The sequence below is a fragment of the Micromonospora sp. NPDC004704 genome, assembly GCF_053601675.1.
The window spans coordinates 1-57,671 of sequence record NZ_JBSGCD010000028.1 but is presented as its reverse complement, the minus strand read 5'-3'; the positions used below and the strand labels follow the sequence as shown (position 1 = coordinate 57,671).

Genomic DNA, 57,671 nt, shown 5'->3' with positions numbered 1-57,671 from the left:
CGGTACGGTCGATGTCATGACGGTCACTGCGCCGGAGGCGCCGGTCCGGGAGCTGGCCAGTCCCGCCCCCCGGCGAGGCTGGCGCTGGTGGCTCTACTCGGCGCTGGTCGCCGCCGGGGCGGTCTGGCTGGCCTTTGTCGTGGCGCACCTCGTGCTCAGCGGGCAGTGGTGGCTCTGGCTCGCGGTGGACGCCATCCCCCCGGTGTTCTTCCTCGCCATCCCGGTCGTCCTGGCGGTCGGTGCCTTCCCCTGTCGGCGGTCAAGGGGGCCGGTGGCGCTGCTCGCCGCCACCGCGCTGCTGCTCGGCGCGCCCCTGTCGGGGATCAACGTGCACCGGTTCGGCGGTGGGGACGGTCCCGCCCCGGCGGATGCCATCCGGGTCTTCACCTGGAACACCGGGTACTGGGACGAGGACGAGGAGACCGAGGCGTTCTACCGCACCCTGCGGGAGGCGGACGCCGACGTCTACCTGTTGCAGGAGTACTGGTACGCAAAGACACCCGAACCGCTCGACCCGGCGGCGACCCGCCTGCGGGCCGAGTTCCCCGGTTTCCACATCGCCATCGTCGGGGAGCTGATCACCGTCTCCCGGTTCCCGATCCTGCGGCAGCTCCCGCTGGACGCACCGGACCTGCCACCCCCCACGGGAGGCAGCACCGACCACTGGCTCTACAAGACGCTGCGTACCGACCTGGATCTCGGGCGGGGACGGGTGCTTTCGACGTACAACGCGCACCTGCCGGTGCAGTTGTCACCGGACGACGGTCCCCTGGACGCAGACTTCTACCGGGTCGTCAAGGACCAGCACGGCCAGCGCGAACCGCAGTTCCGGGCGCTGGCCCGTGACGTCGCGGCGAACGACAACCCGATCCTGCTGGCCGGCGACCTCAACACCAGCCCCGCGATGGGCGACGTACGCAAGCTGCCCGACGGCCTGCGCGACGCCGCGTACGCGATGCCCTCGATCTACCCGCGTAGCTGGGCCGAGTCGTCCAACTGGCCCCGCTGGTGGCGACTCGACTGGGCGTTCGTCTCCCCCGACGTACGGGTCCACTCGTACGGGTTCGGCAGCGCCCACGGCCTGTCCGACCACCGCTCGCAGCAATTGGTGATCTCGACCGGATAGCCGGCACGGAACACCGGAAAGCAATGGTCGGGACAATTCCGCGCCGGTTCGGGCGCGGAATTCGACGCGCCCTGTCACCGAATCAGAGCGCCATACGATCGGCCGACAAAAATATTCACGGCCATTGTTTTTTTGTCTACCCGCCGCTAGCCTCGAATTGTGCGAGTGTCGGTGGTCATTCCGAATCACAACAAGGAAAAGACGATACGGGCCTGCCTCACAGCGGTTTATGCGCAGACCCACACCCCGGCCGAGGTGGTCGTGGTGGACGACGCCAGTACCGACCGGTCCCGGCAGATCGTCGCCGATTTCGACTGCACCCTGGTGGCGTTCCCGGTGAACCGGGGCGTCTCCGCGGCCCGCAACGCCGGGGCGGCACGGGCCGGCGGCGACGTGCTCCTCTTCGTCGACTCCGACATCGCCCTGGCACCGGACGCGCTCGCCGTCGCGCTGCGGACGCTGCGCGAGCATCCGGCCTGCGGGGTGGTCCAGGGGATCTACGACCTGCACCCGCTCTACGCCGACGGGCCGGTCGAGTCCTACAAGACGCTGTTCGAGCACTTCTGGCGACGGCGTGACGCCGGGCTGGCCACATCCACCATGTTCGCCCTGACCGCCGTGCCACGTGACGTGTTCGAGCTGGTCGGCGGCTTCGACGAGCGGCTGCGCGACGCCGAGGACATCGAGTTCGGCACCCGCCTGCCGGCGTCGTACGAGATACGGACGAGCGCGCAGATGGTGGGGCGGCACGACGACGTGGACCGGCTGTGGCCGTACGTGTCCGAACTGTTCCGCCGCGCGCTGACGTACGCCGACGCGGTGGTGCTGGCCCGGTGGGCGCCCCGACCGGTCCCCGAACCACCGCCGGACGGGCGGGCACCGCACCGGGTCGACCGCGCCTCGGTCGCGGGGCTGCTCGGCAGCGCGCTCGCGGTCGCCACCGTGCCCCTGGTCGCCGTCTCTCCCTGGCTGGTGGCGGTGCCTCTGTGCCTGCTGACGGTGTTCCTCGTCGCCGACCGGGAGCTGCTGACCTTCGCGCTGCGCCAGCGGGGACCGGCCTTCCTGCTCTATGCGACGGCGATGCGTTTCCTCACCCACCTGACCGAGTTCGCCGGGCTGTCCATCGGGGTGGGCCGGGCGTTCGTCCGGCGGCTGCGGCCCGGCGCGACCCGTCCGGCGGCACTGGGAGCACGGCGATGACGCCCGGGGCCGACGACACGACGCCGCCACCGGTGATCCGAACCGGGGTCAACTGGTGGCGCCTGGTCAACCAGGCCCTGGTCGTGGTCTTCGTGGTGGGGCTGACCATCGGGCTGGTCCTGTTCGTACGCGACCAGGACTGGGCGCCGGTCCGATCCCTGGCAGCCCAACTCGACCCGGTCCGGCTCGGCGCCGCACTGGTCGCCGCACTGCTGATCAACGCCTCCGGGCTGCTGCTCGGGATGCTCTCCTGGCGGGCCCTCTTTGTCGACCTGGGTGCGCCGGTGAACCGGTGGACGGCGTACCGGCTGTTCTTCGTCGGGTTCCTGGCCAAGTTCGTGCCCGGCCGGTTCGTCGCCCTGCCGGTGCTGCTCCGGATGGGCAAGGAGATCAACGTCGGGCCGGTCCGGCTGGCCGGCGTTTTCATGCTGAGCTGGGCGGTGGTGGCGCTGACCGGGGCGACCGTCGCACTCGCCGCCGGCCCGGCCGTGCTCGGCGGCACCACCGGCTGGCTGGTGCTGGCCACCGTGCCGCTGGTGGTCCTGTTCGCCCGCCCGGACCTGCTCAACCGGGGGCTGGCCACGGCTGCCCGGCTGCTGCGGCGCCAACCGCCGGAGGTCAGCGCGTCACCGGCCGGTCTGCGCCGGGCGATCACCTCACAGTCGCTGTCCTGGGTGATCTCCGGACACCACCTCTGGCTGCTCGCGGTGACCGCCGGCGCCCCGCCCGCGAAGTCCTATCTCATCTGCGTCGCCGGGTTCGCCGCCGCCACGGTGGCGGGACTCGTCGTCATGATCGCGCCGGACGGCCTCGGCGTACGGGAGGCGGTGCTCATGGTCGGCCTGGCCACCGTCATGCCGCTGTCGGTCGCCACCCCGGTTGTGCTGGCCAGCCGGCTCGTCTGCGCGCTCAGCGAGGTCGCGATCGGCGCGGGCGGGCTCATGATCGCGCAGTACATGCACCGGCGCCGGACCGTTGTCGACCGCACCGCCGACCCGGCCCTGGCGAGCTGAACTCACCGAAGAACAACGCATTTTCCCTCGACCCGTACGCGACCAGGAATGTCGGTGATCTCATGTCCAACGGACTCCTCCGGGCACTGTCGCGATTGACCAAAATCCCGGTACGCCTCTTTGTCCGCCCCAATCGCAGAATCAACGCGGCGATGTGGGACACCCAGTACGCCCTCGGTCTGTGGAGCTATCTCGACGGCATGTCCGACGGAACCGTGCCGCTGTCACTGATCGAAACCTGGGCACCGCAACCGACCATTCTCGACCTCGGCTGCGGCACCAGCGCCAATCTGCCACTGGCGCCCGGGTCGTACCGGCACTACCACGGGGTGGACATCAGTCGTAAGGCCATCGCGCAGGCTCGGGCGTTGGGTCGACCGAACACCTCGTTCGACGTCGGCGACATCCGTACGTTCGACTCGTCGGAGCGGTACGACGCGATCCTGCTGCGCGAGGTGATCTACTACCTGTCCGGTGCCGAGTCCGCGGCTCTGCTGCGCCGGTTGCCCGCGCTGCTCACCCCGCGCGGAAGGATCGTGGTGCAGGTCTACGACGTGTCCCAGACCGGGGAGTTCGTGGAGGTCATCCGGACCTGCGGCGTACCGGTGGTGGCGGAGGTGCCGACAAGGCTCGGCGATGGGCCGGCGGGCGCGTTCTTCGTGCTCGCCGCCTCGGCGGAGCACCCGTCCGCGCAGTCGGATGGGGTGAACGGCAGGGCCGTCGCGCCCTGAACCGGCGCGGTCGCGGGACGGGCCGCCCCCGTACGGCCCGCGTCGAGGTGGTTCAGACCGAGACGCGGCGGTCCCACCAGGGGCGCACCGCGACCGGTTCGCTGCGCAGGAGCCTGCGGTGCAGGTCCTGGAGCTGGTGTCCCGGCTCCACCCCGAGCCGGTCGGCGAGGGTGATCCGGGCGTCCTCAAAGGCGGTGAGCGCCTCCGCCCGTCGCGAGGTCTGGCCGAGGGCGACCAGCAGCAGTTCCCAGAGCCGTTCCCGCATCGGCTGCTCGGCGAGCATCCACCGCAGCTCGGAGATCAGGTTCTCGTCGTCGCCGAGCAGCAGTCGTACGCCGGTGGTTTCCTCCACCACGTCCTGGCGCAGCTCGGTGAGCCGGATCCGCTCGGCCTCGGCGAGCGGGCCGGTCGCCTCCTGGAGCGCCGGGCCGGACCACCGGCCCAACGCCTGCTGGAACATCCGCAGTGCCTGCGGCAGGTCGGACTGGGCCCGCGCCGCGCGGGCCAGCTTGATGTCCCATTCGAACCGGGTGATGTCGACCGCCCCGTCCGGGATGTCGAGCGTGTATCCGGGGCGGGTGGAGCGCAGCACCTGGGCCAGGGCGGGTCGCCGCCCCGGTGGTTCCAGCACCCGCCGCAGCCGCCCGATGTAGGTGTGCACCATGTTCTCCACCGAGTTCGGCCGCCGCCCGACCCAGATCGCGTCGACGATCTGCGCCACCGACATCACCATCCCGCTGCGCAGCGCGAGCACCGCCAACACCTCGCGCTGCCGTGGCGTACCCAGGTAGAGCGCGTACCCGCAGCGTTCGGTCCGGATCGGTCCGAGCAGCGAGATAGAAAGGTCATCGTCCGGCATAGGTCTCTCCCACCCAAGCTGTCGACAGGCGTGGCACCCGGCTTCCCATCGGTGCTGGCCGTGGCTCCGGTGGCGACCGACCCGACACGTTCACGATCACCGGCCGCCCTCGGGGGTGACGAACCGCAGACCCCGGTCCAACAGTCGGGGCAGCACGGTCTCCAGGGCTTCCACGGTCTGCGAGCGGTCGCCGCCGCCGTCGTGGCAGAGCAACACCTGCCCGGCACGACCGCGCGACAGCTTCCGGGTTATCCGGCGTACGCCCGGACTGCGCCAGTCGCTCGGGTTGACCGTCCAGTCGACCGCGCTCAAGCCAAGATCCGCCGAGGCGCGCAGGACGTCCCGGGACCAGTTGCCACCGGGGGCGCGGAACAGTCGGGGGCGCACACCGGTCGCGTCCACGATCTCGTCCTGGGTACGGGAAATCTCGGCCCGCATCCGCTGCGGGGAGAGCGCGGCGAAGGGCTGCGGGTGCGACATCGAGTGGTTGCCGATGGTGTGCCCGGCGGCGAGCACCCGGCGGGCCAGCTCCGGCTGTTCGCGTACCCGGTCGCCGATCAGGAAGAACGTGGCCCGGACCTGGTGGCGGGCCAGCAGGTCGAGCATGCGGGGCGTCCACTCGGGGTGCGGGCCGTCGTCGATGGTCAACGCGATACCGGGACCCGGCACACCGAACGCCGGCAGGTGGCCGCCGCCGAGGCTCGCGCGCCGGCGCAGGAACTGCTGACCCCTGATCGCGAAGAAGAGGTAGTGCAACGCCTGCGCGGACAGGTACGACAGGCCGCGCGTCCCGTCCGCCGTGCCGCTCATCGCCGGGACTCCACGGGTGCCGTCCGGGTCGGCCCGAAGTCCCGGTCGGCCAGGTGCCGGACCCCGCCGACGGCCGCACCGGCGGCGATGGTGAGCTGGACCAGCAGGTGCACGCCGTAGAAGAAGACCGCGAACGCGGGGCCGCGCTGGCGCAGCACGAAACGCAGCAGCCCCGGATCGGCGGCGGCGAACAGCCCGAAGAGGACCAACGGCAGCACCAGGAACACCGGGCCGAGCAGGACCAGCGGTACGGACAGCGGCACCAGCACCGCGGTGAGCAGGCCGGCCGGCCCGTTGGCGCGGATACCGGCCGGTCCCCGTTCGGCCAGGGCGACCGGGACCAGCATCTGCGAGCGGCCGAACTGCTTGCGCAGCAGCTTGCCGAGGTGACTGTCGTCGTCGTGCCGGCAGACCACCGTGTCGGTGAGTACGGTCGCGTACCGGTCGGCCAGCCGGTCGCCCCACTCGACGTCCTCGGAGGCGCGCAGCCTCTCGTCGAAGAGGCCGACCTCGGTGAAGGCCACCCGGCGGGTCACGCAGACCGCGAACAGGGTGGTACGGACCCGCCCCACGTTACGTAACCGCCAGTAGTGGCCGTGCAGCAGGCGGTACGCCTCGACCGGCCCGTCGTCGAACATCGGCCGGAGTGCGTAGATGCCGTGTACGCAGGCCACGTCGGGCTGGTCGCGCAGAATCGCCAGGGCGTTGTCCAGCGCCTCGGGTTCGGGCGCACAGTCGGAGTCGAGGAAGAACAGCATCTCACCGGTACTGGCCCGAATTCCCCGGTTGCGGGCGGCCGCCGGTCCCATATTGTGGTCGGCGACGAGCAGTCGGCAAGGGAACTCGCGGGCGATGTCCCGGGTCTCGTCGGTGCTCGCGTCGTCGACCACGATTACCTCGGTGATCGGATGGCGCTGCGCGTAGACGGCTTCCAGGCAGGCCCGCAGGGTTTTCGAGCTGTTGTACACGGGGATGATGACCGACACCGTCGGGCGCATGATCAACACCTCACCGGAGCGCAGGGGCGAATGGTCGGGACATTGACACATCGAAAACGATCGTGCCGCGACTACGCTATCCACCCGCATTGGGACTGGCAAGCGTTGCCTTGAGTAGTCAAGGTTCCGTCCAGGGCCGGTCCAGAAAAGATTCCGGACCGAACTATAGCGTCGCAGTATGTCCAATTTGGTCAGCCTCGACGATTGCGACCGGCTCACTGTTCGTGAGGTTCATGACCTCTATCGCCGATACGTCAACGCCAGCCAGGTCAGCCTCATGACCTCGTTCGGGTTCGGCCGCGAATTGGTCGACCACGCCGAGGGCGCGTACCTGGTGCTGCGCGACGGGCGGCGCATCCTCGACCTCACCGGCGGCGTGGGCGTACTCAACCACGGGCACAACCATCCCCGCATCGTGGCGGCCCGGCAGCGGTTCGCCGACCAGCGGCGGATGGAGGTGCACAAGACGTACTTCTCGCCCTACCTGGCCGCACTCGGCCACAACCTGGCCCAGCTCCTCCCCGGCGACCTCTCGATGTCCTTCCTGCCGAACTCGGGGGCGGAGGCGGTCGAGGGCGCGGTGAAGCTGGCCTACAAGTACCACCGGGGGCGGCGCGGGACGGTCCTGCGGGCCGACTGCGGATTCCACGGGAAGCTGCTCGGTTCCGGCGGGCTCACCGGCCAACCGTCGTTCGCCTTCCCCACGATTCCCGGCATTGTTCCTTTTACCTACGGCGACCTGGAGTCGGTCCGCGCCGCGCTGGCCGCACATCCGGATGACGTATACGCGGTGATCGTCGAGCCGTTCAGCGCGTCCACCATACAGTGGTGCGACGAAGATTTCCTTCGTGGACTCCGCGAGCTGTGCACTCAGCACGACATAGTGCTCATCTTCGATGAGATTTACACCGGGTGGGGCAAGACCGGCAGCTTGTTCTATTTTATGCGCTATCCCGGTCTGGTGCCGGATGTCCTCACCACGAGCAAGTCCTTTGGCGGTGGGAAGTCCTCCATTTCGGCCTTTGTCGCTCGGGAGCCGATTTTCCGCAAGGCGTACGACAACCTGACGGACGCGCTGTTGCAGAGCACCAGTACCACCTACTACGGCATGGGCGAGGAGTGCGTGACGGCGCTCGAGGCCATCAACATCGTGGTGGAGGACGACTATCCGGGCCGGGCCCGGGAGTTGGAACGCGTGCTGGAGCCCGCCCTCCACCGGCTGGCCAAGGAGTTCCCGGACGCCGTCGGTCGGGTGGCCGGCGCCGGCGCGCTGTGGGGTGTGCACATCGACGGCGGGCCGAAGATCCTCGACCTGGTCTCCAAGGTCGCCCCGGCCGGCATGGCCCGCGACCCGAGGTTCAAGGCGAAACTGGTCACCTGCGCGGTGATCAACGCCCTCTACCAGGACCACCAGATCTTCACCTACTACACCCTCAACGGGCTCAACCCGCTGATCCTCGGGCCCTCCCTGGTCACCGAACCGGCCGACGTGCAGCGCGCCACCGACGCGCTCGGTGAGGTGCTGAGCCAGGGGCTGACCCGGCTGGTCACCCGGTTCGTGGCGCAGAAGGTGGGGTCGTCGCTGTGGTGATCACCATTACCGGGGCGGCCGGCATGCTCGGCTCCCGGCTGGCCGAACGGCTCGCCGCGGACGGGCACGACGTCCAGGGGGTCGACCTGCGGTCCGCGCCCGGCGTCACCGTGGTCGGGGACATTCGGGACCCGAGGGTGATGGACCGGGCCACCGCCGGCGCCGCCACCCTGATCCACTGCGCGGCGGCACTGCCCAGCTACCCGGCGAACGAGATCCGCTCGATCATCGTGGACGGCACCGAGAGCGTGCTCGCCGCCGCACACCGGGCGCGGGTGGGCCACGTCGTGCACGTCTCGTCCACCGCCGTCTACGGGCTGCCGAAGCTCGTACCCACGCCGGAGGAGCACCCCCGTACACCGGTCGACACCTACAGCGCGGCGAAGGCCGCCGCCGAGGAGGTCGCCGAACGTTACCGGGCCGGCGGCACCAAGCTGTCGATCCTGCGGCCGAAGACCTTCCTCGGTCCCGGCCGGATGGGACTGTTCGCCATGCTCTTCGAGTGGGCCGAGGAGGGGCGCAACTTCCCCGTACTCGGCCGGGGTGACGTACGGATCCAGATGTTCGCCGTCGACGACCTGGTGGACGCGGTCGTCACCGTGCTGAACGCGCCGGACGACGCGGCCAACGACACGTACAACCTCGGTGCGGAACGGTTCGAGACCCTGCGCGCGGACTTCCAGGCCGTACTGGACGCGGCCGGGCACGGCAAACGGGTCGTCTCCCTGCCGGCCCGCCCCGCGCTCGCCGCGCTCGACCTGCTGGAGCGCACCAAACTCTCCCCGGTCTACGGACGGTTGCTGCACAAGCTGATGGGCGACTCGTACGTCAGCATCGACAAGGCCCAGCAGCGGCTCGGCTTCGCCCCGAAGCTGTCCAACCAGGACGCGATCCTGCGCACCTACGAGTGGTGGCGCGAGCAGCGTCACCGGACCGAGCCCGCGCAGCGCGGACGGACCAGCCGCGATCCCTGGCGGCAGGGCGCCCTGGCCTTCGCGAAGATCTTCTTCTGACCGGAGGGCCCCATCGTGACCGCCGTCGAGACCACGGTCGAGCGGACCGTCCCCGCCGCCGCACCCCGCGCCACCACCAACCTGCTCGCACTGGCCCGGCACCTCATCACGCTGACCCGGCCCGGCCACTGGATCAAGAACATCCTGGCCGTACCGCTGGCGCTGGTCGACGCGCCGGTCTGGAACGGGCCGACGCTGCTGCGTACCGGCTGGGCGGTGGTGGCGTTCACCCTCGCCTCGTCACTGATCTACGTCGTCAACGACATCGCCGACCGCCGGCTGGACCGGGCGCATCCGGTCAAGAAACACCGGCCGATCGCCGCCGGCCTGGTGCCGGTACCGCTCGCCTGGCTGCTCGCCGCCGGGCTGGCCGGGCTGCTGGTCACCACGGTCCTCGCCGGGCCGAACATGTCCTGGTGGCCGCTGGTGGTCTACCTCGCGCTCAGCGCCGCGTACAGCCGGCGGCTCAAGCACCTGCCGCTGCTCGACATCTGCGTGATCGCCGCCGGGTTCGTCCTGCGGGTGCTCCAGGGGTACGCGGCCACCGGCGGGGAGGCGTCCGGCCTGCTGCTGACCGCCGTCTTCACCGGCTGCCTGGTGCTGATCCTCGGCAAACGCCGGGCCGAGATCGCGGTCGCCGGGGTGTCCCACCGCCCCGCCCTGGCCGGCTACAACGTCCTGCTCGCCGACCACCTGCTCGGGCTCAACGCCTCGCTGGCCGCCGCCACCTTCCTGCTCTACCTCCACACGGAGGCGCCGATCGACCCGCTCCGCCCGGCCGTCCTGATGGTCGTGGTGCCGCTGGGGCTGCTCGCCGCCTTCCGCTACCTTCAATCGGTCCTGGTGCTCAGGCTCGGCGGCGATCCCATCCGGGCCCTCTTACGGGATCCCATGATCGTGACCAGCGCCGTCCTGATCGGCACCGCGCTGGCCGTGGCGGAGGTCGCTGCCCGCTATCCGGAACTGCTGACATGGATGGACAGATGAACAAGCCGCTCGTCTCGGTCATCGTGCCGAACTACAACTACGCCCGCGCGCTCGGTATGTGCCTCACCTCGCTCAAGGCGCAGACCTACCCGAACCTCGAGATCATCGTGGTGGACGACTGCAGCACCGACGACTCGGCGACGGTCGCGCGGTCGTACGGCGCCCGCGTGCTCCGTACGCCGGAGAACTCGGGACCGGCGGCGGCCCGCAACCTGGGCGCGGCGAACGCGTCCGGCGAGATCCTGTTCTTCATCGACTCCGACGTGGCGGCCAAGCCGGACGCGGTCGCCAACGCGGTCGAGGTCCTCGCGTCGGACCCTGAGATCGGGGCCGTCTGCGGCAACTACGATCCGGTGCCGCTGATCCGGGACAGCCTGGTCGAGGAGTACCGCTGCCTGCAACAGTCCTACTGGCTGATCGCCGACGAGGGCCGGATCATGACGCTCTACACCGCCCTGCTCGCCATCCCGGCGGCGGTGTTCGCCGAGATCGGGCCGTTCAACCCCCGGCTGCGCGAGACCGAGAACGCCGACTACGGACTGCGGCTGGCCCAGCGTTACCAGATCTGGCTGACCCCACGGGTACGCGGCGTGCACGACCACGACCACGAGCTGCGGGTCCTGGTCCGCAAGGTGTTCACCCGGACCGCCCTGCACATCCCCATGTACGCCCACAAACCCGAGTTCCCCGGCGGGCTGAGCAGCGGGCCGCGCGCGTGGGTGAGCATCGCCGCGCTGTTCACCGTACTGACGGTGGCGCTGCCGGTGCTGCTCGGACCGGCTTTCCTGCTCGTACCGCTGGTCACCTTCGCCGCCTTCGTCGCCGGGGACCTGCCGATGTACCGGTTCGTCCTCCGGGAACGCCATCCGGTGTTCCTGATCTACTTCGTCGCGATGCACTTCTTCCTCAACCTGGTCATCGCGGCTGCCGCACTGTCCGGAGTGATCGCGTGGCTCTCCTCGGCCCGGTTCCGCCGGCTCTACAACCGACCGGAGGCGGCGACCCGATGAACCCGCAACCCCTCGTCTCGGTGATCGTGCCGAACTACAACTACGCCGAGTCGCTGGACCTGTGTCTGCGGTCCATCCTCGACCAGACGTATCCGAACGTCGAGATCCTGGTCGTCGACGACTGCAGTACGGACCAGTCGATCGCGGTCGCCGAGACGCTCGGCGTACGGGTGATCAGCACCGGGGTGAACGGCGGCTGCGGGCAGGCCCGCAACATCGGCGCCGCGAACACCAGCGGCGAGCTGCTCTGTTACGTCGACTCCGACCTGGTGATGGCGCCCGACGCGGTGGCCAACGCGGTACGCCTGCTCGCCCGCGACTCGACCATCGGGGCGGTGTGCGGGATCGAGGACCCAGAGCCGTTGCTGCACGACACCGCGGTGGCCCGTTACCGGGGTCTGCAGTACCACTACTGGTCGATCAGCTCCGAGGGCGACATCTCGTTCCTCTTTCCCGCGGTCTGCGTGATCCGGCGGGACGTCTTCGACGAGATCGGCCCGTTCAACCCGGCGCTGCGGCAGACCGAGGAGGTCGACTACGGCTACCGGCTGACCCGGCGCTACCGGATGGTGCTCACCTCTGACGTACACGGCCGGCACGACCACGACCACGAACTGCGCGGACTGCTGCGCAAACTGTTCCACCGTGGACGGCTACGGATCCCGCTGTACGCCCGCGCCCGCCGGTTCAGCAAGGGCTTCGAGACCGCGTCCCGGGCCGGTGGCAGCCTGGCCGCGTTCGCCGTGCTCCCGGCGCTGGTGGCGCCGTTGCTGTTCGGCCCGTGGGCGGCGGTGCTCCCGGTCGGTCTGCTGGTCACCTCGCTGGCTCTCGACGCCGGCATGTACGGCTTCGTCCGCCGCCGGCACGGCGTCGCATTCCTGGTCTTCTTCGCCGGGCTGCACTTCGTCGTCAACGTGACCATCACGCTCGGGGTGGCCACCGGTGCACTCCAGTGGCTCGGTTCCCGGACCTTCCGGGGCCTCTACGACGCGTCGTTCCCGGTCGACGGAAGGCAGGTACGGGGAGCGATGTGACAGTCCCGCCCGCACGGGTAGCGCGAACGGCGTGATCGTGCTTACATTATTGGCAGAACGGCCGGTCATCTCCCCCCGTGGATGCCCGGCCTTTCTCCTGTCCGGGGTTCGTCAACCCGCCCGGTCGGCGTGGTGCGTGTCGCCCCCGCACCCCCGTCCGGAGGGGCCGGTGGCTTGTCCGGGGCCGCTACCGTTCAGACATGGTCGGCGGCTCGGACGATCGTCAACGCGATCACGACGCCGGGTAGGTAGGCAAGCGACCACGATCAGTACAGTAGGGGCGTGTCTCTATGGATCGCCGCAACTTGGGGACTTGTCGGCAGCGCCGTCTCCGAAGCGCTGAACCTCTACGCCATGATGCGCCCGACCACCGAATCGAAGGGGCGCTGGCAGTGGCCGTGGCGGGACAAACGGGACCGTCCGATCGTGATGTTCGCGGTCGCGCTGCGAGCAGTCGCCGGCACCGGGCTGGCGGCAGCCGCCTCCGCCGGTGGGCTGGCCACGACGGCCTTCGCGACGTTCACCTTCGGCGTGGCCGCACCCCTGGTCATCGCCAAGATGTTCGACCAGATCCGGGTGCTCGACCGACCGACGACAAGGGACAGTCAACCGGGAGGAAGCGACGATGACGCCGCCTGACGGTTTCTTCCGCCGGCTGGCCTGGGCGCTGGCGGCCCAGCCGTCCACCACCACCGCCTCCGTGCCGCTACCGACCCGGACCAGACTGGCCGCGGCGCTCGCGGCCAGACCCATCACCCAGGCACGCGGGCTGGTCGACCTGTCCGCCTGGCCCGGGGACAAGATCACCGACCAGGTCAGGTGGGTGGTGGCGCAACTGCTCGGCACCACCGCCGACCAGTTGCGCGTCGACTCCGACGGAGACATCGGCATCCGCGCCGGGTCAGCGATCATTTTCGTACGGGCACAGGAGGATCCACCGCTGGTGGACGTCTTCTCGCCACTGCTCACCGGGGTCCAGCCGACGGAGTCCCTCTACCGTCGACTCTCCGACCTGACCAACGGCATGGTGATCGGCCGGATCTACTGCACCGGGGACACGATCTGGGCCTCGGTCCCGGTCTTCGGGGAGGACTTCCAACCCACCCACCTGCTGCTCGCGATCCAGGCGATGATCAGGTTGGCGGACGATCTCGACGATCACCTGCACCAGGAATTCGGGGGCAGTCGGTTCTTCGGGGCGGAGGCGTCCGGCCTGACACCCGTACCGGATCCGACCGGGTACCTGCGCGACCTGGCCGACTCCGGTGAGTCCCGTGCGGGCAGGGTGCTGGCGGACCTGCTGGCCGATCGGGGACGCGTCGAGGAGTTGCGGATCCGGGCGGAGAGCGGCAACGGGCACGCCGCGACCCGGCTCGCGGCTCTCCTCCTCGACCAGGGCCACACCGACGAGGCCGAGCACTTCTGGCGACTCGCGGTCGGGCAGGGCGAGCCGAACGCCCGCCCCGAACTGGCCGATCTCCTGGTCGCGGACGGACGCGTCGAGGAGGCGATCAGCCTGTTGCGCGGCGGGCCGGAGGACGACTGGCGCTCGGTCGGTCTGCTGCTCGCCCTGCTCGCCAAGCAGGGCCGCACCGACGAGGCCCTCGACCTGCTCCGGTCCCACACCCCCGGGTCGCCCTGACCGTCCGCCCGGCTACTCCGCCGGGTTCCGGGCGGCGCGTACGGCGTCGCGGTGGTCGCGCATCGAGTCCACCATCATCCGCATGAACCGGTGGACGACCTCGAGTTCCTCGTCGGTGAACCGCTCCATCACCACGTCCGTACGCGCACCGAGCGGACGGAAGAACTCCACCGCGACCCGGGCGCCCTCGTCGGCGTACCGGAGGAAGACCTTGCGCCGGTCGGCGGTGTCCCGGTCCCGGCGGATGTGGCCGGTTCGCTCCAACCGGTCCACGAGTGCGGTGACCGAGCCGGAGGAGAGGTTGAGCTGCTCCCCCAGCCGGCCCGGCGTGATCGGCTCACCCCGGCGCTCGGCGTGCATGACCGCGATCAGTGCCTGCAGGTCGGTCACGCCCAGGCCGTGCAGCGCGGCGAACGCGTGGCCGATGTGCTGGGCGTCGACCGTGTAGTTGCGCAGGTCGGAGACGATCTCGCCGGAGAGGACCGCCCGTCGGGTCTCCCTCGGTCGATACATGCCGTCCACCACTGTGCCGATTCCCTCCACCCAGCTTGCACCTTATCTCACCCGTCGATAATCTCGGCCATCGAGATACTCGACGGTCGGGAGTTACGCATGGGTGCGTTCGGGTCCAGGATCGCGCACGTCGTCAGCGGACGGTGGAGCGCCTGGCTGGTGCTGCTGATCGCGGCGGTGCTTTCCGCCGGTGTCATCGCCCTCGGCGGCGAACCCCACACCGACAACAACCCCACCTCGGCCCTGCCCGACTCCGCCGAGTCGGTACGGGTCGCCGCCCTCCAGCGCCAACTGCCGAGCGGACAACTCAACCCGGCCCTGGTCGTCTACTCCCGCGACGGTCAGCCCCTGCGCCCCGAGGACGAACGCGCCATCGCCTACGACGCCCGCGCGTACGCCACCGAGGCGGTAGGTGGGCAGGTCTCCCCGCCGGTCCTCTCCCCCGACCGGCAGGCCGCCCTGCTGGCCGTACCGCTCCCGGCCGACCTGCCCAACGACGAACTCGCCGGCATCGTCGACCGGCTGCGCGCCACCGCCCGCGACGGCCTGCCCGAGGGGACGATCGCCCAGGTCACCGGGGGCGCCGGATTCACCACCGACGTCTCCTCCGCCTTCGACGGCGCGAACGTCACCCTGCTGCTGGTCACCGTCGCGGTGGTCGCGGCCCTGCTGATCGTCACCTACCGCAGCCCCTGGCTCTGGCTCGTGCCACTGGCCGTGGTCGGTGCCGCCGACGTGGTCGCCAACGCGGTCATCGCGATGGTCAGCCGGGCCGCCGCGCTGGACATCGACGGCTCCACCACCGGCATCGTCGACGTGCTCGTCTTCGGCGCCGGCACCAACTACGCGCTCCTGCTGATCGCCCGCTACCGCGAGGAACTGCGCGGCAGCGCCGACCGGCACCTGGCCATGCGCCGCGCGCTCTCCTCGGCCGGACCGGCCATCGCGGCCAGCGCCACCACGGTCTGCCTGAGCCTGCTCACCTTGCTCACCGCGATCCTCGGCAACGACCGGACCATCGGTGTCACCGGCGCGCTGGGCATCGCGGTCGCCGCACTGTTCGGGCTGATCGTGCTCCCCGCCGCCCTATCGGTCTGCGGGCGTGGCCTGTTCTGGCCGTTCGTCCCCCGCGAGGGCCAGGCCGACCCGACCCGTACCGGCGTCTGGGCCCGGATCGGCGGCCTGGTCGCCCGACGCCCACGGACGGTGCTCGCCGGCACCCTGGTGGTACTCGCGGTGCTGGCCGCCGGGCTCGCGGACGCCCGGCTCGGGCTGAGCAAGACCGAGCAGTTCCGGGTACAGGCCGAGTCGATCGACGGCCTGGCGACGCTGAGCCGTCACTTCCCGGCCGGTTCCGCCGACCCGACCGTGATCGTCACCCGGTCGGCCGGCGAACGGGCGGTGCTGGAGACCACCGAGGCGACACCGGGGGTCTCCGGCGCCCGGGTCACCGAACGCGCCGGCGACCTGGTCGCCATCGACGTCGTACTCGACACGGAGCCGGACAGTGCCGCCAGTTACCGGACCATCGAGGAACTCCGCGACCGGGTCCACGCCGTGTCCGGAGCGGAGGCGCTGGTCGGCGGTACGGTCGCGGCGAACCTGGACACCCGCCGGGCCGCCGTACGCGACCTCAGGGTGGTGGTACCGCTGATCCTGGCCGTGGTCCTGATCGTGCTGATCCTGCTGCTGCGTTCCCTGATCGCCCCGCTGGTGCTGGTCGCGACCGTGGTGGCCACCTTCTTCGCCGCCCTGGGGGCCAGCAACTTCCTGTTCACCCGGGTCCTCGACTACGCCGCGCTGGACACCTCCGTACCGCTGCTGGCCTTCCTCTTCCTGGTCGCGCTCGGGGTGGACTACAACATCTTCCTGGCGACCCGGGCGCGGGAGGAGACGCCGACCGGGGGCACCCGGCAGGGCATGCTGACCGCCCTCGCGGTCACCGGAGGGGTGATCACCAGCGCCGGCATCCTGCTCGCCGCCGTGTTCGCCGTACTCGGGGTGCTGCCGCTGGTCACCCTCACCGAGATCGGTGTCATCGTCGGGCTGGGCGTGCTGCTGGACACCCTGCTGGTGCGAACGCTGCTCGTACCGTCGATCGCGATCACCCTGGGGCGCCGGTTCTGGTGGCCCGGCGCGCTGTCCCGCACAGAGGCGGCGGAACCTCGGAGGTAGGGACAGCCCCACCATCGGGTTCATGGTTCGCCATGTGTTGCCCGGACAGCCCCTGCACCAGGCTGATCACCATGGGAAACACAGCGGTGGTCGAAGTGGTCGAGGTAACGAAGACGTACCCCGGAGGAGCCGGGATACGGGCGCTCGCCGGGGTTTCGGTGGCGTTCGCCGCCGGTACGTTCAACGCGGTGATGGGGCCGTCCGGCTCGGGCAAGTCCACGTTGCTGCACTGCGCGGCCGGGCTCGACACACCGGACAGCGGACGGGTGCTGCTCGCCGGCCAGGAGATCAGCGAGTTGCGCGAGCCACGGCTGACCGAGGCGCGCCGCCAGCGGGTCGGCTTCGTGTTCCAGTCGTACAACCTGCTGGACTCGCTCTCGGTGTGGCACAACGTACTGCTGCCGCAACGGCTCGCCGGGGTACGCCCCGACCTCAACCGGGCGCGCGAGGTGATGCGGCGGGTCGGCCTCGCCGGACGGGAGAACGACCGGCCGGCACAGCTCTCCGGCGGGCAGCGACAGCGGGTCGCGCTCGCCCGGGCGCTCGCCGCCCGACCTGAAGTGATCTTCGCGGACGAGCCGACCGGGGCGCTGGACCTGTCCACCGGCCGGGAGGTCCTGGGACTGCTGCGGGAGGCGGTCGACTCCTTCGGCACCACCGTCGTCATGGTCACCCACGACCCGGCCGCCGCTGCCTGGGCCGACCGGGTGGTGTTCCTCGCCGACGGCCGCATCGTCACCGAGTTGGCGGACCCGACGGCGGAGAAGGTCGCGGCGGAGATGATGTCGGTGAGCGCCCGATGATGCATCTGGCCCTCGGCACGCTGCGCCGCCACCGCGGCGTTTACGCCGGCACGTTCCTTGCCGCCTTCCTCGCGGTCGCCCTGCTCGCCGGTGGTGGCCTGCTGCTGTTCTCGGTGCTCACCGCGAAGCCGCCGGCCGACCGGTTCGCCGCGACGGACCTGGTCGTCTCCGGTGCACGGGAGGTCAGCCTGGAAACGGTGACCACGAAGGAGAAGAAGGACAAGGTCAAGGTCAAGCGAAAGGTCAAGACCGAACGACTCACCGGTGCCGGTACGCTGCCGGCCGACCTCGCCGGCCGGATCGGGGCGCTGCCCGGTGCCGCCACGGCCGTCGCCGACACCGCGTTCCCGGTCCAGGTCGCCACGCCGGCCGGACGGGTCGTGCGCGGAACGGACGACGCGCCCGTCATCGGCCACGGCTGGGCATCGGCGGCGTTGACGCCGTACACGCTGACCGGGGGCAGTCCGCCCGACGCCGGCCGGGCGGTGGTCGACGCGGACCTCGCCGCACGCGGCGGGCTCGTCGTCGGCGGCGAACTGGTACTCACCACCCGCACCGGGGTACGCACCGTACGGATCAGCGGCATCGCCGCACCCGCCGGCCGCTCCGGCCTGGCCGCGCAGGGCGCGCTGTTCCTCGCCGACAGCGAGGTGCCGGCCGTGTCCGGACTCGACGGTCCAACCGCCGTCGGCGTGGTCGCCACGCCCGGCGCCGACCGGGCCGCCCTGTTGTCAGCCGTACGGGAGGTCGCTGGCGGAGCGGCCGTACTGACCGGTGCCGAGCGGGTACGGGCCGACCTGCCCGGTGCACTGCCCGACTACATCGGACCGATCTCCATCTTCGGCTTTGTCATCGGCATCACCGCGTTCGCCGCGGTGTTCGTGCTCACCGGCACGGTGACCCTCGGCGTACGGCAACGACTGCGCGAACTGGCCCTGCTGCGTACGGTCGGCGCCACTCCGGACCAGTTGCGCCGGCTGCTCGGGCTGGAGAGCGTCGTCCTGGCCGCCGTCGCGGCGGTGCCGGCCGCCCCGCTGGGCGTGCTCTTCGCGCACGTGGTGGCCGGACGGTTCCGAACCCTCGGGGCGGTGCCGGCACAGTTCACGGTCCAGGTCAACGTACCGGTGCTGCTGCTGGCGGGGCTGGCCGGCGTACTGGTCACGTTCGTCGCCGCCCGGATCGCCGGCCGTCGTGCCGTACGGGTCGCGCCGACCCAGGCGCTCGCCGAGACCGCGACGGCACCGGCCGGCGGCGCGGTGGTCCGGGCGCTGCTCGCCCTGGTGACCGCCGGTGGTGCGGTCAGCGTGCTGACGTTCGTGCCGCTCGACGGGGTGCTCGGCATGGGCATGAGCTTCGTGTCCTGCGCCCTGCTGCTCTGCGCGGTCGCCGCCCTCGGCCCGGTCCTGGTACGGCTCCTGACCGCACCGGTATCCCGACTGGCCGGTCTGGGCGGCGCGACCGGATGGTTGGCCGGACTCGTCACCCGGGCCGAGAGCCGGCGGGTGGCGGCCGTCGCGGTACCGCTGGTGCTGATCTTCGCGATCAACGCGACCATGCTGCTCAACGGCTCGCTGATCGAGCGGTTGACCGGGCAGGAGCAGGCGGCCCGGACGGCCGGCGCGACCGCGCAGGTGACCGCGACCGGCGGGTTGCCGCTGAGCACCGTCGACCGGCTGGTCGCCCTGCCCGGCGTGACCGGTGCCGCGGCCACCCTGCCGACCCGGGTGATCGTGGCGCAGGGCGGCAAGCCCGAGGACTACCCGGCCCAGGGCCTGCTCGTCGCCGGCAGCGAACCGGCACTCGACCTCGACGTGCAGCGGGTCACCGCATCCGGCGCCGGTACGACCTCCGCCCCGGAGGTGCTGGCCGGGAACGGTACGTTCGCCGCGAGCGTGGCCCTGGCCCGCCAGTACGGCTGGCGGACCGGTGACCAGGTGCCGCTCTGGCTCGCCGACGGGCACCGCACCGAACTACGGCTGACCTCGGTGTACGAGCGGGCACGCGGGTTCGGGGAACTGGTGCTGCCGGCGGCACTGGTCGCCGCGCACGACCCCCGGGGACTGGCCGGCATGGTGGCGCTGCGCTACCACGGCGACGTGGCCGCACGGATCAACGCCGACTGGCCGACCCTGCGGGTGACCCCCACCGCTTCGGCTGCCCCCGCCGGAGATGCGCAGAACCAGCAGGGCGCCTGGGAACTGATGGTCGTCATCTCGCTCGGCTTCACCGCGATCGCCGTGGTCAACACGTTCGCCATCGCCACCGCCGCCCGCCGCCGCGAGTACGCCGACCTGCGGTTGGTCGGCGCGACGACCCGCCAGTTGCACCGGCTCGCCGGCCGGGAGGCGCTGATCACCGTCGCGGTGGGACTGCTGCTCGGAGCCGCGGTCACGGCGATCGTGGTCGGCGCGTTCAGCACCGCGCAGGACGGGACCTTCCGGCTGATCGTCGACCCCGTGACGTACGGCGGGATGCTCGGCGGGGTCGCGCTGCTCGGCCTGCTCGCCGGGGCGCTTCCCGCCCGGTTCATCCTGCGTCGGCGCAGCCTGCCGGCCGTTGCCGAGGGGCGCTGACGGTGCCGGTCGGGGTCCGCGCCGTCGGCACTAGCATCCTTGCGATGACAAAGGCGACGGCGCGGGCCCTGGCGTACCTGGTCAGTGGCGTGGTCGCGGGCGTTGCCGGGTTCGCCTTCACCCTCGCCTCGGTCCTCGGCGTCACCCTGCTGGCCGTCACCCAGCTCGGCGGGCCCGCCTTCCTCTGCGCCGCCCGGCTCGGCCGTACGCTCGCCGGCATCGAGCGGCGCCGCGCCGGCTGGGTGCTCGGGGCGACGATTCCCGCACCGTACCTGCCGGGCACCGGCGGCACGGTCCGCCAGCGGGTCACCGCCGTGGGAACCCAGCCGGCCACCTGGCGCGACTTCGCCTGGCTGGTCCTGCTGTTCCCGCTGGGTCTCGCGGGTGGGTGCGCCGCGATCGTGGTCAGCGCGGTCGACCTCGGTGCCATCGTGGCGCCGGTCTGGGCGTGGGCGGTGCCGAATCCGCACGCGCCGTTCCCGATGAAGCCGCTGATGACCACAACGTCCGGCCGGATCGTCCTCACCGTGCTCGGGCTGCTCCTGGTGCCGGTGGTCGCGTGGCTGCTGCGTACCGTCGCGGGTCTGCAGGCCCTGTTGGCGCGGGCCCTGCTCGCGCCGGGCACCCACCGGCGCCTGGTGGAGCAGGCGGCCCACCTGACCGAAACCCGGCAGCGGGTCGTCGACGCGCAGGCCGCGGAGCTGCGCCGGATCGAACGCGACCTGCACGACGGGGCGCAGGCCCGGATCGTCGCCGCCGGCATGACCCTGGCCCTGGCCGCCCGCAAACTGGGCACCGGCGGCGGGACGACCACCGGCGCGCAGGCCGACGTCGCGCTCGCCCGGCGACAGCTCGACGAGGCGCTCGCCGAGCTGCGACGCCTGGTACGCGGCATCCACCCGCCGATCCTGACCGACCGTGGCCTGCACGCCGCCCTTGCCGCGCTGGCCGGCGACAGCCCGCTCACCGTCGAGCTGAACGGCGACGCCGGTGACCGCTACCCGGCCGCGGTCGAGTCGGCGGCGTACTTCGTCGTGGCGGAGGGACTCACCAACGCCGGCAAGCACGCCGACGCCACGACCTGCACCATCGACCTGTCCAGGGTCGCCGACACGCTCCGGATCCGGCTCGCCGACAACGGTCGGGGCGGAGCCGACCCCGACGGATCCGGACTCGACGGGCTGCGTCGCCGGGTCGAGGCGCTCGACGGCGTACTCACCCTGACCAGTCCGGTCGGCGGACCCACCATCCTGGAGGCGGAGTTCCCATGCGCATCGTGATCGCCGAAGACCTGCTCCTGCTGCGCGAGGGTCTGGTGCGGTTGCTGACCGACACCGGGCACACCGTCGTCGCGGCCGTCGACAACGCCGACTCGTTGGTGGCGGCGGTGACCGAGCACCGGCCGGACGTGTCGATCGTCGACGTCCGGCTGCCACCCGGATTCCGGGACGAGGGCCTGCGGGCCGCCCTGCACCTGCGGGCCACCGACCCCGACACCAGGGTGCTCATCGTCTCCCAGTACGTCGAACGCGCGTACGCCGCGGAGCTGCTCGCCGACGGGCGCGGCGGTGTCGGTTACCTGCTCAAGGACCGGGTCACCGCGCTGGACGACTTTCTCGACGCGGTCGACCGGGTCGCCGCCGGTGGCACCGCCATGGACCCCGAGGTGGTCCGGCAGTTGTTCACCCGCAACAGCCGCAACCACGGCATCGACGGTCTCACCCCACGGGAGCGCGAGGTGCTCGGCCTGATGGCGGAGGGACTGTCGAACTCGGCGATCTGCGCGAGGCTGGTGCTGGCTCCCGTCTCGGTCGAGAAGCACATCACCAACATCCTCGGCAAGCTCGACCTCCCACCCGCGGACGACGCCCACCGCCGGGTCCGCGCCGTACTCGCCTACCTCAACGCGCCGGTCCAGGGCTGATACGTGCCCGTGCGCCCTGGGTCGCGGTCGGGGCGGGGTGGGGCGGGAGGCACGGGTGGGGGTGGTTACGGTGGGCTCATGCAACGACCAACACGGTGGGTGACCGAAACCGCACCCGGGCATTCGCAGTGGTACGTCGACCGGTTCCGGCAGTTGGCTGCCGAGGGGGCGGACCTGGCCGGTGAGGCCCGGCTGGTGGACGCGATCGTGGCGCCCGGCGCGCGGATCCTGGACGCCGGGTGCGGGACCGGTCGGGTGGCCGCCGCACTCGCCGTACGCGGTCACCGGGTGGTGGGCGTGGACGCCGATCCGCTGCTGATCGACGCCGCCCGCGTCGACCACCCCGAACTGACCCTGCTCGTCGCCGACCTCGCCGAACTGGACCTGCCCGCCGCCGGGCAGCCGGATCCGTTCGATGCCGTGGTGGTCGCCGGCAACGTGATGCCGTACGTCGCATCCGGCACGGAGGCTGCCGTACTGACCCGGCTCGCCGCGCACGTACGCCCGGACGGGCCGGTGGTGGTCGGGTTCGGCACCGACCGGGGCTACCCGTTGGCCGACTTCGACGCCCACGCCGACGCCGCCGGGCTACTGGTCGAGCAGCGCTTCGCCACCTGGGACCTGCGCCCGTGGCGGGCCGACGCCGACTTCGCGGTCACGGTCCTGCGCCGCCCGCCGGCCTGACCCGTCACCCCGCCCAGGTCAGAGGGCTCGGCACTGGCCGGTGGACGGGCCGTGCACGGTGTTGGGTAGGCCGTCGTTCACGGGTGCGGGTGTGTTGCCCGTGCAGGCGAGCGGGCCGTTGACGGTGTTGCCGGCGACCAGGGGTGCCGGGACGGTGGCGGTCCCGGTCAGGACGAGCGGACCGCTGATACCGACCCGTTCCACGATCACGTCACCGGTGGTCCCGTTGATGCTCACCGGCCCGCTGACCGACCCGCCGAGCAGTTCGACCACCGCCGCACCGGTCGCCGACACCGGTCCCCGGATCGACGCACCGGTGGCGATCAGTGATGCTCCCGCCCGTACCGTCACCGGTCCGGACACCGTGGCGCCGGCCAGGCAGGTCACCCCGGCGGCGACGAGCAGTGGACCGTTGTGGTTGCCCGAGACCGTCGCCGTGCAGGTGTTCACGACCACGGTGAAGTGGGCCGTCGTGGTGCCGCCCGGTCGGGTGGCCGTGATCGTCGCCCGGTAGACGCCGTCGCGGGCGTACGCGTGCTGCGCCGTGGCCGAGTAGATGCCGTTGATGGTCTTGTTCGTGCCGGCGGTGCCGCTCAGGGTCGCCGCCGACGTGGTCCCGTCGCCCCAGTCGACCGTCGCCGCCACCTGGTCGACCGCCGCACCCGGAGTGGCGATCGAGGCGATCTCACCGGACACCGTCCGCCGGTCGGTGGTGATGTCCGGGGCTGCCACGTCGACCCGCCAGGGCACCTGCGGGGAGGCGTAGAAGTTCTGGCCCTGCACCTGCCGGCGTGCGCCGTGGCCGGCGATCCGGGAGACGAAGGAGGCGAGGTTGCGTTCGGGGTGGACGTTCGGCGACCAGCCGATCTCCGCCGTCGCCGGCATCCGGGGGAAGACCTGGAACTCGATGTCGGCCAGGGTCCGCAGCGTCTCGGACCAGATCGGCGCCTCGACGCCGATGATGTCCGCGTCGGTCACCGCGGGCAGGGTGATCCCGCCGGTGGTACGCGCCGGAATGTAGGCCCCCGGGTCGCTGCTGGTGCCGGACCAGTTGTAGAACTGCGACACGTCCAGCCGGCCCGCCCAGCTCAACCCGAGCGGGCTGCCGACGAACTGCTGCATGTCCAGGTAGGTGTGGTTGGCCGGTGACATGACGACCTTCATGCCCTTCTGCACCGCCCGCCGGGCCGAGTCGCCGCCGGAGCCGGTCGGGTTCCCGTTGTTCCAGAACTGGGCCACCGCCTGCGGCGATCCGGGCCGGTCGAAGTTCGCCTGGGAGATCTCCGCCCAGCCCATCACGATCTTGTCCTGTGCCTTGACGATCTGGGACTCGCGGTCGACGAAGTCGACGTACCGCTCGCTGGACAGGGTCGTCGCGGGCACCTCGTCACCGCCGAGGTGGTAGTACGGGCCGGGTGTCATCGCGCTGAGCTGGCTGACGATGTCCGTGATGATCGCCCAGGTGTTGGGGCTCTCCGGACACATCGCGCTGTAGCCGACGGCACCGGTGAGGTTCCACTGCGGCGGGGTGCGGTTGGTGCAGTTGACGTCGGGCAGGACCGGGTCGGCCTGCGGTCCGGCGTACGACATGACGATCGCGTTGGTGTGCCCGGGTGAGTCGACCTCGGGGATGACGGTCATGAAGTGCGCGGCGGCGTAGTTGACGACGTCGACGTACTCGGCCTGGGTCCAGTAGCCGCCCGGATCGTTGTTGATGGAGAACTGGGCGCCGATGGTGGTGAGTTCGGGCCGACCGTTGATCGCGATCCGGAAACCCTGGTCGTCGCTGACGTGCAGGTGCAACACGTTCAGCTTGTACGCCGACGCCTGGTCGATCAGCCGCTTGGCGACCTCGGGCGACTGGAAGTGCCGGGCGATGTCGAGCATCACGCCCCGGTAGGCGTACCGGGGGCTGTCGGTGATCCGTACGCCGTCGACGATCCACGGGCCGGGGCGTACGGTCGGGCTCTCGATCCACGGCGGAAGCAGTTGACGCAGGGTCTGTACGGCGTAGAAGAGCCCGGCCGGCTCGGCCGCTTCCAGCCGTACCCCGGCGGTCGAGGCGTCGAGTCGGTAACCCTCGGCGCCGAGGTCGGCGGTGCCGGTGAGGTGCAGTCCGATGTCGCCCGGCTGGGGCGTGGCCGTCGCGACCGGGAGCGGGTAGCCGGTCGACGGGCGCATGATCGCCGCCAGGGTCTCCGCCACCGGGAGTGCCTCGGTGGCGTCGGGGGGCACCACGATCCGGGTCGCCGGTCCGACCACGAACGACTCCCCTGGCACGTTGACCAGATTGGCCGGGATCGGTACGAGTTGGGCCGGGCCGGTCGGGGCGGTGTCCGCCAGCGCCGGTGTCGCCGACGGGCCGGCGAGCACCATCGTCTGGACCACCAGCGCGAGCGTGAGTACGGCGCCGCCGAGCCGGCGTCTGCGTACCCGGGTGGAGCGCCTGTCCCCTGTGCCTGTCATCAACCGGCCGGACGTCTGCATGTCACGCTCCCTGCTCGGGGGGTGCGCGGCGCCCGTCCGCGCACATCGGCCCGCTGACTCAGGGGTCGGGACGCAGTGCGGTGACGGTCGACCGGCGCGACTTGAGTGATCAACGCGAATGACGCTGGCCGAATGATAGGCACCGATGCGACGTACTGTAAAGAGTCCTTACATTGGGTGACCGGAGCCGGAGCGCGCCCGGCACCGACGGACGGGTCGCGCCGACGGGCTTCAGGACGAGCAGCACCCGTCGGCGCAGCCCGAGCCCGCCGCCGCGCCACCTCCGGGCAGCCCCGCCGCGCCGTCGGGGCCGATACCGCCCGCGGCCGGCGGTAGCGGGGTGCAGCAGGTGTCGCCGCGCCAGGCCGCTCGGCCCTCCCTGACCGCCACCGCCGCGATCACCAGCGCCGCGACCGGATCCGCCCAGGACCAGCCGAACAGGCTGTTGAGCGCCAGGCCCACCAGCAGCACCGCGGACAGGTAGGTGCAGAGCAGGGTCTGCTTCGAGTCCGCCACGGCCGACCGCGAGCCCAGTTCCCGCCCGGCCCGGCGCTGGGCGTACGACAGTAACGGCATCACCGCCAATGACACCGCCGCCAGCACGAGCCCGACCGACGAGTGTTCCGCCTCCCCGCCACCGGCGAGGGCGCGTACCGCCTCCACCGTCACGAAGGCGGCAAGGGCGTAGAAGGAGCACGCGATCAGCCGCAGCGCGGTCCGCTCCCGTGCGCGCGGATCGGCACCCGCGAACTGCCACGCCACGGCCGCCGCGGAGGACACCTCGATCACCGAGTCCAGACCGAAACCGATCAGCGCGGTGGAGGACGCCGCGACACCCGCGCCGATCCCGATCACCGCCTCGATCACGTTGTACGTGATCGTCGCGGCGACCAGGAGCCGGACCCGCCGGGTCAGCACCGCCGACCGTTCCGGCCCCGGTCCGAGGGAGATCGCGGTGGCCATCAGCAGCAGTCCTGACTCTCGGACTCCGCACAGGCAGCGGGGTCGACCGCGAGCACCAGGCCCAGCAGGTCACCCAGCGCATGGGCCAGGCGGGGGTCGGCCAGCTCGTACCGGGTCCGGCGACCCTCCGGTACGGCCACCACCAGGCCGCATCCGCGCAGGCAGGCGAGGTGGTTGGAGAGGTTCTGCCGGGTCGCCCCGAGCAGGTCCGCCAGCTCCGCCGGATAGCCCGGTCCGTCACGCAGCGCAAGCAGCAGGCGGGCTCTCGTGGGGTCGGACAGGGCGTGGCCGAACCGGGCCAGCACCTGGCCGTACGTCAGTGCCTCCATGGGACGGGACAGTACACGATCTGCTGTATTCAGGAACCACTGAACCAAGTTCCGGCCTCCGGATAGCCAGGGGCCGTCCGGCCGTCGGCGAACTCTGCGAGTGTGGAAGACGAGCTTTGTTCGGACCAGCGGGGGTGGAGGCGTGGCATGTCCGATTGGCGGTCCCGCGCCCAGCGTCCGGCCAAGCGCGCCTGGCGCCGGTCGCACGAGCGGTACCCGCAGCCCTCGCCGCCGGAACTGTCGATGGACCCCCGGGCCGAGACCCAGCCGGCATCGGTGGAGGAGAGTGTCGTCACCTCCGGCATCTACCGGGACGGTCACCGCGTCGACGCGCCGCCGAGCGTGACCGGGACCTGCGAGCTGCTGCGCCGGCAGCCCGGCACGATGGCCTGGATCGGGCTCTACCGACCGGCCGAGGCCCAGCTCATGGCGGTGGCCGAGGAGTTCGGCCTGCACGAGTTGGCGGTCGAGGACGCCGTGGTCGCCCACCAGCGCCCCAAGCTGGAACGGTACGGCGAAACCCTGTTCGTGGTGCTGCGCGCCGCCCGCTACCTCGACGAGATCGAGGAGGTCGACTTCGGGGAACTGCACGTGTTCGTCGGCCCGAACTTCGTCCTCACCGTCCGGCACGGCGAGGCCCCGGACATGGGAGCGGTACGGCGCCGGATGGAGAACGATCCCGAACTGCTGCGTCGTGGTCCCGAGGCGGTCCTGTACGCGATCCTGGACGCGGTGGTGGACGGCTACGCACCCGTGGTCGCCGGGCTCCAGCACGACATCGACGAGATCGAGACCGAGGTCTTCGGCGGGGACCCGAAGGTGACCCGCCGGATCTACGAACTCTCCCGCGAGGTGATCGAGTTCCAGCGGGCCTCCCGACCGTTACTGGACATCCTGCGGGCGCTGTCCGCCGGGTTTGCCAAGCACGGCACCGACGAGGAGCTACGGCGTTACCTGGGTGACGTGGCCGACCACGCCACCACCGCCGCCGAACGGGTCGACGGCTTCCGCCAGATCCTCACCGACATCCGTACGCTCAACGCCACCCTGGTCTCACAGGCGCAGAACGAGGAGGTCAAGCGCCTGACCGAGGCCAGCTACACGCAGAACGAGGAGGTCAAGAAGATCTCCGCGTGGGCGGCGATCCTGTTCGCGCCGACCCTGATCGGCACCATCTACGGGATGAACTTCGACCACATCCCGGAACTGCACTGGAGCTTCGGTTACCCGTTCGCCCTGGCGCTGATGGCCCTGGTCTGCACCTGCCTCTACCTGGTGTTCAAACGCCGAGACTGGCTGTAAAAACCCGAAGGCGGCGCCGCGACCGGAGGAGGGTCGCGACGCCGCCGGTTCGACCGGGGCCGTTGTCAGCAGCGGGGTACGCCGGGGATGTAACCGTCGTAACCGGTGAGGACGTACGTGTCCGAGATGAACCTGCCGGTGCCGATCCGGTCCCAGATGTTGCTGGTGCCGTACGTGCCGGTGACCGTGGTGCCGGTCGTCTGGCACTGGATGGTCACCCGGGCACCGTCGGCGACCGCACCCACGATTCCGTAACCGGTCCCCGGACCGGAGCGCACGTTGAGGTCGGTCCCCGACGTGTTGACCGTGCCGGTGGCGCTGCCGCCACTGCCGCAGTTGTTGTCGCTGGTGTACGTCTTCGTCCCGTAGTAGAGGGCGAGGGCGCCGTTGAAGCGGACCTGGGCGTACGAGCCGTTGAGCCGCTGTTCGTAGTGCAGGTGCGGACCGGTCGAGCCGCCGGTCGTGCCGACGTACCCGATCACCGTGCCGTACCCGACGGTCGAACCGACACCGATACCGCTGGCGAAGCTGCTCAGGTGGGCGTAGTAGGTGGTGTAGCCGCTGCCGTGGTTGATCCGGATGTAGCGGCCGTAACTGGTGTTCCCGAGATCCGTCCTGACGTCCACGGTCCCCGGCGCGCTCGCCACCACCGGGTCGCCGTCGTCGTTCGTACGGTTGAAGTCGATCGCGGGGGCCGGGCTGTGGTCGGTCCGGGTCTGCCCGGACCATGACTGTCCACAAGGGAACGGAACCTTGAAGGTGGGCGCGGCCATCGCCGGTGCGGCGGGCACGAGCACCATCCCCACCAGCAGCAGTACGGCACCCACGGCGGACAGCAGACGTTTACGCATCGAACTTCTCCTCTGCCGAAACTTGGTGATCGGGGTCACAGCCTGGCAGAGCGATCATGAACAACATAGGTGGACATTGATCTCGGAAAGGTAAACAGCGACGATTCACCGGTCCGGTTCGGCGACCGGGTACGGGGCGAAGGTGCTGTGGTTCTCGTCGATGGACAGCCCGCGTCCGATCTGCGGGAACGCACGCTGCGGGCAACCGCTGCGTTCGCAGACCTTGCACCCGATCCCGATCGGCACGGCGGCGTCGGCGTCGTCCAGGTCCAGCCCGGTCGAGTAGACGAGACGCCCGGCCTGGCGCAGGTCGCAACCGAGGCCGATGGCGAAGGACTTGCCCGGACGGCCGTACCGACCGGGGGCCCGGGTGACGGTACGGGCGATCCAGAAGTAGCGCCGCCCGTCGGGCATCGCCGCGATCTGGGTCAGGATCCGGCCCGGCGCGGCGAACGCCTCGTAGACGTTCCACAACGGGCAGGTCCCGCCCGTACGGGAGAAGTGGAAACCGGTCGCCGACTGGCGTTTCGACATGTTGCCGGCGCGGTCGACCCGGATGAACGAGAACGCCACCCCGCGCGCCCTGGGTCGCTGGAGCGTGCTGACCCGGTGACAGACGGTCTCGTACCCGATGCCGTAGTGGGTGGCCAGCCGGTCGAGGTCGTAACGGAACTCCTCCGCGTTCGCGTGGAAGTCCCCGTACGGCAGGATCAGCGCGGCGGCGAAATACTTGGCCAGCCCGATCCGGGCCAGTGTCTCCGAGTCCGGGCTGCTCAACGCGGCCGCGTCGACCAGGTCGTCGAGGATCTCCCCCACCTCGGCGAAGGCGAGCTGGGTCGCCATCCGAATGGCCAACGCCCCCGGACGCAGGTAACCCGACAGGTGCAGCAACTGGGTCCTCGGGTCGTACCGGTGCAGTTCGTCGTTCTCGCCGGAGCCCGGCTCACCGACCCGGACCCGGATGCCGTGCATGCCCAACCGCTGGGCCAGCACCGGACGCATGTCGCCGGGACGGATGCCGATCACTCCGGCGAGCCGCTCGGCCGCCTCGTCGAGTTCGGCGATGTAGTTGTGCCGCTGGTAGAAGTACTCCCGGATCTCCTCGTGCGGTCCGGATCCCAGCTCCCCCATCTCGTGTTCCCGGTCGCCGGTCAGGGCCGCGAGCTGTTCGGCGAGTTGCCGGTACCGGCGGTGCACGGTGACCAGCGCGTGTGCGGTGTGCGGCATCCGCTGGGCGAGTTCGGCCGCCTCCTCGGTCGGGATGTCGAGGCGCAGCGTGTCGTCGGAGGAGACCTCCCGGATCTCGGCGGTGAGCCGGGCGGTGTCGTGGGTGGCGAAGAAACCGGCGTCGACGCCGAGTGACTCGCTGATGCTCAACAGCACCGGCACGGTCAGCGGCCGGGATCCGTGCTCGATCTGGTTCAGGTAACTCGGCGAGATCCCGAGCAGGCGGGCAAAAGCGGCCTGGGTCATCCGGCGTTCCTCGCGCAGTCTGCGCAGCCGCGCGCCGGCCACGTCCTTCTGCATCGACGGCCTCCCCTCCCAGGTTGGGCTGCCAGTTTGCCAACAGTACCTTCGCAACCTTTGCAATACCGCACCGAAGATTGGCAACTGTTGGCTGATTGGGGCCATCGACCAGTGCGTTCACCTGTGTCACGGTCGATCCACAGGCAGTACCGAGTCGAGCAAATCGGATGGAAGGACGTTGGCATGGACGAGTTCACGGGAACGAAGACGTCGGGTACGGCCAACGGCGTAGCGGCCGGTCACGCGGGCAACGAACCGCGCGCGGCGGGGACCGCCTCGGCCGCCGAGCTGACCCGGCGATGGGCGCAGGACCCGCGTTGGCGGGACATCCGCCGGACGTACACGGCCGACGACGTGGTGCGGTTGCGGGGCAGCGTGGTGGAGGAGCAGACGCTGGCCCGGCGCGGGGCGCGTCGGCTGTGGGAGTCGCTGCACAGCGAGGACTTCGTCCCCGCGCTGGGGGCGTTGACCGGCAACCAGGCCGTGCAGCAGGTGGCCGCCGGGCTGAAGGCGATCTACCTCTCCGGCTGGCAGGTCGCCGCCGACGCCAACCTGGCCGGACAGACCTACCCGGACCAGAGCCTCTACCCCGCGAACTCGGTGCCGGCGGTGGTGCGACGGATCAACAACGCGTTGCTGCGGGCCGACCGGATCCAGCACGCCGAGGGCGGCGGGACCGGGCCGGCGGACTGGCTGGTCCCGATCGTCGCCGACGCCGAGGCCGGCTTCGGCGGGGTGCTCAACGCGTACGAGCTGATGAGCGCGATGATCACGGCGGGTGCGGCGGCGGTGCACTGGGAGGACCAGCTCGCCTCGGAGAAGAAGTGCGGCCACCTGGGCGGCAAGGTGCTGATCCCGACCGGCCAGCACATCCGTACGCTGAACGCCGCCCGGCTGGCCGCGGACGTCGCCGACGTGCCGACCCTGATCATGGCGCGTACGGACGCGGACGCGGCGACCCTGCTCACCACCGACGTGGACGAGCGTGACCGGGAGTTCCTCACCGGTGAGCGCTCGGCGGAGGGGTTCTACCGGGTCCGGCCGGGGATGGCCGCGTGCATCGCCCGCGGCCTGGCGTACGCGCCGCACGCGGAACTGCTCTGGATGGAAACGTCCACTCCGGACCTGGACGCGGCCCGTACGTTCGCCGAGGCGATCAAGGCCGAGTACCCGGACCAGTTGCTCGCCTACAACTGCTCGCCGTCGTTCAACTGGCGCAAGCACCTCGACGACGCGACGATCGCCAAGTTCCAGCGCGAGCTGGGCCACATGGGGTACAAGTTCCAGTTCATCACCCTCGCCGGGTTCCACGCACTCAACCACTCGATGTTCTCGCTGGCGCACGGCTACGCCGCCGGCGGCATGTCCGCCTACGTCGACCTCCAGGAGCGCGAGTTCGCGTCCGAGGCCGACGGCTACACCGCCACCCGGCACCAGCGCGAGGTCGGCACCGGCTACTTCGACCTGGTCAGCACCGTGATCAACCCGACCAGCGACACGGTCGCGCTGCGCGGGTCGACCGAGGAGGAACAGTTCACCGGGGCGGTGTCCTGATGCCGACCACTATGCGTTCACAGATCGCGGTCGTCGGTCCGGACGGTGACCGGTACGACGAGATCCTCACCCCGGAGGCGCTGGACTTCGTCGCCCGGCTCGACGCGGAGTTCGCCGGCCGGCGGGCCGAACTGCTGGTGGCGCGGGCGCAACGCCGGGAACGGCTGGCCCGGGGCGAGGAGTCGCTGGGCTGGCTGGCACAGACCGCGTCGATCCGGGCCGACGGGAGTTGGCGGGTCGCCGGTGCCGCGCCGGGCCTGGTCGACCGGCGGGTCGAGATCACCGGGCCGCCGGACCGGCGGATGACGGTCAACGCGCTCAACTCCGGTGCCCGGGTCTGGCTGGCCGACTTCGAGGACGCCCTGTCGCCCACCTGGTCCAACCTGATCGACGGGCAGCTCAACCTCCGCGACGCGATCGACGGGCGGCTCGACTTCACCGCGGAGACGGGCAAGCGGTACCGGGTCGGGCCGGACCCGGCGACGATCGTGGTACGGCCGCGCGGCTGGCACCTGGTCGACAAGCACGTGATCGTGGACGGGCGCCCGGTGTCGGCGAGCCTGGTCGACTTCGGGCTCTACCTCTTCCACTGCGGGCAGCGGCAGGTCGACCGGGGCAGCGGACCCTACTTCTACCTGCCGAAGCTGGAGAGTCACCTCGAGGCCCGGCTCTGGAACGACGTGTTCGTACTCGCGCAGGGGCTGCTCGGAATGCCGCACGGGACGATCAGGGCGACCGTACTGATCGAGACGATCACCGCCGCGTTCGAGATGGACGAGATCCTGTACGAGCTGCGCGACCACTGCGCGGGGCTGAACGCCGGCCGCTGGGACTACATCTTCAGCCTGATCAAGACGTTCGGTACCCGGTCGGAGTTCGTCCTGCCCGACCGGGCCCAGGTGAGCATGACCGTGCCGTTCATGCGCGCGTACACCGAACTGCTGGTGTCGACGTGTCACCGCCGGGGCGCGTACGCGATCGGCGGGATGGCCGCCTCCATCCCGAGCCGGGACGCCGAGACCAACAGCCGCGCGATGGCGAAGGTGCGCCAGGACAAGGAACGGGAGGCGGCCGACGGCTTCGACGGCTCCTGGGTGGCGCATCCGGGGCTGGTGCCGATCTGCCGGGACGTCTTCGACCGTACGCTCGGGGACCGGCAGCACCAGCTCGACCGGCTCCGCGACGAGGTCCGGGTGGGCCCGGCCGACCTGCTCGACATCGCCGCCACCGGCGGCACCGTGACCGAGTCCGGGGTGCGCAACAACATCGCGATCGCGCTGCGCTATCTCGACGCGTGGCTGGGCGGCAACGGGGCGGTGGCGATCTTCGACCTGATGGAGGACGCGGCCACCGCCGAGATCGCCCGGTGCCAGGTCTGGCAGTGGATCCACACCGGCACCCGACTGACCGACGGCCGGACGGTGGACGAGGAACTGGTCCGCAAACTGCTGGCCGAGGAGGTCGCGGCGGTCCGGGACGCGACCGATGCCGCCGGGCACCGTTGGGCCGAGGCCGAGGAGATTTTCGTACGCACAGCGCTCGGCGAAACCCTGCCGACGTTCTTCACCACCGGCGCGTACGCGACCCACCTGGTTGGTCGCCGTACCGGATGACTTGCCGCGAGACCGGTCGGACAGCAACGGGACCACTCCCGGGAGTGATCCCGTTGCTGCTCCCCCTCCCATGGTCAGGCAACGTTCGTCACGGTCACCCATGGACGACACCGTGGGGGCCCGACGCACGGATTCTGGTCACGCTCCCGAGGAATCCGGCGTTGGCGTCGACCCCGAGGTGCCACGCGGTCGCACACCATTCCGACCTGCGGGTCTTCGTGACCTGCTGAACGGATCAGGAGGTCGATCCACTGTCGGATGCGCGCGCCGACATCGAGTAAGTACGTGTGCTGGCTCCAGGACGTCCGCCGTTTCCAGCCATCGACCGTGTCCGCCGTTCGAAGCACTCATCACCGCCGCGCGACGGTCCGACAACCGAGCGACTTCGCGTTGATCGCCATGCCCTCGGCGGCAGTGGCGCTAAAGCATCTCCAGCGGTTGCGGGCCGACCGGCGGCGGGAACGCCGTGTCGAGTGCCGCCACGTCCTCGTCAGTCAGATGCAGATTGCGCGCGTCAGCGTTCTCCCGGGTGTGTTCGGGCTTGGACGATCGGGGGATGGCCGAAACCATCTCCTGCCTCAGCAGCCAGGCCAGCGCCACCTGAGCGGGCGTGGCCCGATGCCGGGCGGCGACCTCCGCGACCTGGGGGTGGCCGAGCAGTCGGCCCTGCTCGATCGGCGAGTACGCCATCACCGGGATTCGGTGCTCGCGTAGCCATGGCAGTAGGTCGTACTCCGGACCACGGCGGGTGAGGTTGTACAAGATCTGATTGGTCGCGCAGGAGTTCCCGCCCGCCTCGAGTAGCTCCGTCATGTCGGAAAGATCGAAGTTGCTGACGCCCCACTGCCCGATGTCACCGGCGTCGACGAGTTCGGCGAACGCCTCGATCGTCTCCGTGAGTGGATGCGTGCCGCGCCAGTGCAGCAGGTAGAGCTCGATGTGGTCGACACCGAGTCGTTGCAGGCTGCGACGGCAGGCCTGCACGGTTCCCCGTCGGCTGGCGTTGGACGGCAGCACCTTGTCGACCAGAAAGACGTCGGTGCGTCGTCCGACGATCACCTCGCCGACGAGTTCCTCGGAAGCGCCGTCACCGTACATCTCCGCGGTGTCGACCATGGTCATGCCCAGGTCGAGCCCGGCGCGTAGGGCCGCTATCTCGTCTTGCCGCCTCGTGGGGTGCTCGCCCAGGTACCAGGTTCCCTGGCCGAGCGCGGGCATCGTCTGGCCGGACGGCAGCTCGATCGCGGCGGCGCGGGTCATGTTCGCCTCTCCGGAACCTGGGTACCAGTGTTGCCTGCGTTACCCGCTGCGACAGGCAACACACCCTCGTAGCGGGATTGGGCCTCCCCGGGTCAAAGTAGCCGCTGGACCCTTTCACCGGCCGTCGCCGGTCGGAAGCTGCCGGCTGCCGCGACCGCCTTCGGACGGCGGGGCCAACTCCAAGACGCCGTCGGCCAACGGGCCGCAGGACGTGGGGCAGGCCCCGGTGCCGTCGGCGATCGAGGTTCAGCGGCTCGGTTGACCGCGGGCAGCGGCGCCACGGCGGTCCTGACCCTAGCGCCGACCGGGCCGTCAGCCGGCCTCGTCGTTGCGCTCCGGCTCAGGCCCGTCACTGGATATTGGCCCGTCCTCGCTGCTCGGTCCCGGTTCGGCTTCGCCGGTCGGATCCGGCCCATCCTGCTCGCCGGTCAGCTTCGCGTCGGGCTGGTAGCGATATGCCGCTTCCCGTACTGCTGAGTCGGACTCGAGTCCGGCGCCGAGTGCGCCGCCGACGGTGGCCAGTGAGCTGGCGAGCCATCCGAGCTTGGCCTGGTGGGCGACGCCGGCTGGTCGGCCGGTGGATTGGGCGAGCAGGTCCCAGGGGACGAGGGCGATCGCCCCGATGATGGTCAGCGCGGCGAGCGCCACGTACAGCGCGAGGACGCCAATTACCACGGTGAGGACGGTGACCACGTTGAAGAGGACGACCTGTTCCCGGGCTCCCGGGCCGTGCGGGACCCGCTCCCAGAGGCGCGCCCCGAGCACCATGGTCAGCACCACCGCCAGGACGGATCCGGCCGTGAGCAGGGCGAGCCGCAGGTTGCCCGAGGCCGCCGACAGCTGCCAGATGTCGACGCTCACCAGGGCGAGGACGGCGGTCGCGAAGGCACCGACCAGCAGCCGGGAGAGCCGGACGGCCAGCCGCCAGGGCCGGTTCGCCCGGAGCATGCCGAGCAGGAGCCGCAGGTTGCCGCCGAACACCCCGGTCAGCAGGCCGATGCCGGACGCCTGGTGGTTCACGCGTGCGCCGAGTTCCCGGGCCCGCCGTCCGGTGGCCAGTCGTCGGCGGTACGGGCCGGCCCGTACCGGGTCGCCGACCGCGTCGGCATCGCCGAGCAGCGCCGCGAGGAGCCGATCCCCGGCCTCGGCCAGCCGCCGGGCCCCGGCGACGGGACCGAGCGCGGGCATGGAAAGGACCGCGACGCCATGGGTGCTGCTGGCATGCGCGACCACGGGTCGTCGCGCGGTCTGCAACGGCAGGTCCGTCACGCAGAGGACCAGACTCCAACCCTCGGCCAGCATCCGCCGCCGGGCTGCCTCGATGAGCTGACCGAGGTCGGCCGGCCCATCGACGAGCCGCGCCACCTGGAGGCGTACCGCCCAGTCGACCTCCGGGACCCGGCTGCGGAGCCGGTCGGCGAGTTCCGCGGCGGCCCCCCGCACCAGGTCGGCCGCGGCCCCGGGGGCGGCCACCACACCCACGACGACGGGCCCGCGCCTGGTCACCACACGCCCGGAGCCAGCCCGGCCGCTTGCCCGGGCGTGGCGCCGGTCCGTGGGGCTGGCTTCAGCACTCGAGGTCGTCCTTCAGGATGGTCATTGCCGTCTTCAGCCGCTCGGTATAGAGCGGCAGCAGGTTCTCCTTGATGGTCGCCCGGGCGGCCTCGTCCACCGGGTTCAGGGCGTACGTCCACTCGATGCTCGTGGTGCCGTCCTCCTGGTCGCTGAAGTACCAGGACCCCTCGATGCTGTCGACCACCTCGCGCAGCCGCGGCGAGCTGAAGTTGTCGATCCGGTACGAGAACGAGTTCGGCGGCTCTACCGTCAGTAGTTCTTCCTCGTTGGTCGAGCCGTCGTCGGAGGTGTTCGTCCGGCGCAGGCCCGGGGTGTTCCAGCCGGTGGTGACGCTGCTGGCCACGATTGCCGACGAGTGTCCGGTTCTGGGGAAGATGTGGCTCAGGTCGACGTCGACGACGTACTCGAAGACCTGGCCGATGGGAGCGTTGACGGTACGGGTAACCCGGACGAAGTCGTCCCCCACCTCGGTGCAGTCCCGGTCGACGCCCATCACCGCCTCCTGTGTCTGTCGGTCCTGGTCCAGCTAGTCCCCGGTAGGCGCCGACTCATTCATCGGCGCGCACGGCGGCGATGCCGGACTCCTGCGAGTCAGGGCTGGTACTGGCTGCGGGTGCGGGGAAGCCACTGGGGGTGCTGGTCGCGTAGGTAGCGGACCAGTCCCTCGCGCAGATCGCAGCGCAGGTCCCAGGCACTGGCACCGTCCGCAGCCGAGGCCTGCACCTGGATGACCACGGTCTGCGGGGTGGCGTCGACCATCTGGAGCACCCACCGGTCTCGATCCCACAGCGGTGAGGACTCGACCAGTCGGCGTGCCTCCCGCCGCAGGTCGTCCAGGTCGGCGGTGTGGTCGACATGTAACTGGATCTTGCCGATCACCCGTGACTCGTTCCGGGTCCAGTTCTGGAACGGTCGCTCGGTGAAGTACGTGGTCGGGAGGATGAGCATCCGGTCGTCCCAGAGCCGGATCACCACGTTGGTCAGCTTCACCTCCTCGACCCGGCCCCATTCGCCGTCCACGACCAGTACGTCGCCGACGTGCAGTCCGTCGGCGAAGGCGACCTGGATGCCGGCGAACGCGTTGCCGAGCGCGGTTCGGGCGGAGAGACCGATCACCGCACCGACCACCCCGGCCGAGGTCAGAACGGAGATGCCGAAGAGGCGTACCGGCCGGAACGTGATCAGGATCAGGCCGACCGCGAGGACCGTGACAACCGCCACCGTGAGCCGCCGCCCCGACCAGCAGGACCACGGCCGCCGGGCGGCGGCAGGCGTGCCGCAGCGGCTCCAGCAGCCACCTGTAGCGGCCCGCGGCAACCCGGCGGACCAGCACGCCGGATACCAGGTCCACGACCACGGCCGCCGCCAGGGCGGCCAACACGATCAACGCGGTACGCATCAGAAGCCGTTCATCGTGATCCCGATGCCGCCTCTCCCGGGCCCGCGACCGCATTCCCCGCGTTCAGAGTCCCATCGGCTGCGGTGGCAGGCGGCGGAAATCCAAAATCCCGGACGGCCGTGACCGACGAACGGCGGCTGCCGAACGAGACGGCGGCCGGCCCACAGGCTTCCCGCGAGCCAGCCCGGGATAGGTAGTCACCACCCTATGGCCGGTCGCCGACGGACGGCGTACTTCGCGCGAACCCACCTCCACCGAGGCACCGCACGACGAGCATTGGCGATTCGCTCCACGGGCCGGGGTCGTCGTAGTGGCTTTTGGTGCCCTTGCGTAAGGCTGTCCGCAGCTGGGCGAGGCCTTCGGCCTCGGCCGGAAGGTGCAGTTGCTCCAGCAGAGTGAGCGCCTCCGCTGGTTGAAGGTCGCCGTAGACCGCGTGAGAACCGGCCAGCAGAGCGTGGAGCACCGCCGGATGTAGTTCAACGACCGTCGCGGCGGCCCGGAGGATGTCGTGCTTGTCGGCCCAGCAAACCGTGCCCGAGTCTTCCAGTACGTGGCGGGTGCGGTGGTGCAGCGGACCGTGGGCCAGCTCCGGCAGGCGATCGGCGGCCACGAGACGGCGTACGTCGTCGCCGATCATCGCGGCGAAGGCGGCCGTGGAGGTGCCTCCGAGGAACCAGTACGTCCGTAGCGACAACCGCAGATTCTCGATCGGATCGGCTACTTCCATACGTGCACGGCAGCCTGCCCAGAAGGCGTCGATGACCGCCGGGTCGTCATGGTCGATGACGTACGCGTTCAAATGGGTCATCACCTCGAACTCACCGGTCAGATCCAGCAGGCCCATCGCCGTTCGAACACGCCGTACCGGGTCCGATCGGTCATCGAAGACCATCGTGTACGCGCAGGCGAAAGCCACGTCGTCGTTCGACATCTCCGTCACGCCCGACGGTTCGCTGTCCCGCCAGCGACCAGGGCCGACCGGTGTTATCCCCGCCTCGGCCAGCCACCGCAGGGCCAGGTCCGCATCGGAGGTACGCATGCCGTGGAGTGTGCACGCCCCAAGATGAATCTCCATCAAATAGCGAGGCCCCTCGCGAGGTCCGCCGACCCGATGCCGATCGGCTACGTCGCCGTCATGACTCGCAAGGCGGGAGACGGCCGTCAGCAGCCAGATCCTTGTTGTCGGTGGGTCCGGTTACCGTCCGCCGGTGACCGATGCCCACCTTGCTCCTTCCTGCTCGTCGCCGACGCCCAAAGAGGAGGCCCGGTTCTGGGAGGTGGTGGAGCAGGCATGGGCCCGGCTGGGTCCGGAACCGGCGGCGCTGCGCCGGGCCTTGCTCGATCGGGATCCGGACAACGACGAAGACATCGACCTGTACGCCATAGACACCTGGCTCGAATCCTTCCTCACCGCACTACGCGAGATGTGCCTCGGGCTGTCTGGCCCGGAGTTGGTTGCCCTCGACCGGGTCGTCGAGCGAAAGCTGTACGACATCGACCGCGCCGACATCCATGAGGCGACGGACGGTTCCGACGACGGCTTCCTGTACGCCCGCGGGTACATCGTCGCGATGGGACGGGAGTTCTACGAGGCGGTCCAGACGAATCCGCGACTGGCGGTGCTCGACGCAGACTGCGAGGAGTTCTGCTACTTCTTCGCGCATCTGCACGAGGAACGCTTCGGCGTTTGGCCGGAGACCGGCTCCGGCATCTCACGGGAGTCGGTCAGCAATCCCTCGGGGTGGCCGAAGGAGTAGAGATCCTGGGACCGACCCAATGCACTCGCGTGCCGCGATCCGCTCGCTACGCGATCTCGTACCTGCGCGTGGTGAGGCACCGCTTCAGTCATGTCGATGACCTGGATGCGAGGCCGTTGCCGGATGGTGAGCACGGCGTGTGCGACACCCGCCAATCGGCGACACCGATGACGTGTGGCACCTGGTCGAGCAGGCACGTGGGCGTAAGGTGCAGCCGATGATCGGTGATGCCCGGTTGGATTCGCCTTCGTTTCCATCGCCGCTGCTGTACGGATTGGCGAGAAACCCAGCAGCGCCGACGCTGCTGCTTCGTTGCTACCTGGAATACCACTGCTGCGGCCGTAACCGACTGAGCGAGCGGCGTGGATCATGAAGAGCTTGATGAGGATTGATTGCGTACGTTGGGACGATTTGAAGTCGCCGCCCCGTTCGTACGATGGTCCTGTGCACTCTCGCCTGCGCGCCGTGTTGGCCGAGCCGCACGCCCCGCACGTCCCGGCCCGGGTCTGGCGCGACTGGGTATTGATCGCCGTCCTCGCGCCGGCGATCGTGTTGGAGGGGATCGCCCGACCCGATCTGCCGTGGCGGGTGGGCTGCGTCGTCATCGCGCTCGCGTTGCTGCCCACGCTGCTGTGGCGGCGCACGGAGCCGCTCGTGATGGTGGCGATCGCGTTCGGCTTCACGACGGTCGCCCCGTTCGTGCTGCCCGGCGATGCCTGTCAGATGTTTACAACGAGCTTCCTGGTGCTCCTGACCTATGCGCTGTTCCGCTGGGGCGCCGGCCGGGATGCGGTGATCGGTTCGCTCTTCGTGGTGACCAAGGTGGCCGCCGCCGGCCTGGTCGGCTCGATCGACGGCAGCGAGTTGGTCGCCGGGTTCGCGGTGATGTTCGCCGCCGCCACCCTGGGCATCGCGATCCGCTTCCGCGCCGCCGCCCGAGCGCGCGAGCTTGACCAGGCCAAACTGCTGGAGCGCGAACGGCTCGCCCGTGACCTCCACGACACGGTGGCACACCACGTGTCGGCGATGGCGATCCGCGCGCAGGCCGGCATCGCCGCCTCGGCCGGCCAGCCCGGTGCCGCCGTCGAGGCACTCCGCGTGATCGAGGCCGAGGCGTCCCGCGCGCTCGCCGAGATGCGCACGATCGTCCGCGTCCTGCGCCGCGACCAGCCCGCCGACCTGGCGCCCAACCCACGGCTCGCCGACATCCAACGGCTCGCCGGCCGCTTCCACACCGGCCCGGCCGTCAACGTCGACATCCGCGGCGACCTCGACAACCTCCCGCCCACGGTCGGCTCCGCGCTCTACCGCCTGGCCCAGGAGTCGGTCACCAACGCCCGCCGCCACGCCCGCCATGCCACCCGCATCGAGGTCAGCGTCGCGGCCGACGACACCTCCGTACGCCTGCGGGTCAGCGACGACGGCGAGGCCGGCGCCGCCCGCCCCGCCGGCTCGCCCGGCTTCGGCCTGATGGGCATGATCGAGCGTGCCGACCTGCTCGGCGGCACCTGCGAGGCCGGCCCCAACCCCGACCGTGGATGGACCGTCACGGCGGTGCTCCCCCGCGCGGGAGTCGGCGCGTGACGGTGCGCGTGCTCGTCGCGGACGACCAGGAAATCGTCCGTACCGGCCTCACCATCATCCTGAACGCACAGCCGGGCATCGAGGTCGTCGGCGAGGCCGGCGACGGGCGCCGGGCGGTCGAGCTCGCCCGCCGACTCCGCCCCGACGTGTGCCTCCTCGACATCCGCATGCCCGGCATGGACGGCATCGAGGCCACCCGGGCGCTCGCCGGTCCATCGGTCGCGGAGCCGCTCGCGGTGGTCGTCATCACAACCTTCGATCTCGATGACTACGTGTACGAGGCTCTGCGTGCCGGCGCCCGCGGTTTCCTGCTCAAGGAAGCCGGCCCCGACCTGCTCAGCCAGGCCGTCCACGCGGCCGCCAACGGGGACGCGCTGATCGCGCCGAGCGTCACCACGCGTCTGCTGAGGGCGTTCGCCGACTCGGGTCCCGCCTCGCCGTTGAAGCAGCCGATCGAGGCGCTCACCGACCGGGAGGAACAGGTGCTGCTCGCGGTCGCCCGGGGGCGTACCAACAAGGAGATCGCCGACGAGCTCTACGTCACGTTGAGCACCGTCAAGTCGCACATCACCAGCGTGATGACCAAGCTCGGTGTGCGCAACCGGGTCGAGATCGCGATGTGGGCGTACGAGACGAACCGCACCCGGGGACGCGGGTAACGGCACCTGCCTCCCGGCCGAGCAGCGGCCCGGTTCGGCAGATCGGCGGCTGGCGCCGAAAGTACGACGACGGCGTACGACCATGGGCCGCCCGATCGCGGCCCATGTGTCGATGAACCTGAGTGAGTACGGCGGACACCATCGATGGCATGACAATTCGCGAGTGGCGGCTGCCGGCCGCGTTGATCCTGCTGAGCCTGATACCGATCATCGCCGGCGCGGCACGGCTGACCGAGCTGGGCACCGGACCGGAGGTCACCCCGGCGAACGCCCGTTTCGTCGCCGATCCGCTGCCGGTGGTGCTGCACATCGTCGGCGCGGTGGTCTACACGATCCTCGGTGCCTTCCAGTTCGTACCGAGCCTGCGCCGCCGCCGCTGGCACCGCCTCGCCGGACGGGTCCTCGTCCCCTGCGGGCTGGCGGTCGCCCTCTCCGGCCTGTGGATGACGTTCGCGTACGACCTGCCGGCCCACGACAACGACGTGCTCGCCGGCATGCGACTCGTCTTCGGCTCGGCCATGGCCGCCTCGATCCTCCTCGGCCTCGCCGCCGTGCTACGCCGCGACTTCACCCGACACCGGGCGTGGATGGTGCGCGGCTACGCGATCGGCATCGGCGCCGGCACGCAGGCGTTCACGAACGCGCCGTACCTCCTCGCGACCGGCGAACAGCCCGACGGGAACGTTCGGGCCGTGCTGGTGCTCGCCGGTTGGCTGATCAACCTTGCGGTGGCCGAGTGGTACCTGCGCCGGCCGGCCGGCGCAGCGCGTTCTCGACCGGTCCGTCGGCCACGTGCCGCTGTCGACGACACCGTTTCGCGTTGAGATCGACGCTGGCACCCCGGCCGCACCGGACCCATTCCGGATCCGGCCGGACGGACGTCTAGCCTGCGCTCATGCGTACGAGTCGTCGGTGCGTCAAATGTGGGTGCCCGCGTCTGTGGCAGGTCGACCCGTTCATGGTCCCCGACCCCGACAGCGGCAACGTGGTGAAGCTCCTGCCGGGAGTCACCCGACTGGCCTCCGGATCGGCGATCGGCGAGGAGATGCGCAAGCGCGTCGAGGCAGGCCGCTTTGAGGTCTGGATATGCGCTGCATGCGGATACACCGAGTGGTACGCCCTCGATGTCAACGACATGCTCGGGTGGCTCTCGCAGAATCCCCGCTCAGGCGTGCGGCACCACGACGCCGACGCCTCGGCGCGGTCAGACACCGTGGGCGAGAAGTTCCAGTCCCACCACGGCCGCGCCGAGGACGAACTCCGCGAATAGTACGACGAGTTTCTGCCAGACGGGCAGCCGTACTCTGCGCACGGCCAGGTAGCCGATCACCACGAGCGCCGTGACGAGCGCGATCGTCGCCGCACGCAACGCCGAGGTCACGGGCCATCTGTCGGCGATCGCGAGCCCGATGAAAACGAACGGAACGACGAGGGCTCCCAGTGCACCGAAGCTCACCCGGAGCATCCTGTTCAGTTCATGTCTCGCCGGCAGCGCGGCGTGTACGGCGATGTGCGAGACCACGTCGGCGACGAACACCGCCAGCAGCGTGCCGGTGACCGCGATAAGCAGCGTCACCCCCGCCTCGGCGGCTGTCGCTCCGTGCGAGCGCAGTGCCAGCACGACGGCGAGCGCGGTGAACGTGATGTAGACACGCTCCTTCAACCGCTCGGCACGCTCCTGCGCCGCGCGGAAGCCACCACTCTGATCGGTCATCGCATGAGTGTAGGTTTCCGGGCCCGAGCCGATCTGGGAGAAGCGGCCCGGGCCTGCGGGCTATCTCAGAGGGCGGAAGTGGTGCCGGACCGCGTAGCGGTAGACCTCCTCACCGAGTTTCGCCCCCTCGTCGTCAGCGGTACGGAAGTGGACGCCGCCCCAGATGCGCGCACCGATGAGCTCGTCGAGCGCCTGCGAGAAGCTGGTGAATTGTCTGGTTGTGCCGGAGGCGACGCTGGATCCACTGAAAGCGATGTCGTCCCGGCCGAAGAAGTACCGGTACAGCGACATCCGCGCACCGGTGCCGCAGGCGTGGCCGGAAGGGTACTCGGGGAAGGGGGGCGTGACGAGGAGCGACTGCCAGCCCGGGTCGGCGGCCGTCCTCGGGTTACCGTCCGTGTCGGCCAGTTGGATCGCCGTTACCGGGCGCCAGTAGCTCCAGAAGTCCTTCTGGCTGAAGCACGCCACTCCCGAGTCGGCCACGATGAGGTCGGTCATCGCAAAGAAGCGCGCGGTTTGCAGGGCGTTCAGCCGCTGGGTGGTGGCGAGCTGTCGCTTGATCTCCCAGGAGGCGGAACGCCGGTCGTGCCACCAGATCGCGGCCTCCGTCTGGTCCTGGGTACGAACCGTGCTCGTCGCCGAGCCGACTTCCTTCACCTCGTTGAAGTCGCGGGCGTACGCGCTGCTGGTCAGGCGTGGCGGCTCGGGTGTGCGGAACATCGACGCACGGGGGACGAGGAACGGCCGCATGTGTCCGGTCCATGCACCGTCGGACAGGAACAGCGGCGGCGTCGGTCGCCACTGGCCGGGCGTTGTCCCGTTGCGCCACTGCTGGTTCCCGAACGCGCCGTCGTCCTGCCGAGCGGCGACCATCGCGGCTGCGGCTCGTGCCCCGATCGTGATGCCGCCCTGCTTCGACCGCCCGTCGGGAATCACGGCGAGAGCGTCGTCGTACTGCGCCCGGAGCCGCTCCTGCTGATCGGGGAAGAGGGCGGCGAGTACGCCGTGGGCGGCGGCAGCGACGGCAGCGTCCGCCGACTCGGTCCCGCTCGACCTCGGTGCGGCGAGGTACGGCTGGTACGGGGTACCGGCGATCGCGTTCACCGCGTCGTAGACGGCCCCGCTCACCATCGCGAAGCTGCGCACCTGCTCGTTCGGTTGCTGGCCGGCGATGTCCCAGATCGCCGTCTGGGCATTGAGGTCCCAGGTGACGACCGGATTGGGGCCGGTGCCGGAGGTCGCGGCTGCGGCGGAGGGCGCCGGGACGTTCACCGTGGACGCGACCAGCGCACCGAGCGCGATGGTTGCGGGAATGGTGCGTGACCAGAACGTACGGCGCGTTCGGTTGCGGCTCGTCATGATCTCCCCGTCGGTAGGTAATCGATGCTGGCTGTCGAATGCACACGACACAGACCGAAATCGATGACGACCGAATATAACATCGTCGCACCTCAATGGATGACCGTCCGACGGTAGGTCGGGTCGCGACAGGGTGGGGGAAGGCTGCCGGGGCCGGCGACCCTCCCCCACCTGACGATCGACTACAGGTTGCCGTCCTTGGCGACCCTGCCGGTGTCACCGTCGGGGCGGCCGGTGCCGCCCAGTTGCCGGCCGTCGTTCGCGGCCACACCGGCGGTGCTGGCCACTCCACCGAGCGACACGATCATCGCGTCGGTGTCGCGTACGAGCACGCCGCGTACGTCGGCGTCGGGCACCAGGACCGGATCCGAGGCCAGTACGGCGAACGCGGCGAGCTGCTGCACCGCCCGCTTGTCGTTACCGGCCGCCTCCGAGTCACGGGCCGCGGTCAGCTTGTTGGTGAGCTGGCGGTGTGCCTTGGCGGACAGCCGGTTCGTCGCCTCGAACCGGTCCAGCAGGTGCTGGATGTCCCGGAACGAGGTGGTGACGAAGAACCGTACGGAACTGGTGGTGCTGTTCCCGGCCTTGTCGGTGGCGGTGACGGTCAACTCGTGCAGGCCCAGGCTGAGGTCGTACAGGGCCTGCAGGGTTTTGCTGGCGTACGGCGTACCGTCGAGTTTGCCGATCGTGGCGGCGACCCCGGAGGTCGGGTCGACCGCCTGGAACGTGACGCGGACCTCGCCGCTGTCGCCGTAGAGCTGGCCGTCGGCGAGCCCGGAGACGATCACGGTCGGCTTCGTCCCGTCGATCCGCACCAGGGCGGACTTGAGGGTCTCGGCGTTCCCGGCCGTGTCCTTCGCCCGGTAGAGCAGCTCGTGCTGCCCGTCGCCGGTGACGTCGACCGGCGTCGAGTACGCCGTCCACGGCCCGCCGTCCAGGGACCATTCGATCCCCTGGGCGCCCGATCCGGCGTCGGTGGCGGCGAGTGTGACCGGGATGGCCCCGGCGTGCCAGCCGTTGTCGTTCGCCGGGGCGAAGGTCGCGGAGGTGACCGGCGCGGTGGCGTCGACCTTCACCTCGACCTGGCCCGGTGCGGACAGGTTCCCGGCCCGGTCGGTGGACCGGTACCGCAGCACGTGCTCGCCGTCACCTGCGACCGGAACCGGCCCGGTGTAGACGGTCCACGCGGGATCACCGTCGAGCTGGTACTCGGTGGAGCCGACCCCGCTGCCGCCGGCCTCGTCGGTCGAGGTCAGGGTGACGGTGGCAGGCCCGGTGTACCAGCCGGCGGTGACCGGTCCGGCGACCTCGGCCCTGGTCGTCGGGGCAGTGGTGTCCCCAACGGCCGGGGTGCCGTAGACGTTGATGTCGTAGAGCGAGTAACCCCATTCGGTGGCCCGTGCGGTGCCGTACACCCGCAGGTAGCGGCCGGTGCCGGTGACCGCGAGGTCGTCGACCCCGCCGTCACCGCTGGCGGTGCCGTGGATCCGGGTCCAGGTGGTGCCGTCGGTCGAGGTCTGCACGTCGTACGCGCTGGCGTACGCCGCCTCCCAGGCCAGACGTACCCGGTCGAGGTCGTACTCGGCGCCGAGGTCGACGGTGAGCCACTGCGGGTCGACCAGGTGCTCGCTCGCCCACCGGGTGGAGGGGTTGCCGTCGACCGCGTTGCCCGGCACGTGCGACGAGTTCGGCTCCACCGACGACGCCGTCACCGGGCGACCCCGGGCCAGGTCCTCCCCGGTCGGGGAGTCGTCCGTCCTGATCCGGATGTTGCGGTAGTTGATCTCCAGTCCGGCGCCGTCGTTCTGCACCCCGAAGTGGCCGTCGGCGATGTTCCGGCCGGAGGTGTAGTCGGTGATCTTCACCCCGTTGAGGAAGATCTCCACGTGCTGCCCGTGCACCCGGACGTCGTACGTGTTCCAGGAACCCGGCGGGTTGAGGTTGGCCTCGCGCAACGCGGTGTCCGGCGCCTTGAAGCTGTACACACTGCCGGTGGTACGGGTCGGGTCGTTGTCGGTGGCGTCGATCTGGATCTCGTGCCCGGCGTCGACCGGCTTCCACGGGTCACCCTGCGGATCCGGGAACCCGATGAACACCCCGCCGTTGTCGTCGCCCGGCATCATCCAGTCGACCTTGAGGGAGTAGTTGGCGTACGTGCGCTGCGGGTACCAGAGCAGGCCCATGCCGCCGAACGAGCTGATCGTGCCGTCGGCCAGCGTGAACCCACCCGGACCGGCCTGCTCCCACTGGTCCAGGCTGGCCTGGGTGCCGTCGAACAGGGCGGTGTAGCCGGTCTCCGGCCGGCAGTCGGCATCGGCCTGCTCGGCTGCCAACTGGATGCCGCCGAGCAGCATCTTCGTGTAGTTCTCCTCGGCGAAGGACTCCACGGTGTGGCCCATTCCGGTGTACCAGGCCCGGCCGCCGTCGTACTCCTGGCACCAGGTGATCGGGTGGTCCGCGCCCATCCCGCCGCCGCTGTAGGTCGACTCGTCCACGGTGGCGAGCACCTTCACGTTCGCCCGAGGGTTGGTGCGGTAGTTGTACCACTCGTCGGTGTGGTTCCAGGTCGGGGCGAAGTGCGAGGTCGACGGGTTGGCCCGGTCGGAGAACCGGACCGTGGCCGGCTGGGTCGCCGGGTGCGAGTCGAACCAGGCGCCGACCAGGCCGCCGTACCAGGGCCAGTCGTACTCGGTGTCGGCCGCCGCGTGCACGCCGACAAAACCACCACCACCCCGGATGTACGCCTCGAACGCCGCCTGCTGCTCGCCGTTCAGCGCGTCACCGGTGGTGGAGAGGAAGACCACGGCCTCGTACGGGGCCAGGTTGGCGGCGGTGAACGCTCCGGCGTCCTCGGTGGCGTCGACCCGGAACCCGTTCTCCCGCCCGAGCTGTTCGATCGCGGAGATCCCGGCGCCGACCGAGTCGTGGCGGTACCCGGCCGTCTTGGAAAAGACCATCACCTGGTACGTCTCCGGCGGGTTCTCCTCCTCCGACGGCCCGTAGACGTTGAAGTCGAACAGCGAGTAACCCCAGCCGGTGGTGCGCTCGGTGGCGTACATCCGGACGTACCGGCCGGTGCCGCTGAGCTGGATGTCGTCCACCCCACCGTTGCCGTTCGTGGTGCTGTGCACGGTGGTCCAGGTGTCACCGTCCGGCGACGTCTGGATCTCGTACGCCTTCGCGGCGGCGGTTTCCCAGTTCAGTCGGACCCGCGCCAGTTCGTACGAGGCACCGAGGTCCACGCTGATCCACTGCGGGTCGGCGTACTCGCTGGACCACCGGGTGCTGGAGTCACCGTCGACCGCCAGCCCGGGCACCCGGTACGCCTCGTACGTCGACGACGCCGTCACCGGCCGGTGCCGGGCCAGGTCGCTGTTGGCGCTGCCGCCTCCGGTGAAGGTGAAACTGTCGACGTTGAACAGACCCTCGGTGGGGTCTCCGGCGAAGGTCAGGAACAGCGTGTCGGTGCCGGTCGACGCGGTGACCGTGCCGGTCACGTTGACGAAGTTCTCCCAGCCGCCGGTGCCCGGCACGGTTGCCGAGCCGACCACCGGTCCGGTCGCCGAGCCGGTACGTAGTTCGAGCACTCCCCCGGCGTTGGCCGACGAGACCCGGGCGGTGAAACCGGTGACCCCGACCAGGTTGTACGGGGTGAACGACACCCACTCGCCGTTGTTGATCGCCCCGACGTAGCCGCCCTCGGTGGCCGGACTCTGGTAGATGGTCACGTTGCCGCTGGAGTCGGCGAAGTGCTCCGCCTGGCGGTGCCGGGGTTGCAGCACCACCTGGGCGTGTCCGGCCAGGCCGGAACGGTCGGTATAGGCGGCGTCGATCACGCCGAACAGGTTGTCGCCCGGACCGTGCTCGCTGTTGGCGGTGGTCTGGAGCACGCCGGTGCAGCCGGTGGCGCTGGTCATCGGGTGGCCGTGCTGGTCGTGGCCGAGAACGAAGTTGACCGCGACCCTGGTGCAGTCGATCGTGCCGTCCTCCGGGTCGGTGACCGTGACCTGGTACGGCACCGCGTCACCGAAGTTGAACACCGAGCCGGCGGCCGGTCCGGTGATGGTGATCGTCGGTGCGGTGTTGCCGACCGTGATGGTCACCGTCGAGCTGCCGAAGTTGCCGGCCGGGTCCTGCACGGTGAGCTTCGCCGGGTAGGTGCCGTTGGCCGCGTACGTGTGGGTCGGGTTCGCGGTGGTCGAGGTGCCGCCGTCGCCGAACGTCCACGCGTAGCTCAGCGCGTCCCCTTCCGGATCGCCGGATCCGGCGGAGCTGAACGTGACGGTGAGCGGACCGGGTCCGGAGGTTTTGTCGGCCCCGGCGACCGCGGTCGGTGCCCGGTTGCCGTTCGGGGCGGTCTCGATCCGGTAGAGCGCGGAGTTCTCGTCGCCGTTGAACCAGCCGGCGCCGTAGTCGAGCACGTAGAGGGCGCCCTCCGGGCCCATCGCCAGGTCCATCGGGTGGGTGTGGGTCCACGGGAAGTCGCCGATCGTGCCGCCGCTGCCGTCACCGTCGGCGGTGATCGTCTTGATCCAGTCCTGGGTGAACTCCCCGGCAAAGAACTTGTTGTCGAAGCTGGCCGGCAGCTTGGTCGGCGAGTCGAGTGCCGGGTCGAAGTGGTAGACCGGGCCCGCCATCGGGCCGCCACCGTTGCCCAGCGGCGAGGACAAACCGCCGTCGTACGCGATCCAGGCCGGCTGGGCCGGCGGCAGCTCGGTCAGGCCGGTGTTGTGCGGTGACTGGTTCACCGGGGCGGCGCAGTCGAACTTCGGCCCCGACGTGTTGGTGGCGAAGTCGAAGTCGTTGTACGGCGAGTTGTAGCCCTGGCAGTACGGCCATCCGAAGTTGCCGGGGCCGGTGATCCGCTCGAACTCCTGGTGCCCGCCGTCGCCCCGGTTCGGGTCGGCGACCTCGGCGTCGGCGGCGTACGTGCCGACGTAGACCACGCCGGTGGCCCTGTCCACGGACATCCGGAACGGGTTACGGAAGCCCATCGCGTAGATCTCGGGGCGGGTCTTCACCGTCCCCGGCGCGAACAGGTTGCCGGCCGGCACGGTGTAGGTGCCGTCGACCTCGGGGTGGATACGCAGCAGCTTGCCGCGCAGGTCGTTGGTGTTCCCGGAGGTACGCTGCGCGTCGAAGGCCCAGGTGAAGCCGTCGCGCTCGTCGATCGGGGTGTAACCGCTGGACGACCACGGCTGGGTGTCGTCGCCGGTGGTCAGGTAGAGGTTGCCCCGGGCGTCGAAGTCGAGGTCACCGCCGACGTGGCAGCACATCCCCCGGTCGACGGGGACCTGGAGCAGCTTCTTCTCACTCGCCAGGTCGATCGTCCCGTCCGCCCGTACGGTCAGCCGGGACAACTGGTTGTGCCCCTCCCACCGGGCGAAGTCGGCGTCGGTGCCGTTCGACGGGGCGTCGCCGGCCGGGGTGGAGGCGAGCACCGGGGCGTAGTAGACGTACACCCACCGGTTGGTCGCGAAGTCGGGGTCGGCGGCGATGCCCTGCAACCCGTCCTCGTCGTGGGTGTAGACGGGGATGGTGGCGGCAAGCTTCGTGTTGCCGAGCGCGTCGGTGGAGAAGATCCGCCCGTCGCGCGAGGTGTGCAGCACCGTACGGTCCGGCAGGACGGTCAGGGCCATCGGCTCGCCCATCGCAACCGGCCCCTTGGCGAGGGTCACCTCCTGCAGGACCTCCGCGGCGGCCACGGCCGGTGCGGCGGGCGCGGCGGTGGCGGGCGGGGTCAGGGTGACCAGTGAGGTCAGGACAAGGGCAGCACTGGCGGCGGACGCGATGATGCGTCGACGCATGGGTGCTCCTTCCGGAGGTCGGGAGTGAAAGGAGCGCGCCGCCGCACCTGGTCGGTCACCGAAGGGCCGCCGAGCCGTTCGGTATCGCCCGGACTTTGCCGGCCGGTTTCGGGGGAGTCAATCCCCCCGGCCAAAGCGTCTCCCGATCTTTGTCTTCTACTGTGGATCAATGGGTTTGAGCTGGAGGAATCGGGCGGGGTTGGGGGTAGCTGACTATTCGTAGCGGTCGCGGCGCCACTCGGTCTCGCGGTCCTCGTGCGCCGTCGCCTCCTGCAGGGCCGACTCCCGCAGCTCGTGCCGGGAGTCGGCGAAGATGACCACCTCGCTGACGACCATGACGAGACACACCAGCGCGAGCAGGCCCAGCGCCGCCAGCGCGGGGAGCCGGACCGCCAGCGGGATCAGGGCACCGAGTACGACGATCGCGCCCGCCCGGGTCCAGGCGACCGTACCGAGGATCCGGGCCTGGAAGGCCATGTGCCCGAGGAGGAACAGGATGACCCCGCCGAAGGCGAGATAGACACCCGGACCCTGCTGGGGCTCGGACAGGCCGAGGTGTTCGCCGCTGAGCTGGTGGACCATCTCCTTGTCGCCGAGGGAGAGCAGGATCAGCGCGGCGATCATCGGCAGGTGCAGGTAGACGTACGCGTCCCGGGCCAGCCGGATCCGGGCCAGGTCGTGGGTGCCGTGCATGACCTTGTGCGCCGCCGGGGCGACGATGTCGAAGTACGCCCACCAGAGGGACGCGGTGATACCGATGCCGAGCGCGGTCCCGATGAACATCGCCCAGGTCTCGGTCCGGTCGGTCAGGCTGGTGCCGAGCCCGACCGAGATGATCGTCTCCCCGAGCCCGACGATGATGATCAGCTCGAACCGTTCCACCCAGTGACCCGCCGAGGCGAGCCCCCAGTGGGAGACGCTGAGGAACCTGCCGGCGCCGTACTCGACCACGACCACGATGGTCCAGAGCAGCGTACGGAAGGTCACCTCGTCGAGGCCGTGGAACTCCGACGGGATCAGACCGGCGATGAACAGCAGGGTGGTGGCGCTGACCAGCGGCAGCGCGTAGTGCAGGATCTGCCGACGCAGGACCGGATCGTCCCCGGCCGAGTACCAGTGGAGCACCACGTGCAGCGCCCGCACGACGAGGTAGCAGACGGCCAGGACCAGCGGGGCGTCGAATCCGCTGGTCTCGCCGACGAAAGCCTGCGGGATGATCAGGGCGATCGTGAAAGTGGCGATCATGACGGGGAAGACCACGAGCGGCCCGATCCCCTCGCCGAGGCGGAGCCAGTTGGCCACCACCATGTGCGAGCACCAGCACCACCAGAGCAGGGCCAGGATCAACAGCCCGTGGTAGAGCCCGACCGGGGTCAGATTCTCGCTGGTCACCCGGGCGATGCTGAAGAACACGAAGACGAAGACCAGGTCGAAGAAGACCTCCAGGCTGTTCGCCCTGGTCCCGGGACCGGCCCGGCGCAACTGCCCGAGCAGCCCCCGACGACGGTTCACCATCGAGCACCGTCAGTCGGCCGCATGTCCCGGGCGCACGAGGGCGGCCGGGCTCACGAGCGCAGCTCGTTGAACTTGTCGCGGGCGACCGTGGCCAGGGTCGACACCTTGTGCGGTTCGCCCCGCAGGAACGCCTCGGTGAACTCCTTCGCCTGCTCGTACCGGACCTTGCCGGGCATCGGCGGCTCGTCCGGGTTGACCCGGCAGTCGACCAGCGCCGGCCCCGGGTACGCGAGTGCCTCACGGATCGCCGACGGCACCTGCCCCGGCTCGGTGACCTTGCAGCCGTAGCCGCCGCAGCTCGTCGCCCAGGCGGCGAAGTCCGCCTCCGGCTGCCGGTGGCGTACGGCGTACTCGGGGTAGCCGAGGATGATCTGCTCCCAGAGGATCTGCCCGTACGCGTTGTTGTTGTTGACCACGACCTTGATCGGCAGCTCGTACCGGGCGGCGGTGAGGAACTCGGCCATCAGCATCGCGAAACCCCCGTCACCGACGTACGCGATCACCTGCCGCCCCGGATGGGCGAACTGCATCCCGATCGCGTACGGCAGCCCCGGCGCCATCGAGGCCAGGTTGCCGGAGAGGTAGAACTCCCGTCCGCCGCGGATCGTCCAGTGCCGGGCGGCCCAGGTGGCGATGGTGCCCGAGTCGCAGGTGAGGATCGCGTCGTCGGCGGCGAGTTCGTCGACGCACCCGATCAGGTACTGCGGTGCGACCGGGTGGCGGGCGCCGTCCTGCAACGCCTTCATCTCGTCCCGCCAGGTGTCGCGTTTGCCCTGGTACTTGCCGAGGAACGACCGGTCGTCGCGGCGGCCCAGCAGTGGCAGCAGTTGCTTGAGCGTGAGCCGGGCGTCCGCGCTGATCGCCACCTCCACCGGCAGCCGTACCCCGATCTGGCTGGCGTCGTGGTCGATCTGGACCACCCGGGCCTGGCCCGGCGACGGCAGATAGCTGGCGTACGGGAACGAGGTGCCGACCATCAGCAGCGTGTCGCACTCCTCCATCAACTCCTCGCTCGGCTTCGTGCCGAGCAGGCCGAGGCCACCGGTGGTGAGCGGGTGTTCGTCGGGCACGACCTGCTTGCCCGGCAGCGTCTTGACGATCGGGGCGCCGAGGGCGTCGGCAACGGCGATCACCTCCTCGCGGGCGTCCCGCGCACCGACCCCGACCAGCATCGCCACCTTCTGCCCCGCGTCCAGCACCTCGACCGCCCGTTCGAGCTCCTCGTGCGCGGCGGGCACCGGCGGGCGGGAGAGCACCGGGCTGCTCTTCGGCGGCGCTCCCGGACTGACATGCCGGTACGGGTCACTGGCGGTGTCCGCCACCTGGATGTCGTTCGGGAAGCTCAGGTGCACCACGGTCCGCTTGGCCAGGGCGTGCCGGATCGCGATGTCGACCACGCCCGGCACCTGCTGCGGGTTGGTCACCATCAGGTTGTAGGCGCCGGCGACGTCCTGGTAGAGCTGGGTCGTCTGCACCTCCTGCTGGTACTGCGTACCCAGGACCGAGGTTTCCTGCATGCCGGTGACGGCCAGCACCGGGATGTGGTCCATCTTCGCGTCGTAGAGCCCGTTGAGCAGGTGGATCGCGCCGGGACCGGAGGTGGCCGCGCACACCCCCAACCGGCCGGTCGCCTTGGCGTACCCGGTGGCCATGAACGCGGCCGCCTCCTCGTGCTGGACCAGCACGAACCGCAGCCGGTCCCGTTGCCGGCGGAAGCCCTCCATCAGCCCGTTGATGCCGTCGCCCGGCAGCCCGAACACGGTGTCGACCCCCCAGTCGACCAGGCGTTTGGCCAGGGCCTCTCCGACGATCTCCTGCATCAGTGCTCCCCCGTGTCTGGGATGGCGCCCTCGACGGGCGGCGCGGTTGGCGGGGCGGCGCGGCGGCGCTGACCCGTCACGCGCCACCGCCAGGCTTACTCAGCGCCGGGACCGGCGACCGATCAGGTAGCCGACGACGAGGGCTGCCACGACCACGACCAGCGCGGGGCCGCTCACGGCGCCCCTGAGCCGGTGGATCCCCTGTGCAGGGTCCATGATCGCTCCGGCGGTGTCACCGATCGCACCCGTGGCCGCGTCGGCGATGCGCCCGTGCGTCATCTGGCTGTTCTCCTCCCGGGAGCGGATCAGCGCCGGGCAGTCACCCAGCCAAGCCGACGATAACCGACCATAAGTGAAATATTGGACATACAGCTTGTCATCTATCGACCCGGTCCGTGCGGCCGGTCGGGCCCGGCCCGGTGGGTCTCCCGCTCCCGGAGACAGTCGACGACCGAACCGCCCGACGGCGGACCGCCCGGTGGACCAGCAGGCCGATGACCACGACGAACGCCACGACCAGCGTCAGCCACCACCTCGGCCAGGGACCCCGGTCCACCTCACCGACCTCGGTGATCCGCAGGTCCGGCACCAGTCCGCCCGCGAGTTGCAGCCCGCTGACCCTCGCGATCCGGCCCACCCCCTGCGACAGCCGGGCGACCGTACGGGTGGTGACCCCGTCCACCGACCGCTGCACGATCTCGTAGTCCGAGCCCTCCACCCCGACGAGGACGGTGGTGTCCGACGTCCAGCCGAGCAGTTCGGAGGGGTGCTCCGGGCGGCTCAGCGGGGCGGGTACCGGGCCGCCCGACCCGGTCGTGTCGACGAAGGCGAGGCCACCCCGTACCGCCCCGAGGTACTGCACCGCCAGGAGCCGACCGTCGGGTGACCACGCGGACGGGCTGTCGAGGTAGTAGCCCTCGGGCAGGGTGAGGCTGCGGCGTACGGCTCCGGAGAAGTCGACCAGGTCGACCCGGCCGGTCCCCACGGGTACGGCCAGCATCGTGCCGTCGGGTGAGACCGCCGCCTGCAGCATGACATCGGTGAGCTGCTCCGTGCCCACCGGTTGGACCCGCCCGTCCCGCAGGTCGAGCACGGCGAGCCGTCCGGTGACCGGCGACCCGTCCAGGGGACCGTCGAGCATCGCGATGGCCAGCCGGGTTCCGTCCGGGGCCCAGGCGAGCAGTCGTACGGCGGCGGACCGGCCGAGCGGGATCGCCCGCGCCACCCCGGACCGGAGATCGACCAGCTCCAGGTGGTCGGCGAGCCGGTCGGCGCTGGCGACCGCGACCTCGGAGCCGTCCGGCGCGAGCAGGGCGCCGGCCGCGCTCCACTCGCCGTCGTCGCCCACGGCACCGCGCTTCTCGGCCAGGTCGAGCCGGCGGTACGTGTGTCCGTCGGCGCCGAGCACCACGACCTGGGTGGTGCCCCGCCGGGTACCCAGGGAGCCCTGGTGGTAGAGGGCGACCGCCGGCCCGGGCGGCGCCGTCGACACCGGCGCGGTCAGCAACGACATGCCGGCGAACCGGGTCGGCAGCGTCGGCGCGTCGACCGGACCGGCCGGCGCGGGCCCGCGACCGCGTACGCCGAGACCGGGCAGGAGTGCGATCGTCGCCATCACGATGAGTACCGCGACCGCGGCGAGCACCGGCCACCGCCAGACGGCGAATCGGGGCGTACGGGGCGGCAGCGCGGCGCGGGCACGGAGCTGGTCGGGATCGGGTGGGCTGACCGTGAGCGCGTCGGCGACCCGCCGCAGCCCGTACGCGATCCGGCCGTCGCGATCGGGATCAGTTGTCATCGAGGTGCTCCTGGAGAGCGGCGAGCGAGCGGTGGAGCAGGGACTTCACGGTTCCCGGCCGGCACCCCAGGGTCACGGCGATCTCGTCGACCGGGAGGTCCAGGTAGTAGCGGAGGAAGACCACCGACCGCTGCCGGGGGCTGAGCCGGGCCAGCGCCGCGCGTACGGCGGTGGTGGTGCCGTCCGGTGGGAGCAGCGGTGGCGGTCCACCGGATGACATGGCACCGTGCCGGCGCTCCAGGATCAGCCGACGCAGCCAGGACGTGCACCGGGACACGACCGCTCGGCGCAGGTAGGGCACCGGGTCCCGGACGGTCTCGAACCGCCGCAGCCACTCGATGAAGACCTCCTGCACCACGTCCTCCGCGGCCTGCTGGCTGCCGGTGGTGACGTAGGCCAGCCGTACCAGGGGCACGTAGTGGGAGGCGTACACCTCGTCGAAGGTCGCCGCCGCGCCCACGGACGTCTGTACCAGCACATCCCTAGGGCGCACAGAGGACGTGTTTCGTTGCATCCATGACGCCCCCGGTTCCGTCCCGTGCCCGTCGGAATCGCGTTCGGTCAGCGTAGCCAGTCGAGCAGCCGCTCACCCTGCTGCCAGACGGTCAGCGCGGAGAAGACCCCGAACAGCAGCACCGCCCAGATCAGCGCGACCACCCGGTAGGACCGGGGCCGGATCTGCGGCGGCAGGACCCGCCGGTTGAGCACCAGCAGCAGGATCGAGTAGATGAACATCATCAGCCCACCCACGCAGGCGGAGATCACCAGCAACACCAGCGGCTGGTCGAAGCCGGCGAGCAGGATCGCGCACCCCAACCCGACCAGACCCCAGACCAGCACGAAGTAGATCGTGCTCTCGGACCGGCGCGGCAGGTACGACGTCTTGATCACGTCGGCGGCGAGGCGGCTGGTGTAGTCGACGATGCCCATCGCCGCGGCGAACAGCGAGATCGCGCCGATCGCCCAGAACAGGGTGCCGAACCACGGCCCGACCAGCTCGGCGAGCCGGTCGCCCTCCACCTCCAGGAAGGAGACGCTGTTGGCGAGACCGGGTACGCCGTGCACGGTCGAGAACGCGAGCATCGACATCAGCACGATGGTGACGAACGAGATCAGTACGAACGTGACGAGCTGCTCCCGGTTCGCCAGCCGCCACCAGCGCCGCCACCGGCCCAGGTTCTCCTCGGTCGGCTCGAACACGAACCCGGCCGTGTCCGGCGCCGCCTCCGGCCGCCCGGTGACCGGGCTGACCAGCCGGGGAACGTACCGGCCCATGCCGAATCCCTTGTCCCTGATCCAGTTCGACTGCACCAGGTTCTGCCCGCCGCCGGCACCGGCGAAGACCAGCGCGGAGAGGATCAGCGCGAAGCCCAACTCGGTCGGGAACTCCGGCGCGGTGACCGTACGCGGCAGTTCGCCCCATGCGTCCGCGCCGACCGCGAACACCACCGCCACCACCAGGAAGACCACAACCAGGCCGACCTTGACGAACTCCACCCGCTCCAGGGCCGTGTAGATGACCGGCGCCAGGGTGAGCGTCATCCCGATGATCACCAACATGCCGACCGCGATCCAGGTGGCGTCCCCACCGAACAGGTACGTCACCATCGTCGCCGAACTCGACGCCCATCCCGGCCAGAGGTTCGCGAAGTACACCATCACCGCGAAGACCAGCCCCCAGTGACGCCAGAACCGCGAGAACCCCGTCAACGCCGTCTCACCGGTGGCAAGCGTGTACCGCTCGATCTCCATGTTCAAAAACCACTGGGTCACGATCCCGATTGCGGCGGCCCACAGGAAGACCAGCCCCACCTGCGACGCGATGTACGGAAACAGGATGAACTCACCCGAGGCCAGCCCCACCCCGGCCGCGATCACCCCCGGCCCGATCACCGGCCACGCCGACCGAGGTGGCTCCGGCAGATCCCGCACACTCACCCCCGGCAGATGCCGGGTAGGAAACCGATCAGCAGCAGTCCGGGTCATCGTCGACCTCCAGGAACGGGACCCCACCCATACCCAGAGCAGAACGAAGCAAAACCACTACTGTGGACAGGGTCGGGCCGACCGTGCCCGGCGAGCGGATCAAGCTTGACGGCGCTCGCCGGGCAC

General features: G+C 70.4%; 48 protein-coding genes. 25 read left to right on the top strand and 23 right to left on the bottom strand.

The features are described from left to right. The first annotated feature begins 16 nt into the window (after positions 1-16). The 4 genes from ACWEFB_RS29080 (at position 17) to ACWEFB_RS29065 (ending at position 4,070) form a co-directional block, all read left to right on the top strand. Positions 17-1,126 (top strand): endonuclease/exonuclease/phosphatase family protein, encoded by a 1,110-nt coding sequence (locus ACWEFB_RS29080; protein ID WP_452290482.1) that lies wholly within the window; start codon positions 17-19, stop codon positions 1,124-1,126. A 159-nt stretch (positions 1,127-1,285) separates the two neighbouring features. After that, positions 1,286-2,326, top strand: coding sequence for a glycosyltransferase (locus tag ACWEFB_RS29075; RefSeq protein WP_452290480.1), 1,041 nt, complete (start codon positions 1,286-1,288; stop codon positions 2,324-2,326). Further along, the gene (locus ACWEFB_RS29070) at positions 2,323-3,339 is read left to right on the top strand and encodes a lysylphosphatidylglycerol synthase domain-containing protein (protein ID WP_452290478.1); all 1,017 of its coding nucleotides are present in this window, start codon (positions 2,323-2,325) and stop codon (positions 3,337-3,339) included. The genes ACWEFB_RS29075 and ACWEFB_RS29070 overlap by 4 nt, the downstream gene beginning before the upstream one ends. 62 nt (positions 3,340-3,401) lie before the next feature. After that, entirely contained in the window at positions 3,402-4,070 is a 669-nt protein-coding gene (locus tag ACWEFB_RS29065; RefSeq protein ID WP_452290476.1) for a class I SAM-dependent methyltransferase, read from the top strand. A 52-nt stretch (positions 4,071-4,122) separates the two neighbouring features. On the opposite strand, the gene ACWEFB_RS29060 is transcribed toward ACWEFB_RS29065, so the two are convergent. From ACWEFB_RS29060 to ACWEFB_RS29050, 3 genes are all read right to left on the bottom strand, one after another. After that, positions 4,123-4,929 carry an AfsR/SARP family transcriptional regulator gene (locus tag ACWEFB_RS29060; RefSeq protein WP_326559129.1) on the bottom strand — a complete coding sequence of 269 codons (807 nt, stop codon included), beginning with the start codon at positions 4,927-4,929 and terminating at the stop codon, positions 4,123-4,125. A 96-nt stretch (positions 4,930-5,025) separates the two neighbouring features. After that, the gene (locus ACWEFB_RS29055) at positions 5,026-5,739 is read right to left on the bottom strand and encodes a polysaccharide deacetylase family protein (protein WP_452290473.1); all 714 of its coding nucleotides are present in this window, start codon (positions 5,737-5,739) and stop codon (positions 5,026-5,028) included. Next, a complete protein-coding gene (locus ACWEFB_RS29050) occupies positions 5,736-6,746 on the bottom strand; it encodes a glycosyltransferase family 2 protein (RefSeq protein WP_452290545.1) in 1,011 nt (336 codons plus the stop codon). The genes ACWEFB_RS29055 and ACWEFB_RS29050 overlap by 4 nt, the downstream gene beginning before the upstream one ends. Before the next feature lie 268 nt (positions 6,747-7,014). Between ACWEFB_RS29050 and ACWEFB_RS29045 the strand changes: the two genes are divergently transcribed. From ACWEFB_RS29045 to ACWEFB_RS29015, 7 genes are all read left to right on the top strand, one after another. Further along, on the top strand, positions 7,015-8,328 hold the full coding sequence (locus ACWEFB_RS29045) for an aspartate aminotransferase family protein (RefSeq protein ID WP_326563336.1): 1,314 nt from the start codon (positions 7,015-7,017) through the stop codon (positions 8,326-8,328). Further along, entirely contained in the window at positions 8,322-9,341 is a 1,020-nt protein-coding gene (locus ACWEFB_RS29040) for an NAD-dependent epimerase/dehydratase family protein (protein WP_452290471.1), read from the top strand. Before ACWEFB_RS29045 ends, ACWEFB_RS29040 begins: the two co-directional genes overlap by 7 nt. Before the next feature lie 15 nt (positions 9,342-9,356). Next, entirely contained in the window at positions 9,357-10,328 is a 972-nt protein-coding gene (locus tag ACWEFB_RS29035) for a UbiA prenyltransferase family protein (RefSeq protein ID WP_452290469.1), read from the top strand. Next, on the top strand, positions 10,325-11,338 hold the full coding sequence (locus tag ACWEFB_RS29030) for a glycosyltransferase family 2 protein (protein ID WP_452290467.1): 1,014 nt from the start codon (positions 10,325-10,327) through the stop codon (positions 11,336-11,338). The genes ACWEFB_RS29035 and ACWEFB_RS29030 overlap by 4 nt, the downstream gene beginning before the upstream one ends. Next, complete coding sequence (locus ACWEFB_RS29025) at positions 11,335-12,372, top strand: glycosyltransferase family 2 protein (protein WP_452290465.1); 1,038 nt, start codon at positions 11,335-11,337, stop codon at positions 12,370-12,372. The genes ACWEFB_RS29030 and ACWEFB_RS29025 overlap by 4 nt, the downstream gene beginning before the upstream one ends. A 282-nt stretch (positions 12,373-12,654) precedes the next feature. Next, positions 12,655-13,011, top strand: a complete 357-nt coding sequence (locus ACWEFB_RS29020; RefSeq protein WP_326559136.1) for a hypothetical protein — start codon at positions 12,655-12,657, stop codon at positions 13,009-13,011. After that, positions 12,998-14,014, top strand: coding sequence for a T3SS (YopN, CesT) and YbjN peptide-binding chaperone 1 (locus ACWEFB_RS29015; RefSeq protein WP_452290463.1), 1,017 nt, complete (start codon positions 12,998-13,000; stop codon positions 14,012-14,014). Before ACWEFB_RS29020 ends, ACWEFB_RS29015 begins: the two co-directional genes overlap by 14 nt. Before the next feature lie 12 nt (positions 14,015-14,026). Here ACWEFB_RS29015 and ACWEFB_RS29010 read toward each other — a convergent pair whose 3' ends face one another. Further along, on the bottom strand, positions 14,027-14,527 hold the full coding sequence (locus tag ACWEFB_RS29010) for a MarR family winged helix-turn-helix transcriptional regulator (RefSeq protein WP_452290461.1): 501 nt from the start codon (positions 14,525-14,527) through the stop codon (positions 14,027-14,029). Between the two features lie 99 nt (positions 14,528-14,626). On the opposite strand from ACWEFB_RS29010, the gene ACWEFB_RS29005 reads away from it, so the two are divergent. The 6 genes from ACWEFB_RS29005 to ACWEFB_RS28980 all read left to right on the top strand — a co-directional run bounded on the left by ACWEFB_RS29005 (position 14,627) and on the right by ACWEFB_RS28980 (position 22,686). After that, a complete protein-coding gene (locus ACWEFB_RS29005; protein ID WP_452290459.1) occupies positions 14,627-16,702 on the top strand; it encodes an MMPL family transporter in 2,076 nt (691 codons plus the stop codon). Positions 16,703-16,773: 71 nt separating this feature from the next. After that, positions 16,774-17,505, top strand: a complete 732-nt coding sequence (locus tag ACWEFB_RS29000; RefSeq protein ID WP_452290457.1) for an ABC transporter ATP-binding protein — start codon at positions 16,774-16,776, stop codon at positions 17,503-17,505. Then, positions 17,502-20,078: an FtsX-like permease family protein gene (locus ACWEFB_RS28995; RefSeq protein WP_452290455.1), complete on the top strand. Its 2,577-nt coding sequence runs from the start codon at positions 17,502-17,504 to the stop codon at positions 20,076-20,078. Before ACWEFB_RS29000 ends, ACWEFB_RS28995 begins: the two co-directional genes overlap by 4 nt. A 44-nt stretch (positions 20,079-20,122) precedes the next feature. Further along, entirely contained in the window at positions 20,123-21,358 is a 1,236-nt protein-coding gene (locus tag ACWEFB_RS28990) for a sensor histidine kinase (protein ID WP_452290453.1), read from the top strand. Next, a complete protein-coding gene (locus ACWEFB_RS28985; RefSeq protein WP_326559142.1) occupies positions 21,346-22,002 on the top strand; it encodes a response regulator transcription factor in 657 nt (218 codons plus the stop codon). The genes ACWEFB_RS28990 and ACWEFB_RS28985 overlap by 13 nt, the downstream gene beginning before the upstream one ends. Before the next feature lie 78 nt (positions 22,003-22,080). After that, positions 22,081-22,686 carry a class I SAM-dependent methyltransferase gene (locus ACWEFB_RS28980; protein ID WP_452290450.1) on the top strand — a complete coding sequence of 202 codons (606 nt, stop codon included), beginning with the start codon at positions 22,081-22,083 and terminating at the stop codon, positions 22,684-22,686. Between the two features lie 18 nt (positions 22,687-22,704). On the opposite strand, the gene ACWEFB_RS28975 is transcribed toward ACWEFB_RS28980, so the two are convergent. From ACWEFB_RS28975 to ACWEFB_RS28965, 3 genes are all read right to left on the bottom strand, one after another. After that, positions 22,705-25,173 carry a family 20 glycosylhydrolase gene (locus ACWEFB_RS28975; protein ID WP_452290448.1) on the bottom strand — a complete coding sequence of 823 codons (2,469 nt, stop codon included), beginning with the start codon at positions 25,171-25,173 and terminating at the stop codon, positions 22,705-22,707. Positions 25,174-25,404: 231 nt separating this feature from the next. Then, positions 25,405-26,136 (bottom strand): cation transporter, encoded by a 732-nt coding sequence (locus ACWEFB_RS28970; RefSeq protein ID WP_452290446.1) that lies wholly within the window; start codon positions 26,134-26,136, stop codon positions 25,405-25,407. After that, positions 26,136-26,465 (bottom strand): ArsR/SmtB family transcription factor, encoded by a 330-nt coding sequence (locus tag ACWEFB_RS28965; RefSeq protein WP_452290444.1) that lies wholly within the window; start codon positions 26,463-26,465, stop codon positions 26,136-26,138. Before ACWEFB_RS28965 ends, ACWEFB_RS28970 begins: the two co-directional genes overlap by 1 nt. 147 nt (positions 26,466-26,612) lie before the next feature. Here ACWEFB_RS28965 and ACWEFB_RS28960 point away from each other — a divergent pair, with 147 nt between their 5' ends. Continuing rightward, the gene (locus ACWEFB_RS28960; RefSeq protein ID WP_452290442.1) at positions 26,613-27,767 is read left to right on the top strand and encodes a magnesium and cobalt transport protein CorA; all 1,155 of its coding nucleotides are present in this window, start codon (positions 26,613-26,615) and stop codon (positions 27,765-27,767) included. Between the two features lie 65 nt (positions 27,768-27,832). Here ACWEFB_RS28960 and ACWEFB_RS28955 read toward each other — a convergent pair whose 3' ends face one another. Continuing rightward, positions 27,833-28,618, bottom strand: coding sequence for a peptidoglycan DD-metalloendopeptidase family protein (locus ACWEFB_RS28955; protein ID WP_452290440.1), 786 nt, complete (start codon positions 28,616-28,618; stop codon positions 27,833-27,835). A 105-nt stretch (positions 28,619-28,723) separates the two neighbouring features. Then, complete coding sequence (locus ACWEFB_RS28950) at positions 28,724-30,145, bottom strand: short-chain fatty acyl-CoA regulator family protein (RefSeq protein ID WP_452290438.1); 1,422 nt, start codon at positions 30,143-30,145, stop codon at positions 28,724-28,726. A 183-nt stretch (positions 30,146-30,328) separates the two neighbouring features. Between ACWEFB_RS28950 and aceA the strand changes: the two genes are divergently transcribed. Then, complete coding sequence (gene aceA / locus ACWEFB_RS28945; protein ID WP_452290436.1) at positions 30,329-31,699, top strand: isocitrate lyase; 1,371 nt, start codon at positions 30,329-30,331, stop codon at positions 31,697-31,699. Between the two features lie 11 nt (positions 31,700-31,710). Beyond that, positions 31,711-33,312, top strand: a complete 1,602-nt coding sequence (gene aceB / locus ACWEFB_RS28940) for a malate synthase A (protein ID WP_452290434.1) — start codon at positions 31,711-31,713, stop codon at positions 33,310-33,312. Between the two features lie 420 nt (positions 33,313-33,732). Here the strand turns inward: aceB and ACWEFB_RS28935 are convergent, their stop codons facing one another. The 5 genes from ACWEFB_RS28935 to ACWEFB_RS28915 all read right to left on the bottom strand — a co-directional run bounded on the left by ACWEFB_RS28935 (position 33,733) and on the right by ACWEFB_RS28915 (position 38,585). Then, positions 33,733-34,572: an aldo/keto reductase gene (locus ACWEFB_RS28935; protein ID WP_452290432.1), complete on the bottom strand. Its 840-nt coding sequence runs from the start codon at positions 34,570-34,572 to the stop codon at positions 33,733-33,735. Positions 34,573-34,884: 312 nt separating this feature from the next. Beyond that, entirely contained in the window at positions 34,885-36,045 is a 1,161-nt protein-coding gene (locus tag ACWEFB_RS28930; RefSeq protein ID WP_452290430.1) for a hypothetical protein, read from the bottom strand. A gap of 94 nt (positions 36,046-36,139) precedes the next feature. Next, on the bottom strand, positions 36,140-36,640 hold the full coding sequence (locus tag ACWEFB_RS28925; protein ID WP_452290428.1) for an SRPBCC family protein: 501 nt from the start codon (positions 36,638-36,640) through the stop codon (positions 36,140-36,142). A gap of 98 nt (positions 36,641-36,738) precedes the next feature. Next, positions 36,739-37,368 carry a mechanosensitive ion channel family protein gene (locus ACWEFB_RS28920; RefSeq protein ID WP_452290426.1) on the bottom strand — a complete coding sequence of 210 codons (630 nt, stop codon included), beginning with the start codon at positions 37,366-37,368 and terminating at the stop codon, positions 36,739-36,741. Between the two features lie 383 nt (positions 37,369-37,751). Beyond that, positions 37,752-38,585: a hypothetical protein gene (locus tag ACWEFB_RS28915; protein ID WP_452290424.1), complete on the bottom strand. Its 834-nt coding sequence runs from the start codon at positions 38,583-38,585 to the stop codon at positions 37,752-37,754. A 169-nt stretch (positions 38,586-38,754) separates the two neighbouring features. Here ACWEFB_RS28915 and ACWEFB_RS28910 point away from each other — a divergent pair, with 169 nt between their 5' ends. From ACWEFB_RS28910 to ACWEFB_RS28890, 5 genes are all read left to right on the top strand, one after another. Next, positions 38,755-39,303 carry a DUF4240 domain-containing protein gene (locus ACWEFB_RS28910; protein WP_452290422.1) on the top strand — a complete coding sequence of 183 codons (549 nt, stop codon included), beginning with the start codon at positions 38,755-38,757 and terminating at the stop codon, positions 39,301-39,303. A gap of 444 nt (positions 39,304-39,747) precedes the next feature. Then, positions 39,748-40,887 (top strand): sensor histidine kinase, encoded by a 1,140-nt coding sequence (locus ACWEFB_RS28905; protein ID WP_452290420.1) that lies wholly within the window; start codon positions 39,748-39,750, stop codon positions 40,885-40,887. Next, the gene (locus tag ACWEFB_RS28900; RefSeq protein ID WP_452290418.1) at positions 40,884-41,546 is read left to right on the top strand and encodes a response regulator; all 663 of its coding nucleotides are present in this window, start codon (positions 40,884-40,886) and stop codon (positions 41,544-41,546) included. Before ACWEFB_RS28905 ends, ACWEFB_RS28900 begins: the two co-directional genes overlap by 4 nt. A 149-nt stretch (positions 41,547-41,695) precedes the next feature. Then, positions 41,696-42,370 carry a DUF2306 domain-containing protein gene (locus ACWEFB_RS28895; RefSeq protein WP_452290416.1) on the top strand — a complete coding sequence of 225 codons (675 nt, stop codon included), beginning with the start codon at positions 41,696-41,698 and terminating at the stop codon, positions 42,368-42,370. Between the two features lie 71 nt (positions 42,371-42,441). Then, positions 42,442-42,816 carry a hypothetical protein gene (locus ACWEFB_RS28890; protein WP_452290414.1) on the top strand — a complete coding sequence of 125 codons (375 nt, stop codon included), beginning with the start codon at positions 42,442-42,444 and terminating at the stop codon, positions 42,814-42,816. Here ACWEFB_RS28890 and ACWEFB_RS28885 read toward each other — a convergent pair. The 9 genes from ACWEFB_RS28885 to ACWEFB_RS28845 all read right to left on the bottom strand — a co-directional run bounded on the left by ACWEFB_RS28885 (position 42,751) and on the right by ACWEFB_RS28845 (position 57,491). After that, on the bottom strand, positions 42,751-43,260 hold the full coding sequence (locus ACWEFB_RS28885; protein ID WP_452290412.1) for a hypothetical protein: 510 nt from the start codon (positions 43,258-43,260) through the stop codon (positions 42,751-42,753). The genes ACWEFB_RS28890 and ACWEFB_RS28885 overlap by 66 nt on opposite strands. A gap of 60 nt (positions 43,261-43,320) precedes the next feature. After that, positions 43,321-44,619 (bottom strand): vanadium-dependent haloperoxidase, encoded by a 1,299-nt coding sequence (locus ACWEFB_RS28880; protein WP_452290410.1) that lies wholly within the window; start codon positions 44,617-44,619, stop codon positions 43,321-43,323. Between the two features lie 182 nt (positions 44,620-44,801). Then, positions 44,802-50,426, bottom strand: a complete 5,625-nt coding sequence (locus tag ACWEFB_RS28875; protein WP_452290408.1) for a ThuA domain-containing protein — start codon at positions 50,424-50,426, stop codon at positions 44,802-44,804. Positions 50,427-50,639: 213 nt separating this feature from the next. Next, complete coding sequence (locus tag ACWEFB_RS28870) at positions 50,640-51,941, bottom strand: low temperature requirement protein A (RefSeq protein ID WP_326559171.1); 1,302 nt, start codon at positions 51,939-51,941, stop codon at positions 50,640-50,642. A 50-nt stretch (positions 51,942-51,991) separates the two neighbouring features. Further along, positions 51,992-53,761 carry a thiamine pyrophosphate-dependent enzyme gene (locus ACWEFB_RS28865; protein ID WP_452290406.1) on the bottom strand — a complete coding sequence of 590 codons (1,770 nt, stop codon included), beginning with the start codon at positions 53,759-53,761 and terminating at the stop codon, positions 51,992-51,994. 99 nt (positions 53,762-53,860) lie between these two features. Next, a complete protein-coding gene (locus ACWEFB_RS28860) occupies positions 53,861-54,040 on the bottom strand; it encodes a hypothetical protein (RefSeq protein WP_326559173.1) in 180 nt (59 codons plus the stop codon). A gap of 97 nt (positions 54,041-54,137) precedes the next feature. Next, positions 54,138-55,559 carry a hypothetical protein gene (locus ACWEFB_RS28855; protein WP_452290403.1) on the bottom strand — a complete coding sequence of 474 codons (1,422 nt, stop codon included), beginning with the start codon at positions 55,557-55,559 and terminating at the stop codon, positions 54,138-54,140. Then, the gene (locus tag ACWEFB_RS28850) at positions 55,549-56,037 is read right to left on the bottom strand and encodes an RNA polymerase sigma factor (RefSeq protein WP_452290401.1); all 489 of its coding nucleotides are present in this window, start codon (positions 56,035-56,037) and stop codon (positions 55,549-55,551) included. Before ACWEFB_RS28850 ends, ACWEFB_RS28855 begins: the two co-directional genes overlap by 11 nt. A gap of 83 nt (positions 56,038-56,120) precedes the next feature. After that, a complete protein-coding gene (locus ACWEFB_RS28845; protein ID WP_452290399.1) occupies positions 56,121-57,491 on the bottom strand; it encodes an Nramp family divalent metal transporter in 1,371 nt (456 codons plus the stop codon). Positions 57,492-57,671 lie beyond the last annotated feature (180 nt).

Bases quoted from the DNA above. Each gene is read 5' to 3' on its own strand.
- ACWEFB_RS28890 (WP_452290414.1), top strand. From the start codon at position 42,442: ATGCGTACGAGTCGTCGGTGCGTCAAATGTGGGTGCCCGCGTCTGTGG.
- ACWEFB_RS29030 (WP_452290467.1), top strand. From the start codon at position 10,325: ATGAACAAGCCGCTCGTCTCGGTCATCGTGCCGAACTACAACTACGCC.
- ACWEFB_RS29055 (WP_452290473.1), bottom strand. From the start codon at position 5,739: ATGAGCGGCACGGCGGACGGGACGCGCGGCCTGTCGTACCTGTCCGCG.
- ACWEFB_RS28870 (WP_326559171.1), bottom strand. From the start codon at position 51,941: ATGGTGAACCGTCGTCGGGGGCTGCTCGGGCAGTTGCGCCGGGCCGGT.
- ACWEFB_RS28995 (WP_452290455.1), top strand. From the start codon at position 17,502: ATGATGCATCTGGCCCTCGGCACGCTGCGCCGCCACCGCGGCGTTTAC.
- aceB (WP_452290434.1), top strand. From the start codon at position 31,711: ATGCGTTCACAGATCGCGGTCGTCGGTCCGGACGGTGACCGGTACGAC.
- ACWEFB_RS29065 (WP_452290476.1), top strand. From the start codon at position 3,402: ATGTCCAACGGACTCCTCCGGGCACTGTCGCGATTGACCAAAATCCCG.
- aceA (WP_452290436.1), top strand. From the start codon at position 30,329: ATGGACGAGTTCACGGGAACGAAGACGTCGGGTACGGCCAACGGCGTA.
- ACWEFB_RS28875 (WP_452290408.1), bottom strand. From the start codon at position 50,426: ATGCGTCGACGCATCATCGCGTCCGCCGCCAGTGCTGCCCTTGTCCTG.
- ACWEFB_RS28880 (WP_452290410.1), bottom strand. From the start codon at position 44,619: ATGACGAGCCGCAACCGAACGCGCCGTACGTTCTGGTCACGCACCATT.
- ACWEFB_RS28970 (WP_452290446.1), bottom strand. From the start codon at position 26,136: ATGGCCACCGCGATCTCCCTCGGACCGGGGCCGGAACGGTCGGCGGTG.
- ACWEFB_RS28950 (WP_452290438.1), bottom strand. From the start codon at position 30,145: ATGCAGAAGGACGTGGCCGGCGCGCGGCTGCGCAGACTGCGCGAGGAA.
- ACWEFB_RS29060 (WP_326559129.1), bottom strand. From the start codon at position 4,929: ATGCCGGACGATGACCTTTCTATCTCGCTGCTCGGACCGATCCGGACC.
- ACWEFB_RS28895 (WP_452290416.1), top strand. From the start codon at position 41,696: ATGACAATTCGCGAGTGGCGGCTGCCGGCCGCGTTGATCCTGCTGAGC.
- ACWEFB_RS28915 (WP_452290424.1), bottom strand. From the start codon at position 38,585: ATGCGTACCTCCGATGCGGACCTGGCCCTGCGGTGGCTGGCCGAGGCG.
- ACWEFB_RS29045 (WP_326563336.1), top strand. From the start codon at position 7,015: ATGACCTCGTTCGGGTTCGGCCGCGAATTGGTCGACCACGCCGAGGGC.
- ACWEFB_RS29070 (WP_452290478.1), top strand. From the start codon at position 2,323: ATGACGCCCGGGGCCGACGACACGACGCCGCCACCGGTGATCCGAACC.
- ACWEFB_RS28885 (WP_452290412.1), bottom strand. From the start codon at position 43,260: ATGACCGATCAGAGTGGTGGCTTCCGCGCGGCGCAGGAGCGTGCCGAG.
- ACWEFB_RS28980 (WP_452290450.1), top strand. From the start codon at position 22,081: ATGCAACGACCAACACGGTGGGTGACCGAAACCGCACCCGGGCATTCG.
- ACWEFB_RS28955 (WP_452290440.1), bottom strand. From the start codon at position 28,618: ATGCGTAAACGTCTGCTGTCCGCCGTGGGTGCCGTACTGCTGCTGGTG.
- ACWEFB_RS29000 (WP_452290457.1), top strand. From the start codon at position 16,774: ATGGGAAACACAGCGGTGGTCGAAGTGGTCGAGGTAACGAAGACGTAC.
- ACWEFB_RS28860 (WP_326559173.1), bottom strand. From the start codon at position 54,040: ATGACGCACGGGCGCATCGCCGACGCGGCCACGGGTGCGATCGGTGAC.
- ACWEFB_RS28925 (WP_452290428.1), bottom strand. From the start codon at position 36,640: ATGGGCGTCGACCGGGACTGCACCGAGGTGGGGGACGACTTCGTCCGG.
- ACWEFB_RS28960 (WP_452290442.1), top strand. From the start codon at position 26,613: ATGTCCGATTGGCGGTCCCGCGCCCAGCGTCCGGCCAAGCGCGCCTGG.
- ACWEFB_RS29015 (WP_452290463.1), top strand. From the start codon at position 12,998: ATGACGCCGCCTGACGGTTTCTTCCGCCGGCTGGCCTGGGCGCTGGCG.
- ACWEFB_RS28965 (WP_452290444.1), bottom strand. From the start codon at position 26,465: ATGGAGGCACTGACGTACGGCCAGGTGCTGGCCCGGTTCGGCCACGCC.
- ACWEFB_RS29010 (WP_452290461.1), bottom strand. From the start codon at position 14,527: ATGTATCGACCGAGGGAGACCCGACGGGCGGTCCTCTCCGGCGAGATC.
- ACWEFB_RS29025 (WP_452290465.1), top strand. From the start codon at position 11,335: ATGAACCCGCAACCCCTCGTCTCGGTGATCGTGCCGAACTACAACTAC.
- ACWEFB_RS28865 (WP_452290406.1), bottom strand. From the start codon at position 53,761: ATGCAGGAGATCGTCGGAGAGGCCCTGGCCAAACGCCTGGTCGACTGG.
- ACWEFB_RS28985 (WP_326559142.1), top strand. From the start codon at position 21,346: ATGCGCATCGTGATCGCCGAAGACCTGCTCCTGCTGCGCGAGGGTCTG.
- ACWEFB_RS28975 (WP_452290448.1), bottom strand. From the start codon at position 25,173: ATGCAGACGTCCGGCCGGTTGATGACAGGCACAGGGGACAGGCGCTCC.
- ACWEFB_RS29005 (WP_452290459.1), top strand. From the start codon at position 14,627: ATGGGTGCGTTCGGGTCCAGGATCGCGCACGTCGTCAGCGGACGGTGG.
- ACWEFB_RS28855 (WP_452290403.1), bottom strand. From the start codon at position 55,559: ATGACAACTGATCCCGATCGCGACGGCCGGATCGCGTACGGGCTGCGG.
- ACWEFB_RS28935 (WP_452290432.1), bottom strand. From the start codon at position 34,572: ATGACCCGCGCCGCCGCGATCGAGCTGCCGTCCGGCCAGACGATGCCC.
- ACWEFB_RS28990 (WP_452290453.1), top strand. From the start codon at position 20,123: ATGACAAAGGCGACGGCGCGGGCCCTGGCGTACCTGGTCAGTGGCGTG.
- ACWEFB_RS29080 (WP_452290482.1), top strand. From the start codon at position 17: ATGACGGTCACTGCGCCGGAGGCGCCGGTCCGGGAGCTGGCCAGTCCC.